39 protein-coding genes and 1 pseudogene (2 of these 40 cut by a window edge) are annotated in these 57671 nt (G+C 45.9%); 16 read left to right on the top strand and 24 right to left on the bottom strand.

What is annotated here, in order from left to right; translation table 11 throughout:
- From BLU58_RS04720 to BLU58_RS04670, 11 genes are all read right to left on the bottom strand, one after another.
- On the bottom strand, positions 1-1900 hold the 5' portion of the coding sequence (locus BLU58_RS04720) for a (Fe-S)-binding protein (RefSeq protein WP_093291073.1). It extends 170 nt beyond the left edge of the window; only the first 1900 of its 2070 coding nucleotides appear in the window; it begins with the start codon at positions 1898-1900; its stop codon lies beyond the left edge, outside the window.
- Positions 1901-2093: 193 nt separating this feature from the next.
- Positions 2094-3308, bottom strand: a complete 1215-nt coding sequence (locus BLU58_RS04715; RefSeq protein ID WP_093291072.1) for an ATP-grasp domain-containing protein — start codon at positions 3306-3308, stop codon at positions 2094-2096.
- A gap of 29 nt (positions 3309-3337) precedes the next feature.
- Complete coding sequence (locus BLU58_RS04710; protein ID WP_093291071.1) at positions 3338-3919, bottom strand: LOG family protein; 582 nt, start codon at positions 3917-3919, stop codon at positions 3338-3340.
- A 12-nt stretch (positions 3920-3931) separates the two neighbouring features.
- Positions 3932-5158 (bottom strand): MFS transporter, encoded by a 1227-nt coding sequence (locus BLU58_RS04705; protein WP_093291070.1) that lies wholly within the window; start codon positions 5156-5158, stop codon positions 3932-3934.
- Positions 5159-5226: 68 nt separating this feature from the next.
- Positions 5227-6468 (bottom strand): ATP-grasp domain-containing protein, encoded by a 1242-nt coding sequence (locus BLU58_RS04700; RefSeq protein ID WP_093291069.1) that lies wholly within the window; start codon positions 6466-6468, stop codon positions 5227-5229.
- Between the two features lie 12 nt (positions 6469-6480).
- Positions 6481-7746: an ATP-grasp domain-containing protein gene (locus BLU58_RS04695; protein ID WP_093291068.1), complete on the bottom strand. Its 1266-nt coding sequence runs from the start codon at positions 7744-7746 to the stop codon at positions 6481-6483.
- A 38-nt stretch (positions 7747-7784) separates the two neighbouring features.
- Entirely contained in the window at positions 7785-9053 is a 1269-nt protein-coding gene (locus BLU58_RS04690) for an ATP-grasp domain-containing protein (RefSeq protein ID WP_093291067.1), read from the bottom strand.
- Positions 9054-9268: 215 nt separating this feature from the next.
- Positions 9269-10618 carry an amidohydrolase family protein gene (locus BLU58_RS04685; RefSeq protein WP_093291066.1) on the bottom strand — a complete coding sequence of 450 codons (1350 nt, stop codon included), beginning with the start codon at positions 10616-10618 and terminating at the stop codon, positions 9269-9271.
- Positions 10619-10639: 21 nt separating this feature from the next.
- Entirely contained in the window at positions 10640-11197 is a 558-nt protein-coding gene (locus tag BLU58_RS04680) for an inosine/xanthosine triphosphatase (RefSeq protein WP_093291065.1), read from the bottom strand.
- An 18-nt stretch (positions 11198-11215) separates the two neighbouring features.
- On the bottom strand, positions 11216-12088 hold the full coding sequence (locus BLU58_RS04675; protein WP_093291064.1) for a thymidylate synthase: 873 nt from the start codon (positions 12086-12088) through the stop codon (positions 11216-11218).
- 213 nt (positions 12089-12301) lie between these two features.
- Complete coding sequence (locus BLU58_RS04670; protein ID WP_093291063.1) at positions 12302-13117, bottom strand: SPL family radical SAM protein; 816 nt, start codon at positions 13115-13117, stop codon at positions 12302-12304.
- A gap of 464 nt (positions 13118-13581) precedes the next feature.
- Between BLU58_RS04670 and BLU58_RS04665 the strand changes: the two genes are divergently transcribed.
- From BLU58_RS04665 to BLU58_RS17165, 5 genes are all read left to right on the top strand, one after another.
- The gene (locus BLU58_RS04665) at positions 13582-14469 is read left to right on the top strand and encodes a conjugal transfer protein (protein WP_093291062.1); all 888 of its coding nucleotides are present in this window, start codon (positions 13582-13584) and stop codon (positions 14467-14469) included.
- A 17-nt stretch (positions 14470-14486) separates the two neighbouring features.
- Positions 14487-14924 carry a hypothetical protein gene (locus tag BLU58_RS04660; RefSeq protein WP_093291061.1) on the top strand — a complete coding sequence of 146 codons (438 nt, stop codon included), beginning with the start codon at positions 14487-14489 and terminating at the stop codon, positions 14922-14924.
- On the top strand, positions 14921-16573 hold the full coding sequence (locus tag BLU58_RS04655; protein WP_093291060.1) for a hypothetical protein: 1653 nt from the start codon (positions 14921-14923) through the stop codon (positions 16571-16573). Before BLU58_RS04660 ends, BLU58_RS04655 begins: the two co-directional genes overlap by 4 nt.
- Positions 16570-20514, top strand: coding sequence for a type VII secretion protein EssC (gene essC / locus BLU58_RS04650; protein ID WP_093291059.1), 3945 nt, complete (start codon positions 16570-16572; stop codon positions 20512-20514). The genes BLU58_RS04655 and essC overlap by 4 nt, the downstream gene beginning before the upstream one ends.
- 258 nt (positions 20515-20772) lie before the next feature.
- Entirely contained in the window at positions 20773-22998 is a 2226-nt protein-coding gene (locus BLU58_RS17165; protein WP_093291058.1) for an alpha-helical endospore appendage domain-containing protein, read from the top strand.
- 128 nt (positions 22999-23126) lie between these two features.
- Here the strand turns inward: BLU58_RS17165 and BLU58_RS04640 are convergent, their stop codons facing one another.
- The 7 genes from BLU58_RS04640 to BLU58_RS04610 all read right to left on the bottom strand — a co-directional run bounded on the left by BLU58_RS04640 (position 23127) and on the right by BLU58_RS04610 (position 32090).
- Positions 23127-23873: a lysine 5,6-aminomutase subunit beta gene (locus BLU58_RS04640; protein ID WP_093291057.1), complete on the bottom strand. Its 747-nt coding sequence runs from the start codon at positions 23871-23873 to the stop codon at positions 23127-23129.
- On the bottom strand, positions 23854-25452 hold the full coding sequence (locus BLU58_RS04635; protein ID WP_093291056.1) for a lysine 5,6-aminomutase subunit alpha: 1599 nt from the start codon (positions 25450-25452) through the stop codon (positions 23854-23856). Before BLU58_RS04635 ends, BLU58_RS04640 begins: the two co-directional genes overlap by 20 nt.
- Positions 25415-27088, bottom strand: coding sequence for a lysine 5,6-aminomutase reactivase ATPase KamC (locus BLU58_RS04630; RefSeq protein WP_176786494.1), 1674 nt, complete (start codon positions 27086-27088; stop codon positions 25415-25417). Before BLU58_RS04630 ends, BLU58_RS04635 begins: the two co-directional genes overlap by 38 nt.
- Positions 27078-28097: a lysine 5,6-aminomutase reactivase subunit KamB gene (locus tag BLU58_RS04625; protein WP_093291054.1), complete on the bottom strand. Its 1020-nt coding sequence runs from the start codon at positions 28095-28097 to the stop codon at positions 27078-27080. Before BLU58_RS04625 ends, BLU58_RS04630 begins: the two co-directional genes overlap by 11 nt.
- Complete coding sequence (gene ablA, locus BLU58_RS04620; RefSeq protein ID WP_255404590.1) at positions 28094-29410, bottom strand: lysine 2,3-aminomutase; 1317 nt, start codon at positions 29408-29410, stop codon at positions 28094-28096. The genes BLU58_RS04625 and ablA overlap by 4 nt, the downstream gene beginning before the upstream one ends.
- Positions 29411-29481: 71 nt before the next feature.
- Complete coding sequence (locus BLU58_RS04615) at positions 29482-30525, bottom strand: L-erythro-3,5-diaminohexanoate dehydrogenase (protein ID WP_093291052.1); 1044 nt, start codon at positions 30523-30525, stop codon at positions 29482-29484.
- A 161-nt stretch (positions 30526-30686) separates the two neighbouring features.
- Positions 30687-32090 carry a sigma-54 interaction domain-containing protein gene (locus BLU58_RS04610; RefSeq protein ID WP_255404589.1) on the bottom strand — a complete coding sequence of 468 codons (1404 nt, stop codon included), beginning with the start codon at positions 32088-32090 and terminating at the stop codon, positions 30687-30689.
- Positions 32091-32281: 191 nt separating this feature from the next.
- On the opposite strand from BLU58_RS04610, the gene BLU58_RS04605 reads away from it, so the two are divergent.
- Together BLU58_RS04605 and BLU58_RS04600 are read left to right on the top strand one after the other, a co-directional pair.
- A complete protein-coding gene (locus BLU58_RS04605) occupies positions 32282-32893 on the top strand; it encodes a prolyl hydroxylase family protein (protein ID WP_093291050.1) in 612 nt (203 codons plus the stop codon).
- 150 nt (positions 32894-33043) lie between these two features.
- Positions 33044-33601: a class I SAM-dependent methyltransferase gene (locus BLU58_RS04600; protein ID WP_093291049.1), complete on the top strand. Its 558-nt coding sequence runs from the start codon at positions 33044-33046 to the stop codon at positions 33599-33601.
- A gap of 61 nt (positions 33602-33662) precedes the next feature.
- Here the strand turns inward: BLU58_RS04600 and BLU58_RS04595 are convergent, their stop codons facing one another.
- The 3 genes from BLU58_RS04595 to BLU58_RS04585 all read right to left on the bottom strand — a co-directional run bounded on the left by BLU58_RS04595 (position 33663) and on the right by BLU58_RS04585 (position 36310).
- Positions 33663-33980, bottom strand: coding sequence for a hypothetical protein (locus BLU58_RS04595; protein WP_093291048.1), 318 nt, complete (start codon positions 33978-33980; stop codon positions 33663-33665).
- Between the two features lie 222 nt (positions 33981-34202).
- A complete protein-coding gene (gene argS / locus BLU58_RS04590) occupies positions 34203-35873 on the bottom strand; it encodes an arginine--tRNA ligase (RefSeq protein ID WP_093291047.1) in 1671 nt (556 codons plus the stop codon).
- 2 nt (positions 35874-35875) lie between these two features.
- Positions 35876-36310, bottom strand: a complete 435-nt coding sequence (locus BLU58_RS04585; RefSeq protein WP_093291046.1) for a YwiB family protein — start codon at positions 36308-36310, stop codon at positions 35876-35878.
- A 328-nt stretch (positions 36311-36638) separates the two neighbouring features.
- On the opposite strand from BLU58_RS04585, the gene BLU58_RS04580 reads away from it, so the two are divergent.
- The 7 genes and pseudogenes from BLU58_RS04580 to BLU58_RS16045 all read left to right on the top strand — a co-directional run bounded on the left by BLU58_RS04580 (position 36639) and on the right by BLU58_RS16045 (position 47824).
- Positions 36639-37235 carry a BclA C-terminal domain-containing protein gene (locus BLU58_RS04580; RefSeq protein WP_093291045.1) on the top strand — a complete coding sequence of 199 codons (597 nt, stop codon included), beginning with the start codon at positions 36639-36641 and terminating at the stop codon, positions 37233-37235.
- Positions 37236-37430: 195 nt separating this feature from the next.
- Entirely contained in the window at positions 37431-39080 is a 1650-nt protein-coding gene (locus BLU58_RS17160; protein ID WP_093291044.1) for an alpha-helical endospore appendage domain-containing protein, read from the top strand.
- A gap of 18 nt (positions 39081-39098) precedes the next feature.
- Positions 39099-40763, top strand: a complete 1665-nt coding sequence (locus BLU58_RS16640; protein ID WP_093291043.1) for an alpha-helical endospore appendage domain-containing protein — start codon at positions 39099-39101, stop codon at positions 40761-40763.
- 716 nt (positions 40764-41479) lie between these two features.
- Positions 41480-41839: pseudogene (locus BLU58_RS17260) on the top strand (bclA protein); the annotation flags it as partial.
- A 716-nt stretch (positions 41840-42555) separates the two neighbouring features.
- Complete coding sequence (locus BLU58_RS04560) at positions 42556-44220, top strand: alpha-helical endospore appendage domain-containing protein (RefSeq protein ID WP_093291041.1); 1665 nt, start codon at positions 42556-42558, stop codon at positions 44218-44220.
- Positions 44221-44414: 194 nt separating this feature from the next.
- A complete protein-coding gene (locus tag BLU58_RS04550; protein ID WP_143123702.1) occupies positions 44415-45926 on the top strand; it encodes an alpha-helical endospore appendage domain-containing protein in 1512 nt (503 codons plus the stop codon).
- A gap of 248 nt (positions 45927-46174) precedes the next feature.
- Entirely contained in the window at positions 46175-47824 is a 1650-nt protein-coding gene (locus BLU58_RS16045) for an alpha-helical endospore appendage domain-containing protein (protein ID WP_143123701.1), read from the top strand.
- Positions 47825-48207: 383 nt separating this feature from the next.
- Here BLU58_RS16045 and BLU58_RS04535 read toward each other — a convergent pair whose 3' ends face one another.
- On the bottom strand, positions 48208-48585 hold the full coding sequence (locus BLU58_RS04535; protein WP_093291038.1) for a hypothetical protein: 378 nt from the start codon (positions 48583-48585) through the stop codon (positions 48208-48210).
- A 292-nt stretch (positions 48586-48877) separates the two neighbouring features.
- Here BLU58_RS04535 and BLU58_RS04530 point away from each other — a divergent pair, with 292 nt between their 5' ends.
- Complete coding sequence (locus BLU58_RS04530) at positions 48878-50239, top strand: helix-turn-helix domain-containing protein (RefSeq protein ID WP_093291037.1); 1362 nt, start codon at positions 48878-48880, stop codon at positions 50237-50239.
- Between the two features lie 262 nt (positions 50240-50501).
- Here the strand turns inward: BLU58_RS04530 and BLU58_RS04525 are convergent, their stop codons facing one another.
- Positions 50502-55181, bottom strand: coding sequence for an alpha-helical endospore appendage domain-containing protein (locus BLU58_RS04525; RefSeq protein ID WP_093291036.1), 4680 nt, complete (start codon positions 55179-55181; stop codon positions 50502-50504).
- Positions 55182-55501: 320 nt separating this feature from the next.
- On the opposite strand from BLU58_RS04525, the gene BLU58_RS17255 reads away from it, so the two are divergent.
- On the top strand, positions 55502-57271 hold the full coding sequence (locus BLU58_RS17255) for a hypothetical protein (protein WP_093291035.1): 1770 nt from the start codon (positions 55502-55504) through the stop codon (positions 57269-57271).
- A gap of 180 nt (positions 57272-57451) precedes the next feature.
- On the opposite strand, the gene speB is transcribed toward BLU58_RS17255, so the two are convergent.
- Positions 57452-57671, bottom strand: partial view of an agmatinase gene (gene speB, locus BLU58_RS04515; RefSeq protein WP_093291034.1) — the end only. It continues 656 nt past the right edge of the window; the window shows 220 of its 876 coding nt (coding positions 657-876); its start codon lies beyond the right edge, outside the window — the gene reads right to left on this strand; the stop codon is at positions 57452-57454.

Raw genomic sequence — 57671 nt, 5'->3', positions numbered from 1 at the left:
GTGCTTGCTCGGTACGTGCAACGTTCACACGTGTTCCTTCGTGCTCTTCCATCCACATCATGCCACCACCTGCCCCACAGCACATCGCATCTTCAAAGCTACGCTTCATCTCTACCAAATCAATCCCCGGAATCTTACTTAGGATGAAACGCGGGGCGGAGTAGATATCGTTATAGCGTCCAAGATAGCAAGAATCATGATAAGTGATACGTTCAGTTAGCGTCTTACTTGGAACGAGACGTCCATCTGAGATGAGATCTGCTAGTACTTCGGAATGATGATACACTTCCGCTTCCAAGCCAAGGTCTGGATACTCGTTTTTAAAGGCGTTGTACGCGTGTGGGTCAATGGTAATAATCTTCTTAACGTTATTCTTTTGGAACTGTTTGATATTATCTTCTGCCAGTTGCTGGAACAAGAATTCATTCCCCATACGTCGAGGTGTGTCACCAGAGTTTTTCTCCTTGTTTCCGAGAATCGCGAATTTCACACCCGCTTGGGTAAGGAGTTTCACTAGGGTTCGAGCGATTTTTTGGCTTCTCATATCATAGGCACCCATAGAACCTACAAAGAAGAGATATTCGAATTCCTTCTCCTCTTTTACCGTTGGCACCGGTACTTCTGCATCTGCCACCCATTTGTCACGGTCTTTTTTACTAATTCCCCACGGATTGCCTTGCTTCTCGATATTGGAGAAAGCACGACCTGCTTCCGCACTCATCTTCCCTTGTGTCATCACGAGATGGCGACGCATATCGATAATCTTATCTACATGCTCGTTCATAACTGGACATTGGTCTTCACAGTTTCGGCAAGTGGTACAAGCCCAAATCTCTTGCTCTGTAATGACATCCCCGATCATCGCAGGGCCACTCTCTCCGACCGCTGCTTCTAACGCTGCTTGGTTCGCATTCGAAAAAGCAACTTGTGGTACCCAAGGCGCTTTTTGTGTAATCGCCGCCCCTTGTTCCGTTAAGTGATCCCGTAGCTTCACGATTAACTGCATCGGAGATAACATCTTACCAGTCCCAGAAGCAGGACACATATTCGTACAACGACCACATTCCACACAAGCATACAAGTCGATCAATTGTTTTTGGTTAAAATCGGTAACTTTCCCGACTCCATACTCTTCTACTGTCTCATCTTCAAAATTAATTAATGAAAGTTTACCCGGGGGTTGCTGACGTTTCATAAAGACATTTACAGGCCCCATTAACAAGTGGAAATGCTTAGATTGTGGTACGTACACCATGAAAGTAAAGAGTACGAGTGCATGCATCCACCAAAAAACATAGAATATCGCCTCTGCTACACCTGCTGACAGTCCCGAAAACGGCATCGCCAATATAGATGAAATCGGTGTGGCCCAACTAGATGGATGTTGGAGAGCAATCTGTTCAAAAGCCCCACCCATCAGGATCGAAAACATCAGCGAAGTTAAGAAGATGATAACCAGACCTGATTTTAAATTACGCTTCAGACGTGCAAGCTTCTCTACATATCTACGATGAAACGCGTAAATCGTGGCGATCAACACGAGGAACGTTGTGATTTCTTGCAAGAAAGTGAAAACCCCATAAACAGGCCCTAAAGGTAGATGACCACCCGGTTGTAAGCCCTTCCAAAAAAGGTCAATCGCTCCAAACTGGATAATAATAAACCCATAAAACATAACGGTGTGCATGATTCCGCTTTTCATATCTTTAAAAAGCTTCTTTTGCCCAAATACATTAATTAAAATCTCACGGAAGCGTTCCCCAAAGTTCAATTCGAATTCAATCGGTTTGCCCAATCGAATGTACTGATAACGTTGATAAACCACATAGCCAAACAAGGTAAACGCATAACTAGCTACTGCAATAAGTGCAATGATATTGAAAATTTGTAACGTAGACATGGCTAGCCCGCTCCTTTCAAAACATTTCATTTACGGCGACTATATATAATCTTACCATTACTAATTGGTTCCATTGTAACACAAAAATGAGTGGTCATTCATTCAGTTTTTTTATTTTCCATATAAAAAAGAAAAGACACCCACTTCAAAATGATTAGCCAAAACTAACCGAAGCAAAGCGGTGTCTTCCTTATTATGAGATTGGCTCTGTTACGATTTCATATTCGTTCATGGCTCTGAGAAGATCCGATTCGATGTCTTCTTCACGTCCGATAAAGGCAAATTTACCAGCGTTAAAATAGTACCCACCCTTACCGTCCAGAATCGAATCTACTTCTGGAATATATTGATAGGAGAGTGTAGATAAGCCTTCTACTGTAGATACCTTCACCACTTTACAAGGTACCTCTTTCGGCTCAGGAAATAACAAGAATCCAGATACGAAAGGCGTCTTCCTAGGAGCTACTTCAATTTCTTCGCCCAGTTGGGATTGGAAAAGTGCCCTCACTAAGTCCACATCATATAGGAGTCTCATGAGCGGTACTACTTCCCCACCACCTTGACGTGCACCTAACTCTAGAAATACAGGCTCATCCCCATCTCGTAGAATGGCCTCTAGATGAAACACACCGTTTTCCAGCTGAAGGGTCTTCATCACCTCTTCCGTAAAGTCAGCAAATTTCTGCGATCTCTGCTCATCGGAAATGATGATGGAACCAACTGATTTTCCTAGTGTATATTCATAGCATGTGTTTAGATAGCGCGATGTCTTTACAAAGACAAGCTCTCCGTTTTTCATAATACCATCCATATGAAAAATAGGACCCTCGATATATTCCTCACACTCATAGGTATGAATATCAATCTCTTTCATCGCAGCTGTAAGCTGTTCCATATCAGAGATAATCTTGACTCCTGCACTAGCTGCCCCTGTTCTCGGCTTTAGCACAATAGGAAATCCAGTCCCCGATACGAAATCAAGCAAACTCTTTTCCGTCAAATCCTCTAAATATCGCGGAACCGCAACCTTCGTACCGGCAAAACTCTTTTTCATCTCCACTTTATCAATAAATCGCAAGGTATCTTGTAAACCCATCCCTTGAATCGAATAACGATCTCTCATTTTCCCCGCAACCAAAATATCATTTTCCGATAATGCGATGAGAACATCAACCTTGCCAAATCGACTTATGATACGATCCATGGCCTCACTTACTTCTTCTACATCTTTCAAATCATTCACTACTTGTGCATAGTTAGGAATCTCTGGATGGTTCTTTAGATACACCGCACCACCCGCATTTACGATATAGGAAACGTTATTCTGATGATGATCAAGGAGAATCGCATAGTTTCCGTAATCATCGCTCCATCGGTTCATAATCACTATATTTTGATTCGTTATCATCGTGTACCTCCACTAAGTCAGGAAATTTACTATTTATGAATGGAAATTGCTCCCTTTAATGAAGAAACAATCGTATCAATGTCATCGACAATCTTTACTTTGGTCATATCATCATCGTTCAAAAAGCCGTGATGCTTCAAATTATCAAGCAACAGGATAAACGGATCAAAAAAATGATGGATATTCCATATATAGAGAGGGGCTTCATGTATGCCAATCTTTAACCATGCAATCGTCTCACATAGTTCATCAAAGGTACCGATTCCACCCGGCATAGCTAAGAAGCCGGATGCTAATTGATACATTGTATTTTTTCGCTCATGCATGCTTTGGGTAAAGATCGTAGAGGCTCGTGCCCTGCCTTCCGCCTCTTGATGCTTGAGGAAATCAGGCAAAACCCCTACGACCCTGCCACCGCTAACTGCTACCTCATCTGCTAATCTCCCCATCATTCCAACGGTACCACCACCATACACGATACCGAAGCCAGCCTCTGCTAGCTTTCTTCCTGCTATCTCGGCTTGTTCCATCCACATGGGATCGTTACCCGTTCTAGCACCACAAAAGCAACAAATCAAAGGTGGGCTTTCTTCTTTGAGCTTTGCTATCATATCTGTATCCCCCTATCCAGCCATTGTGCTACTACTGCTACTCTTCTTACCCATTCGGTTCGAGAGACCATAGATGAGAAAACCAAGCATCATCACACTTGATAGGATTAAGAAGCCGTACTGCGCACCCCATACATCCATCGATTTCCCTACTACATACGTACAGCCGATTTGTAAGGCCATTCCAATCACATTCCAGATCGACATCGCTCTACCGATGTATTCAGACGGCAGTTTTTCCATCACTTCCGAATACATAATGATCCGAATCCCCGAGCCGCAGAATCCAAACATCATGTTATTAAAGCAAGCGATCGCAACACTGTGATTTACAAACATGAGTCCCCCGCAGAGGATCGCGATAATGAACCCAGCAAGCACTAACCCTTTTCGCGAGATCTTAGAAGAGAGATTCATGATAATCAAACCGGAGATACAGGCGCCAATCCCATAACACATGGTAATCAGCCCGAATGTGACAGAATCCTCATGTAAAAAGGTACTTACATAGCCCGGGAGCGACACATTAATCAAACCTGCTGCTACAAATGGGATAAACATCGTGATACCGAGCAAGAAGATCGCGGAACGATGACGGAAATACTTGAAACCATCCACAAAGTCTTCTTTTAAATGAGCCAGTTTTAACCCCGTTTTAGCTGGAGTTGTCTCAACCGAGATCCATTTTACTAATAAACTGGCGATGACAAACATCACAATATTAATTATCAAAATCGTATTAAATCCTAGGTTTTTATAGAGCAATCCTCCGACCGCACCTGCCGAAAACATCCCTACTTGCATCGCGATTTCCGCACCTGAATTTCCTTTTAACACATTCCCTCCCTTTGCCGTAATGCTTTGGAGGAGCGCCTTCGTAGCTGGAAAGTAAATATTCCATCCGATTCCATTGCTGATCGCTAAGAGGAAGACGTAACTATAGTGGAAACCGGTAAATAAAAATAACAACAGCGTAATCAGTGTCAAGGCAATCCGAAAAACATTGGACCAGATTACAACTGCCTTCTTATCAAAACGGTCGACGATCAATCCAGAAAAGAATGAAATCAACAAACCGCAGACCACGTTTACACCAAACACATAACTAACCAGCTCATTTTTCCCCATATGATCGAGCACAAGCCAGTTTAAGGTTCCAAGTGTAATCCCAGCGCCAAATTGACATATTAAATCTGCTAATAGAAATAGTTGTAAATTATTTCGGAAGAGACTCTTCATACTACACCTCAATTCGCTACATGAAGATAGATGGGACTAGATTGGATTCATAGTCCCATCTATTCTTATTACGTCATACTGCATCGTAATTCCTCGATAATATGAGTTGGAACGATCTTATTTTCTTCATTTAACCCCATTAATTTCGAGAAACAATCTTCCGCATCTATCGCGCTAAGCATCATCTTGTACTGCGTTCTACCGTCATGATAACGATTAAAGCTTACATGAACCACATCATCCCGGTTTAACGTCCGCTCCGCAATAGTAGGCGTCATATTCTCCAACGGAAACTCAGCTACAAATCGATCCTTCTTCGGTAGGCGATACTGATTCACCCATTCGCCCTCTGCCATTTCCAGAAGGCATTGGAACGCATTATGTCCGGAAACAGCAGACGACAGATTCGTCATCCCGGAGATTCGGGGATTGATCTCGATGATGTAAAAAATTCCGTCCTTATATATTAATTCTACATCGATTGAACCACTTACCTCTAATTTAGAGGCAATATTTAAAACCATTTCCTCCAATTCTTGAATCGGATAAGATTCATTGGTAAAAGGAGCAAATCGGAGGTGATCAAATGGAAATAGGTTACGAACTGAGTTTGAACACTTCCTTACCAACGGTTGGCAACGATAATGCCCATCACAACCGAGTACTTCGATCCCGAATAACTCTCCCTCGATAAATTGCTCTACTAACACATCAGCCGTTGGGGGATTCGTGGTTATATAATCCCGCAGTTCCTCCATCGTATCCATAATCTGAATGCCACAGGACATCGAGTCCCACAGTGGTTTCACGATAATCGGGAAGCCCATTTTCTGCACTTTATTAAAAATGAAATCGCGATAGGAGTGGTATCGAATACCCCGATCGTTTATTAAATCACCCTGAATTAAGAACCCATCTGTAACGGCGTATCCCAAATTACGTAAAAATCCCTTCGTCTCCCACTTATTACACATGATCGCGGTCGCTTCCATCGAGTGCATAATCATCGGAATCTGATGCTTCTCCATCAAGATTTCCTTCACACATGCATCGCGCAAGCTATTATCATCTGGGAGGGAGATCGATATCACAACATCTGCTTTCCAATCCATGATTTTTTCAACGAGTATTTCACAGGAGACATCAGTCGGTACTTTCTCCATCTCCCCCGGAAACATCTCTTGATTGCATTCACCATCTGTATAGAAGAGTTTGATCCGATGTTCTTTATCCTGAACATACGTTCGAATATTTCGTAAAAAAGGTTGCGCCTGTCCGATATCTACTGATCGAGTAAATGCGATCCTCATCGATGTCCACCTCTACTCAGCAATTTTCAATTCAATTTTTTCTAGTGCTTCCGAACATAGAGCAGATGCCTTTTCATAATGATTCGAAACGGAAATGATATGGCCGATTCGGTCGATGTTGTTAATCGGGACACCGATTTTTTCTCCTTCTCTAGCATATATCTCGATATCCACAATGCCTTCCTGCCCATCTGTAGAAACTTTCTGGATTTCCTCAAGTCGACCAATCGATTCAATAACCCCTTCTTTTTCGCTGGTAATAAAACGGATAGCTGCGAATTGATCGTTTCGAGGGGAGACATCCGGACATCGTCCTAAAGAGGTTTGAATATAGATAATCCCCTCATCCATTCCGCAAGCGTGTAGTAGGAGACAAGGAATTTTCCCACCTGGCATCCTTGCCCCTACTTCAATAATCTTCGCACCATCTTGCGTCAGTTTCACTTCAACATGAGCAATTCCATTATTCAATCCGAGGGAGCGAACGGCACATTTCGTCATATCTGTGATCTTCTTTTGCTCCAGAGTGTCTAAATGAGAAGGAAGCGTATGGCCGATTTCAGCAAAGTGATTACCTGAAGTCGTCATCTTGTCCGTAATCGCCAGTACACTGATCTCTCCATTATAAATCGCCACTTCTACACTGACTTCCTGCCCAGATAAATACTCTTGGATCAAGATGTGGTCATCAAGGGGCATATCATGCGGAAACTCCACATTATTCTGCCTGATGATTTCAAAAGCTTTCCTTAGCTCTTGTACACTGCTTACTTTAAAAACACTACATGACCCTGCATTGGAAGATGGCTTAATCACAACTGGATAGCCGATTTCAAGCGCCGCCGTGCTGCATTCATCCCATGTTTGAACTACAATCGTTTTGGCACAGGAAACCTGATGTTCTGCAAAAAACTGATGCATCAAATCTTTTCTTCTCAGTGCCTCACACTTTGACACATCATGAGTTGGTAGATGTAATTCATTCGCCACTTTCACCGCTAAGTCGGTCACAAACTCGAAACCTGCTACGACCCCTTCAATCCCCACTTTTTTGCCATATGCTACGATATCTGAAACCGCTTCCATTTCTTCACAAAAGTTCGTAAATAGCGTATAGTCAATCATTTCCTTTACCGCATCGGAATAGCTATGTTGATACAAATCTTCATGCGTAACCGCATGTACCTCCACACCCATTCGCCTCGCACTCTTCAATAGCTCAATGCCACCTGAGCAATGTGGTTCGATGATCATGATCTTCCGTTTCTCTTGAACCATCTTTTCCGCTCCTCATCATCAGCTCAACTAAACTACAATTATTGCTCCACGATTTGCAATTCGATTTTTTCTAATGCTTCCGAACATAAAGCAGACGCTCTTTCATAGCTATTGGAAACTGCAATAATATGGCCAATTCGGTCAATATTGTTAATCGGGACCCCGATTTTTTGTCCTTCTTCTACATAGATCTCGACGTCCACGATTCCTTCTTCCCCGTTTGAAGAAACATTTTGGATTCCTTCCAATCTACCAATCGATTCGATTACCCCTTCGCAATCGCTCGTGATAAACTGGATCGCCGCAAACTGATGGTTCCTCGGTGTCACATCCGGAAATTGCCCTATCGAAGCTTGAATATAGACGATGCCCTCATCGATTCCACAAGCGTGTAATAAGAGATTCGGAATCTTATCCCCTGGCATTCTCGCCCCTACTTCAATAATTTTCACGCCATCCTTCGTCAGCTTCAATTCGACATGACCAATCCCATTTTTCAATCCGAGAGAATGAACAGCCAGCTTCGTCATATCTACCACGAGTTTCTGTTCACGAGGATATAACTTAGACGGTAGAGTGTGGCCAATCTCGGCAAAGTAATTTCCTGTAGTAGTCGTTTTATCTGTAATGGCCAGTACGCTAACGTCGCCATTGAACACAACGACTTCCACACTCACCTCGGGCCCAGATAAGAACTCTTGGATCAACATATGATCATCCAGAGCCATACCGTGAGGGAACTCCACATTATTCGCATGAATCACTTCAAATGCTTTCTTTAACTCTTCTTCACTATTCACTTTAAAAACACTGCATGATCCTGCATTAGAAGAAGGCTTAATCACAACTGGATAGCCGATTTCAAGCGCCGCCGCGATACACTCATCCCACTTTTGAACAATGATCGATTTCGCGCAAGCAACTTGATTCGCTACAAAATGTTGATGCATCAAATCTTTTCTTCTCAGCGCCTCACATTTTAGCGGATCATGAGTAGGCAAGCCTAATTCACTCGCTACTTTTACCGTCATATCAGACACGAACTCAAAGCCTGCTACAACTCCCTCAATCCCTATTTTCTTGCCATACTCAACCATATCTGCTATCGCTTCTGCTTCCACACAGAAGTTCGTAAACAGCGTATGATCAATCATTTCTTTCAACTCAGCGGAATAGTTTTGCTGGTACAAGTCTTCATGCGTAACCACATGAACCTCAACACCCATTCTTCTCGCACTCTTCAATAGCTCGATACCACCTGAACAATTCGGCTCCACAACCATGATTCTTCTTTTCTCTTGACTCAATGTACCCGACTCCCTTACTAATTCATATCAAACTTTCTGACTCACTATTAATCAGGGTCAGAAGAATCGCTCACTCTGGAGCGGACTTCCTACACATCTTCGCTGGCTTACTATTTGAGCTGTAGGCAGATACATAACCCGGTCTAGATCCGATATCTAGTTACTCAACCCACTACCAACTCTGCATCAAAATAGCGTTGTCTGCTAATATGCAACTACTCACCTGCTTCAAATGCCTGCAAGTGCTCCATCAGCGGAGTTGCTAATCTCGATTTAATGCCATAGAATTTCTGATTTAAAAACCCCTCATCCATCCGCTTAAACTCATAATCGTCAATCACAAGCTCCCCACCGATCACCACATATCTCGCCAACGATGTCATTAGGATCTCGGAGATCAAAAGCAACGGATTATATTCATCGATCGGGGCATGGTCCGGAATAGAGAAGACCGCTATGTCTGCTTCCCAGCCCTCTTCAATCACTCCAACACGCTCTAAGCCAAGGGCCTGAGCACCCGCCACCGTGATCATTTTAAAAATGCTCTCGAAGTCTACTTGCTTTTCTCTACTCATCACACGCTGTGAAAAATAAGAAAAGAGTGCATCTGCCATCAAGTTATTTTGTGGGTTGATCATCCCAGCATCCGTTCCGAGTCCGATGCTACATTTCCCGTCATTCAATTTTAGTAACTCGAATAATCCAGACTGGGCAAAAGCATTCGCTAACGGACAACTTACTAGCCTCACAGGTACATTTGCTACTAATTCAACTTCTTTTGGAGTTAGAAAAGAAGCATGAATCAACAAAGTGTTTTCAGTCAATAGGTTAAGACTGTTTAGAAATTCAACACTGTGTAAACCATGTACTTCTCTACATTTGTTCGATTGTGTTTCACCTTCACTCACATGTAGTGAAAACAATACTTCATTTCGCTTGGCCACCTCGTAAAGATCTTTCATAAACTGAGGGGACGAAGTTAATTCAGACGAAGTCCCGATGGAAAGTGAAATACGTTCACTTCTGTCACTCGCCAAAAAGCTCTCCACACGCTTAAATGCTTGTTCATCTGAAATCACTTGGGGCGATACGCCATCCCCATTCCACTTTTCATTGACAGCATACGTGATAAAACAACGAATCCCGGATGCCTCTGCCGCTTTTAAGTCAGGTTGGTATCGACTGGTAAAGACACCAACTGTGGTGACGCCCATTTGAATCATTCGCTTATAGCTATACAAGGAGGCCCAATACTGGTCCTCGTCTGACTCTTGGCTGTTTTGCTGATGGATCAAAGAAAGAATCGTAGGAAGTGATTGTCCTAAAAAAAGACCTCGATATAAATCTTTACTCGGATGTAGATGGGCATTTGTCAATCCAGGAATACATACGAGATTCGCACCATCCACAACCCCACCAGAGAAACCACTCTCTGCTAAAAAGGTTCCTACTTCCGACTCACTGTAGAAAATCCGCTTTATTTTTTGCTTCTCTACCACGATGGAACCAAAGCGAATCTGGAAAGTACGATCCAGAAAATGAGTGTTTTTGATGACTAGATCCATATCCCGATCATCCTAGCCTGTTTATTTTTGAGGTACAGAGCGTTGATCCCCCACATTAGCGGGATTATGAAGATATCCCAGTGCACATAAAGCAGCATCCTCAAACTCTTGAACCCGTGTATAGCATAGATTCGTAAACAAACCGTTACTTCCCACCACAGGCATTTTAGAAAGATGTGGCGAGGGGTAATCCGCTTTCACTACATCGCTAAACTCTACATCAGCCGAGATTTGGCTACTGATAAATCGCGGAACCATCACTTGAGAACTAGCCCCTAAGCCATATTCGTTTTTCGTACCGTCAACAAACAAGCACCATCCGTATAAGAACATCCCGAATTCATGATTGGAAATCAATCCTTCAAACGATACATAGGCATCGTAATCGCCTTTGATCTCCCTTGCTCGATCAATTCGATTCCAACATCCTTGGATTGCTTCTTGATCATTGGTTGGTGTTTTAGACACTCCTGAATCAACCGAAATCGTTTCGATGATAGCCTGATCATAAAATCGGTTGACTATATTTTGCAGTGCTTTTTGTTTCGCCTCATTGGTTGAAGTTAGTAAGATTCTCATTGCTTATCTCCCATCTGCTTACGTAGCGTTCTCATAAACCCATTTCATCACTTCACTGTTTGCAGTACCGTTGTAGATATCTTCCAATACCTCACTTGCATTTGTAATCCTCGGCATCATAACCGATTCTTGCTGTACGAAGCTATCGGAAATATCAAGCGCTTTATCGGCATGTCGATCATAGATTTGAGTGAAGTTACTAGCCATCATGGTATAGCCTAGCTTCAAATCTGGTACGCCTCTATCTACTAAATCTTGATAGACAAGCTCTGTCAGAAACGAAAAAAAGCCCATGTCATACGGCAAACCAGTGATCACATCTGTACTGCGAGAGAATACTTTCGAACACAAAAAACCCTCTCTAATAAAATAATTAATGGCTACTGTACAAGGAAAATCTTTTGTCGCGGTCTTGTGCATCCCTTGGTTTATATTGATAATAGCCCGTCTTGAATCCCGGTTATCACAAAGACGTTTAATAACCCAATCATACTGGCTACTAATTTTTACATCTGGAACAGGCTGATAAAACACATAGTAACCATAGTTCGAATTAATATTTCCGTTCTGATCAGCTAAATGGTTCCAAAATTTTGAAGCTTTAGATAATCCGCCATCCACTTTCAGGCTTCCTTGGAAGTAAGCGCATAACTCTCTAGCAAAGTATTTGATTGCTTGAGGACGAGCCGTATGCACCCGATCCCTAGAGTCTAGTAAGAGATAATTCACATCATACGCTTGCAAAGCATCTCCCGCTCTCGTTGAGACCCGATCCCCTTTGTCCAAAATATGAGTAATCCCGTGCTTTACTAATTCATCTACAGTGTTTGCGTGAATATCAATACTTTTCAGTCCATTTATCATGGAGTCTGTTGTTTGCAGAGATAACATATCTGTCCCCCTCAGGAAAATTTCTTACTGACGAATTAAAGTATACATAACAATTATAATATGCACAATAGACTAAATTGTATTTTTTGATAAAAGATATTATTATATTTTAATTAATATTTATATGTATGAATATTTATTCCACTCACAAAAGGGTTGTAGATTCGAAGAAGCTAATTCGATAGACCTATATCACTCGAATTAGCTCCTCCATTATACCTCATTAAATACATCTACCTCTCCAAACTCTTCCTTTAAAAGAACCAATACTTTCTTATATGCTCCCCGTTCAAACCACTGCAACAAGTTTAGCTGTTCATAAAGCTTCTTTATATTCATGCGCTCCGTCCGCCTACCACGACTTCCATCTCCCATAAAAAAATCATCTAGCGCCACTTGGCTCGTAACACCCCGTAACGTCCTCGCTATATGTTTACTTAAGGGGAGCATGGGCGAAATCGAAGCTCTCGTTGGGACTCCAGCTTCCGTAATCTCTCGCAGTGTCGCTAGCCTTGCAGGAATAGGCGGAGCACTCGGCGTAAATACCTTTCGAACCTTCTCTAGATCGGTTTCAATCGTCATACTCACGATGATTTTCTGCTGAAACTCTCGGAAAAGATCGATGTCCCTCTTGGCTAAGGGCGACCGCGTATGTATCATCAAGTAATCGATCTCATCCATCTGGGACAACATCGCTTCGAGAAGGGAGCGTGTTAACCTCGTTTTCGCTTCCACCCCTTGATAGGGATCAGTCGCAGTACTCATAAAGATCGATACAGGTGTCCCCTTTTTTCTCGCTTTCTGAATCTCTTTTTCTAGCAATTGCGTGGCATTCGTCTTAATATCAACATACTCCCCCCACTCAGCCTCTCGATACTTCGCTGCTGGCATCTCTCGCACATAGCAATACTTGCAGCCAAATACACAGCCTACGTACGGGTTTAGAGTAAATGTAAATCGACTTCCATCCAGCGAACCATTGGCAGGGGTTAAAATAGTTCGGGATGTAATCTCCTTAAACTCTACCATGATGATTCCCCATTTAACTGGTGTGTTTATTTCGTGTTTCTCTTGTTCATTTTAACTCTGCCAAATGTTTAGTAGATGCGCAAGGAGGAATTGGGTGGATCCATAGAAGAAAGGGATGATTCTATCTTCACATAGAACCATCCCTCATATTTTTGTTGCTCCCATATCTAGATGCCGCCTCTCTCATTTCCAATCCACACACTAAAAATCACTTCCACAAAGGTCTTGATCGCTGTTAATCCTTTCACTCTCCCACCCCCATTGTTCTATATCTTTATGCTACTCTGTTTTCTATTATTTCCACGGATTTATCTTTCAAATCAAGAAATGCGTACAATCTTAAGAACTTCTTATCTTTCTATTGATACAAATTTTTTTCTTATATATTATGAATAGAAGACTTTATTATTTTAAAAAAGTACACAAAAATTGCTTTTCATTTTGATGGAGAAGGAAGATTGCATTTGAGAAATTATTATGATCGTCCCAAACCTACCTTATTAAAAGGTTTTAAGCGAAAACGCCTATTTCTATGGGCTCTTTTGCTGATGAATGTTGTAGTTGGTTCTGTCTACATAACTTCTTGGTTAAATGATGAAGAGCCAGCTCAAGCTTTTAGTAAAAACCCAGCTGTTTCCATGCCTGCACGAACCACAGCTACACAGTTTGCAAATGAGTACTTTCGTTGGTACTCCTCTGATAAGGATGAACGAGAAAAACGTCTCGAGCCTTACTTAATCAAGGGAATCGACAAACAAGCTGGTTTAGTGCTAAACGACATTAAGACGGATTCGGTTGCGAACAATGTGCAAGTCTGGGATGTTCGAGACAAAGGGAACAACAAAGCAGACATCGTGGTCTCTGCCACACTAATGCTGACTGAAAAAGGAAAAACAATGATGGCAACTCGACGCTTAGTTGTCCCCATCTATGCAATCTCAAACGATTCGTTCGTAGTAGAAGATGTTCCTTACTATTTAGCAGAATCGAACCCAGTTCAGTCATCGAAAGGGGATTTTAAATCAAAAGGCAACCAAATCGATGAGAAAAAAATGGATGAGTACACGACATTCTTAAATAACTTCTTTAAAGAATATGCATCCACAAGTCCGGAAAAAAGCTTGTCTCATCTCACAAAAGGAGACTTACAACTACGAGGGCTCGGAAACGTGCTAAGCTTTGGCAAGCTCGAAGATGTAAAAGTGTGGGATAACCGATCTGAATATGAAGTTTCATGCAAGGTACGTTTCCAAGATAAAGCAACAGGTTCAGAGGTTTTATACCCGTACATTATCAAGATGACCAAAGATGATGGTCAATGGCGGATACTGTCTTTGATCCATAGTCAGTAAAGTGAGGATGAATTGATTTGAATCATTACAACTATCTCGTACATCGTGAAAAGCTCTGGTATCGGTTAGGTCCTTTTCGCTTGGAGAAAGGCATTTCCAAACAAATGCCACGCATTCTACTGATGTTGGAATGCGGGATTTTCTTGTCTAGCTTTATTCCATATACTCCTTTTTGGCTAGTTGAGAAATATATTCCATTAGGAGTAGTAGTCAATCTCGTCGCGCTACCTCTCATAGGAGCTTACTGGCTCTCTCATAAGAAAAAAAAGCCACAGAAAAAGATCCTTTCAGGCCATCATTCGCGGCATTCTACTATGGATCAGCCCGTTTCACAGCCAACCACCTTTTCATTTGGTAAAGGATATACCATTTGCATTCAATCACGAGTTCAGAAGGTTCCCTCTGGCTCATCGTATTTCTCGAGAGCGTTACTAAGAGAGGAGAAAGTCCGTTGAAAGCCACACAATTAGCATTTCCTATTATTCATATAGAAGAAAATCTTGTATTTACCATAGACGGAAAAGTATATGCCTACTATCAGCTACCTCGGATGGGCTTTAACACACAGGTGACCGCCAGTGAGTGGGGTCAGTTACTTCATAATGATTTTCATGTTCTCATTCTCCCTCAGATGGAAACGATCGAAGAGATGCCTAACTTTGCTATGAAGCCCGATGATCCTGCTTTTCTACATAAAGTAAATCAAATTATTAAAGATAAAAATATATCATCGACTGAAAAACAAATTTATCTCGGATTTGCCTTAGAGTCACACCCCGTAGAGACTGTGAAGAAGAAACGAAGTAAGTGGAAGCATTTTCGTCGCTATCTAGAAAGTACTTCGGGACTTAGAGCCTACGATATTTTAGATGAGGAATTTACTTGGTATTTCCAACGAGAACAAGAGATGTATCAGCAACATCTAGAGTCATTCTCCGTGAAGAAGGCAAGTGTGTATCACCTGCAATATATGGTAAAGCACTGTCATGATCGAGGAATCGGACTACCCGAACTAAATCCTGTATGGAAACCAAAGCAAGAGAAAAGAAAAAAAGATGGACAAGTCGTCATTTGTCCAAACCAACGAGATATTCAACTTCTCGTTCAATCGGAGTATGAGGTTCATGCACAAGAGATGACAGTTCGTCGCTTTCACAACGGAGCTGTCAGAGAAGGTTATGTACGCTTTCTCTATCTCACCTATTTATCTGAAGGGTTTTCCGTTGCCGACTATCGAAGCCTCTTCCAGTGGCTCCCGATCCCAGTAGACTTGTCTATTCGCGGAAGAATAATCCCACCTGAAGTAGCAATGCAGTTCCTAACCAATGGGAAGGAAGGTCTCATAGCATCGGGACAAAATGGCCCTCTTGTCGTTTGGAAATCCGTTTCCGAAATGCAAAAAGGCCCGTTTCCATTGTTTGATTGTACGTTCTGCTTCGGCCTCTATGCCTCCACGAAGGAAGAGTTAGACCAGAACACACAAGTACTCACTCAATTTATTAAGGAGAAGGGTTTGGAATTAACTACTCCTGTGGGGGAGCAGTTCTTCTCATTTTACGAATCGCTTCCAGGTTCTCAGGGATTCATGGGGGACTATGCCCAGCGCTGGGACCCTGCGATGATAGCGGAGACTGTCATGAACACATCTGGTCCAAAACCATTCCTCTCTTTAGATGAGTTAGCTAGTTCCTTAGAGATTCCTTGGAGTCCATCTGAGCGTTCAGAAGACGAGTCCACAATCCTTGTAACAATGGAGATGGAAGTCGGTCAACCTGGGCTTGATATCGAACTTCCTGCTAACCTACCGATCTATGAAGTAATTCGTCTTCTCCAACCCATGATGGATGGGCATATCGCACCAGATGAACCCTGTGTCCTCGAGATAAAAGCACCTACTGGAAACTGGGTTGAGATGGATGAGGGGCATTACTTTCATGAGTGTTCCATTATGGATGGAGCTTATCTGCGTGTGGTTTCCAAGCAACAAAAAATAGAGTATCGAGACATGCTAGTACGACTGGGACACCTACCTCCTGAGAAGGTGAAACAATTATTTGAAGAATGGTATAAGAACGAAGTGATTCGAGGGGGTGGAGAGCTGTGAACATCCTCTTCTCCCGCTCACCGAGGATCCGCAAGGAACTTCCAGAAGCAGTAGTTGACCTACAAAATCCACCAAGCAAACCGACGGAACCTACCTTCTCGATGGCGACTCTTATTGCACCAATCATCATGACCATCGTAACCATTGGTCTTTTTATCTACATCAGTTCATCGAGGCAATCTAACAATTCAACTTTTATGATCTTTCAAATCGTCTCTTCCTCTATGATGGCAATCTCTTACATCATTCCCTTCTTCACCTATCAATCACAGAAGAAGACACATCAAAAAGAGCTTCAGAAAAGGGAGAGAATCTATCGGGAGAGTCTTCACCGATTTCGAGAAGACTTCGAGAAATACCGCAGAAATGAGGAAGCAATCTTACGAGAGATCAACCCATCTTCCCTTCACTGTATGTCTAAAATCCAAGCCGATAAGACGTTCTTATGGCAACGTTCTCCCCACGACACTGACTTTTTAGACCTACGCCTAGGGACAGGGACCATTCCCTCTTCGATGAAGATTAAGACACCCGAACAAGATGCATTCCAAGAAGATCCACTCGTAGAAGAAGCAATTGAGCTAGCGAAACAGTATGAGTCTGTAGCAGACGTTCCAGTAACATTGCCACTAAGCAAAGCTCCTGTTGTAGGCATATATGGGGATCGAGAGTCTGTTCTCAATTCGATGCGCAATAGTTTAATCCAGCTAGCCACCCATCACTCACCAGATGAGGTGAAGCTCGTCTCCTTTCATTCCGATGAAGAAGCAGAGCAGTGGAACTGGATTCGTTGGTTGCCTCATGTATGGGATGATTCACGGAAACTACGACATCTAGCCACAAACTTAACCGATGCGAGAAACGTAATTGACTCCCTTTATACCATCTTTCAACGAAGGAAGAACCGTAACACGCAAGGGAACATTATTACTCCTGAGTTACCTTGGTATGTAATCGTTATCTCCAATCCCAGCTTGTTGGAAAACGAAACCATCCTTCCTCTCCTTTTAGAAGAGGCAAGTAATGTGGGAGCATCTGTCTTTTTATTAGCTGAAAGCAAAGAAGTCCTGCCGAGGCAGTGTCGTGCGCTCTTAGAAGTCTCACGTTATACTGGAAATTTGAAAACGACAAACTATCTAAGCGAAAAAGAGTCATGGAATTTCTCATTTCAGACGGATGATTTATCTGTAGAAATCGCTGAGTTCATCGCTCGCACGATGGCCCCGATTCGGTTACGAACAAGTAAATCAGGACAAATTCCAGATGTACTTACAATGATGGAGCTTCTCCAAGTCAAGAGATTAGAGCAAATCAATGCACCCACTCACTGGGCACAAAACCGCTTTCCAAACAAATTACCTGTTCCAGTAGGTGTAAATTCAGTTGGGAAGCAATTTGAATTAAATATCCACGATAAAATCGAACGTATGGGTCATGGCCCCCACGGTTTGATTGCGGGAACAACCGGATCAGGGAAAAGTGAGGTAATCCAATCCTTCCTCGCCTCTCTTGCGATTCGGTATCATCCACATGACTTGGTGTTCTTACTCATCGACTACAAAGGCGGTGGGATGTCGAATACATTTGAAGGATTACCACATCTGGTTGGCACGATTACCAACTTAGACGGTGCTTTGATCGAGCGGGCGAAAGTCTCATTACGTGCGGAATTGATGCGGCGAGAAACCATCTTTAAAGAAGCAGGCAACGTGCAACATATCGATGAGTACTATCGATCGTCTTATCGAGAAGAAAATCCTCTTCCACACTTAGTCATTGTAGTAGATGAGTTTGCCGAGTTAAAAAAAGAACAGCCTGAGTTTATGAGTGAGCTCATCTCGATTGCCGCCAAAGGGAGAACCTTAGGCGTTCATCTCATCTTAGCCACACAGAAGCCGAGTGGTGTCGTGGACGATAAAATCTGGAGTAATTCTCGTTTCCGAATTTGCCTTCGTGTTCAAGAAGAAGCAGATAGTCGTGACATGCTAAAGATTCCAAATGCAGCATGGATTACCACACCTGGACGAGGATATTTACAGGTAGGAAGCAACGAGTTATTGGAACTCGTTCAGTTCGCTTGGAGTGGTGCTCCCTATCGACCAGATGCAACACAAATGACTACGGTATCTGTCAATCGAGTTTCACTTGGTGGTAGGAGAATTCCTGTGACACATGATTTAGTGGAGACAGAAGAGGTACAGGAAGTGAAACAATTACAAGTCATCGTAGATTATCTCGCTGAACAAGCAACTGCAAATGGCATCGCTACCCTCGATGGTCCATGGCTTCCACCTTTACCAAAGGAGATTTTCTTAGAACAGTTATCCACTTCCCAATCTGATTGGTTAGAGCCGGTAGTTGGTTTCTATGATAACCCCGCTCATCAAGAACAAGCTATCTTACAGATCCCACTACATGAAGGCCACCTCTCAGTCTACGGCATGCCCGGAACAGGGAAGACCACCTTTATACAAACGATGCTCTACTCATTGGCTCAAATCCACACTCCTGAAGATGTGCACATGTATGTCTTGGATTTCGGTGACATGTTCCGCGACTTTACACATCTACCTCATGTCGGAGCGGTTATTCGAGAAGAGGAGACGGATCGAATCAAGCGACTCTTCCGCTTCCTCCAACAAGAAATGATGCACCGACGGGAACAGATGTCTACTTCAGGGATTAAGACATTTACCGCATATCGGCAATCAACACCGGAGCCTGTACCCGCCATTGTGGTCGTCTTAGATGGCTACCTCACATTGAAGAAGAGCTTTGAAGATGAACATGATGATTTCGAACAACTTCTTCGTACAGGTGGTGGCTTTGGTATCCACTTCATTGTAGCCACTAACCAGCTTACCGACATGTATGATCGGATTCGAAGCAATTTCGCACTAGGTGTTTCCTTTGAACTAGCGGATCCTTCGGACTATTACACTGCCGTCGGAAGACTGCCCAAACCTCCGATCAATCTCCCAGAGGGACGAGGCTTTGTGAAAGGAAACATTCCCCCTTTAGAGTTTCAAACCGCTTTACCTATGCAAGGTGAAGATGAAATGGAACGAGCACAGAATCTGCGTGATAGCATGCAAAAGCTTAACCAATCGTGGACCGGTGTACGTCCAGCACCGATTGAAACACTACCATCAGCAATTGCCTTAGATCAGTTACTTGCTAAGCAAACCAAAATGCCTAGCATGCTCACTGCTCCTGTTGCGATCACGATGGACGATCTAGCACCTTACTCTGTAAATCTAAGCGATGGCCCTTACTTCCTAGTAGCAAGTCCATCAGAAGGAGGAAAAACATCCTTCTTACAAACATGGATTCTATCTCTTGCAATCTACACTTCACCAAAGGATTTCGAAGTGTATACGATGGATTTCCGCAGTAGTACCCGAGGACTATCTATCATCCAAGACATTCCTCATATGAAGAAATATATCTCGAATCAAAGCGAATTACCGTCGCTTTTAGATATACTGGAAGAAAGATTAGACAGTAGAGAAGTATCCAACGCATCAGATCATCCAGCTATTTTCTTAGTGATTGACGATGCTGATCACTTCAGTAAACAGTTTGATGATTATGCTCTACAAAGCCGTCTGAATAAAATCATGACGGAAGGGAGAAGAAAGAATTTCTATACCGCTATCGCAGGCGGTCCTTCGAACTTCCCTTATAGTAGCAACGACTGGCTATCAGAGATTAAAGGGGTTGAAACGGGCTTTATCTTCTCCACCCTAGACTCCAATGATCTTAGTTTATTGAAGATCCCGTACTCCGAAACACGATCCCCTCATTTACCAAAACAATTACGGGCAGGGGAAGGATACTTTGCGAAGAAGAGCTTTACTCGTATTAAAGGTGCTACTCCATTCTCTGAAGAATGGACACCAGAAAAATGGGTGGAACACCTACAAGAAAAATGGAGATAGGACTCTCCCAACTCGAATTAGAAAAGTAAACACTCTTAGATGAAAAAACACCTCTACTAGCTAGAATCTAGTTAATAGAGGTGTTTTTTATGTCTCTACCCGCTCCGCGATGTCTGGGGGATATCCAATTATCTATATATCTGATTATTGAAATAGATATATAGATAATTGGATATATAGATAATTGGATATATAGACTAGTTACACATAGCAGGAATTATGAATATCTATAGTAAGAATACTGTAGGGAGGTGTAATATGTCGCAAGCAAACATACCTAATATTTCACCGAATATAAGCATTACAAGGGAAGACGCAGTAAATCTGCTATTATCATCGATTGCCTTAGAAGAACTAGGATTAAGCCATATTATTAATGCCGAAGGCGAAAAACTCCAGTACGTTCTCGGAACGCTCCCTGGAGTCTCAACATCCTTTCAACCCACCATTAGCGATTTACTTACGATAAACAGCAGTGTTCGTGACACGATTAATGTAATTGGGAAGAAAGAATGGATTCTAAATGAGAAGCTAGAAAATGTATTAAACACAGACGTCACGAGGGGACCGACGGGGTCTGCCGGAGCCACAGGGCCTACAGGTCCATCAGGAGGACCTCCCGGACCTGCGGGGGCTACCGGGCCTCAAGGTCCAGCAGGGCCGACGGGGGCAGTTGGAGCCTCAGGAGACACAGGACCTCAAGGGCCGACAGGGCCTCAAGGTCCAACAGGAGCTTTTGCTACAGGTGATTTCTTATTTGTAGTCCAAGGAAACTCAGGCGCGAACGGAACAGTTCCACTCGGTTTCGGAGATACCCTCAATTTTATATCGGATACCTTAGACATCACGGTAACACCTGGTTCTGCCATCGTGAAACTAGAAGTTCCCACAGGCGCTAACGGGGCTACTGGAGCTACGGGGCCTCAAGGTCCGACGGGCGCGGATGGTGCAGACGGCGCTACGGGACCTCAAGGGAACACTGGGCCTCAAGGTCCGACGGGCGCGGATGGCGCGGACGGCACTACGGGGCCTCAAGGTCCAACGGGCGCGGATGGCGCGGACGGCACTACGGGGCCTCAAGGGAACACTGGGCCTCAAGGTCCGACGGGCGCGGATGGCGCGGACGGCACTACGGGGCCTCAAGGGGACACTGGGCCTCAAGGTCCAACGGGCGCGGATGGCGCGGACGGCACTACGGGGCCTCAAGGGCACACTGGGCCTCAAGGTCCGACGGGCGCGGATGGCGCGGACGGCACTACGGGGCCTCAAGGGCACACTGGGCCTCAAGGTCCAACGGGCGCGGATGGCGCGGACGGCACTACGGGGCCTCAAGGGCACACTGGGCCTCAAGGTCCGACGGGCGCGGATGGCGCGGACGGCACTACGGGGCCTCAAGGGGCTACCGGACCCACTGGTGCCACAGGGCCTCAAGGGGACACAGGGTCTACTGGTGCTAGCGGACCCCAAGGTGGCACTGGACCCACAGGGGCTACCGGAGTTGCAGGCATTACCGGACCGACGGGAGCTACCGGGTCGACAGGCGCCACAGGCATTACTGGAGCCTCAGCTGAAAACCAAACACCTTTCATCTACGTACAAAACGGTACTTCAAATAATGTCTCAGTCATTAACGGGAGAACGTTACAAGTAGTGGCCACAATCACTGTAGGACTTGGTCCTTGGGGTGGCTCTATCAATCAAAAGAATGATCGAGTATATGTCGCCAATTCTAACTCAAACAATGCTTCCGTCATCGATGCAAGAACCAATACCGTCATTGCAACACTCATTGCTGGCAATCAGCCTAGAGGTGCAGCGGTAAATCCTAACAATGGTAGAGTATATATTTCAAACTTCGCTAGTAGTAATGTATCTGTCTTTGAAGCAGATAATACTTTCGTCACAACCATCGCACTTCCTGCTCCTCTAGAAACAGATGTAAATGTAATCACAAATCAAATTTATATCGCTTCGAATAACGGATTCGTTTTCGTCATTGATAGTAACTCCAATGCCATCGTCGCAACCGTTACTACAGCATCAGGGGATCATCAGTTAGCTGTGAACCCAGCATCAGGACTTTATTATGTAGCTCTAAATAATGGAAGTGTTGTCAATGCTATCAATTTCCCTAGTAATACCATAGCGGCTACCATTCCACTCAGTGGAGGGCTAATTGGTGTAGATATCAATACGTTAACCAACACACTCTATGTTAAACCACAAAATAATTTTGTTTATAAAGTCGATGCAAGCACCAACAACACTCTCGCTACGATTACGTTAGCAGGAAATGGGCGAGAACTTGCCGTCAACTCGATCCCAACGGAGTTAATGCTTGACAACTTCACCTCATCCTACGTTGCCGCGGTGATTGGTGGCAATCCTGGACGTGTTGCGTTAATCGATCAAGTATCCAACAACATTTTTTATACGATTACCGTTGGAAACGACCCCAGATGGCTACAGTTCTTTTATTTATAGAAGATCATTCCCTTTAGCAGGCACATTCGAACAAGATGCGCCTGCTTTTTTCTATATCCAGTTATCATTCCATCGAAAAACACCTCTATTAACTAGGTTCAATCTCATCTAGTTAATAGAGGTATCATCTATTTCTCTACCCGCTTCGCAATCTCTTGCGAGAAGTAAGAAGCGACGTCTGGGGCGAGGGAACCGGGGCCGAATCCGGCATCGAATCCTAGTTCGAGGGCTAATTCATGTGAGATGCGGGGTCCTCCGCAGATGAGGAGGAATCGGTCCCGTAGTCCTTCGGCTTCTAGTAGTTCGACTAATTCGGTTAAGTTGGTGATATGAACACCTTTTTGGGTGACGATCTGCGAGACGAGGAGGACATCGGCTTGTAGTTCGAGGGCTTTAGCAAGGAGGATATCGTTTTCGACTTGACTTCCCAGATTATACGCATCCACCCACGGGTATCGCTCTAAGCCATACTCACCGTTGTACCCTTTCATATTCATAATCGCATCGATGCCAACGGTGTGGGCATCGGTACCTGTACAAGCACCTACGACGACGACTTTGCGACCGATGTGTTCTTCGATATAGTGATTAATATCATAGAAACTCATCACTTGGCTTTCTACCTTTGGAACTTGAATCGTCGTGTAATCCACATGATGTTCGCACTTTCCATAGACAATGAAGTAGGTGTAGCCCTCTCCTAGATCTTTCATATGATAGATTTGCGGTTCGGTTAGTCCCATCTTCATTACGAGCTGCCTAGCCGCTTCTTTTGCCTCCTCTCCATAAGGAGCAGGCATGGAGAAACTGAGCTGCATCACACCATCGTTCATCGTATCTCCGTACGGTTTGACTCTAGTAAGATCCGTAGCCATAAGACACCTCCTCCCGACTTGGTAGTTGCAAACGGTTGCGTAATCCTTGTTCCATAGGATTGTAGTAATCGACAGATTTCCGGATAACGCCTACTAACCCTTTTCCACCGTCTAAAGCTCTCTTCACATCAGCAAAGGTGCCCCGATGGATCGCTTCAAAAAAGCCAGTCTCCTGAACGTCTTCGAGCAACTGGACTGCTTCATCGAGCACTTCTTGTGCCCTTTTTTCGATCTTGCCACCCGAACGAAACTGAATTTCCTCCCCGAGATTACGCGCATTATTAAATACATACTGGGCATTTTCAATCGCGAGTTGACGATCATGAATATGCGGGGTGTGCATTGCTTCTGTCATCATCCCCAGCAACTGAATTCCTTGACCAGTCATGACACTAACGAGGTTAAACAAAGCATCTTGAATATGCCCTTTGAAGATATTTCCTGTCATATGCTTCGTGGGGGGCATGTACTTAAGCAGGGCATTTGGGAAAATTTGACGTGCCATCTGTGCCTGTGCTAATTCGAATAAGAAGCCATCTTCTAGTTCCGGACTCATCTCAAAAGCGTGACCCAGTCCCATCTGCTCTTCCGGGAGCCCGGATAGTAACGCAATCTGTTCATTAATAAATTGCGAAGCTAACACCGTATGAGCGGCCTCTACAGCATCGGCAGTGGTAAGGTAATTATCTTCCCCTGTATTAATAATGATGCCAGCGTAACTGTTAATCATGCGAGAAAACGCTTGATCGATTAGGGTTCGTTGCATATTAATATCACGGAATAGAATCCCGTATAATGCATCATTTAACATCACATCCAGCCGTTCTAAAGCACCCATGACGGCAATCTCTGGCATACATAGTCCGGAGCAATAATTACAAAGACGTATATAGCGGCCTACCTCTTCCCCTACCTCGTCTAACGCTTGGCGCATAATGCGGAAGTTCTCTTGCGTAGCATACGTCCCACCAAATCCTTCTCTCGTAGCACCATAGGGGACATAATCAATCAAACTCTGCCCAGTTGAACGAATCACAGCAATGATGTCAGCTCCCTGTCTAGCAGCTGAACGGGCTTGCACCACATCTTCATAGATGTCCCCCGTAGCCACGATGACATAAAGATATGGCTTTTTTCCTTCTCCCAATGTAGCGAGATACTCATCCCGTTTTTTTCGATTTTCTGCAATGCGGTCTAGTTGTTGATCGGCTAATTGCCCGCCAAAGCGGTGAAGCTCTTCCTCCGATCGAGTCGGGACCTTCGTTAAATCAAGTGCCCCCTGAGCCACACGCTCTGCAATCGTTTGTGCATCTTGTCCCTCATGCATCATCGCTTGAATCAGCCACGGTGCAACGCCTCTGCCTAAGACTCCCTGCTCTAATAGATGATCCACTACCCGATTGGGAAGCGGAATATATTCATCATCTACTCCATCTATTCCAAAAAGGCGCGCGACCGTTCGCTCCACCGCTACCGTGGTAAGTGGAGCGATAAATTGATCGATCCTCTCTGCAATCTTGCGGGCCGCTTCTCGACCGCGATTAATTTTCTGTGGATCCAAATGCAATCTCTCGTTCATAGTCTCCCTCCTGGATTCTTTGTTTTACGGCTGTTCGTGCCTGCTTAATCACCTTTTCCGGTAGTCCACACATCTCTGCGATCAAAATCGCTTGGGTTGCCACCACCTCTTGATCCTCGATGGGATCGAGGTGATAATCCATTGCCTTATAAAGCAACCGAATCCAGTCCTCTGCTTGGTTCGGATGATCTGAATCCCACTTAGGGATGATCGAAAGCCCCCTCACACGATAGCCTTGTATTCCCTCAATCTGAAGAGCCTCTGGAAAATGCGTCACATGAACCGCCCATGCCTGAGACTCATGCAAATAACGAGTAATCGCACAGCTGATCGCGGCGCCTTCGATAGGATTCGTACCTCGTCCAATTTCATCTAATAAGATGAGTCCTTGGTTTTCTGGATCTCTATCTATCCACTGCGCAAGTCGATTCATTTCAGCACCAAAACTACTAAGCCCCTGCTCTGCATTTTGATGATCCCCTATCCATGTGCGAATCCACGGAAATAATGGGAAAGAAAATTCCTCGGCAGGTACATATAAGCCATATTGCGCTAATACGGTACACAAACCTACCACTCGCAAGGCAGTTGTTTTCCCACCCATATTAGGGCCAATCAGTAGCGTACATCCTGGCTTCATCTCTAGTGTAACAGGCGTCATTTCATACCCTTTTTGCATCCAAGCCTCTTGTTCTAGCGGAAGAGTCCCCGCAATCACTCGGACTTGATTCTCCAAGTAGACGGGTCTAACTCCATTCCAACTCTGGACCGCACGACACTTCGCCCATAAGAAGTCGAGTCTTGTCCAGCGCTGTACAAGGCTTTGTAAAAATGGGATATGATCTCGAAATAAACGATTGATCTGCCGAAACAACGATTGCTCATAAATTGACATCTGTTCCTTGCAAATTAGCAACTGTTCTTGCCATACATTCTCCTGTTCATCCGGTACAAGCTCGTAAATCTGTTCGTATATCGTTTCTCTTACCAGCTTAATATCCGGGTCTACTGCAAACACCTTAGCTGATTCTTGGTGTCTACTGATCACCCATTCCCCTTGGAAATTTGGATTTCTCTGTAGTCGCTCGCTAATCTGCTTTTGTCGCTCTTTGCGAAGTTGCTGAATCGCTTTCGTCAGCTGATTCTTTTGCCGATTCATCTCAAGCCATTTTGAATCACCTAACTGCGAAACTTCAAATGAAGTCGTAAAACGCCCCGATTTTTGAAGTAGGAGAAGTAAGAAATGAAGCTTTCTCTGCTCTTCTGGATTCATCCTCATGAAACGCGGACTTGATTCTGAGCTTACAAACTCATCCCACCTAAACCACATCACTAAAAATCTCTTTACATGAAACCAAGTAAGCGTCGAGGATCGGTCTTGCAACACTTCTTGTAAATAAAAATCAATGTCATCTACTAATTCACAACAGGTAAGAAAATACGTAGCCCGGGATTCTGAAAATATCTCTATTATCTCTTGTTGATCTTGTAAATCTAGCTCCCACTCTTCTATTTGAGAAAGCGTATAGGGCTTTAACCTCCCCTTCCACTTCTTACCTAAAGGAGTATAGGGCGCAACTCGTTTGAGATATTCAGAAATGCGGAGCGCTTCCGCAGTCTCTGAGTCAAGAAACATCTGAAATCCACTCCTCTCGGTATACATCCCAGACTGGTATATCACCAACTACTTGCTGAATCTGTGCCTGAAACTCCTCAGGATTTACTTGCCAACCATCTGGAGAAGTAGAATTAATGCCAACTGCAAGTAGATTACTAGGAAACAACACCTGAATCCGGGACCCTCTTACTAGAAAATCAAACAAATAGGTCCAGTCAGGAATGGTAAGTTCGCCTGTAAAACCACTCGACCGTAGCTGTTCTAGAACGCGCTTCGTCAATGCACCATGAAAGTAAAGTTTCGTAGCTTGTTTCAGATCTTCCGCTGAAATATGGCTCCCCTGCGATTGAATCCACTCATGGGAAGAAAATGATATCCACCTTTCACCTATTTGAAGTGCACAAACTTCTCGTCTATAGAAGGATTGATATAGTTCGATATCATCAGCAGCAGGGGAAGGAAGGAGCAGCTTCGCCATCCACCCCTTTACTTCTTTCACTAACAAAGAAAGAGATGGCGAAAAACTAGCTCCCACCACTAATACGAAGCCATCACTCCATACCGGGCTGGCCATCACCTTCCGATTATAAGCTCCATCTACAATCACCTTGGCACATCCACACTGTTTTAATCGCTCAATACAAAGAGAAGCCCACTGACGAGTAGGCACTCCTGTTAATTTAACAGAGGTATCGCAATTCGCACGGGCTAAATAGACTCGCCCGGCTACCGAATCAATCGGTAAAGCCTCGATAATCTCCCATGCATCTGCTTCATTTTGGAGACAAATACCTGATGTGGCCACGATCCAACCCTTATAAACACGTACCTCTGGTTTGGATCGTCCACTCCACACATCTTGTGCCTCACCATCTACGCCAATACTAAATACTCCAACTGACTCTGCCGACCATGCTTTGCCTAATCCATTTAGAAAAGTGGTTTTTCCTGCATTTTTAGAAATGCCCACCAGCGAAAGAACTTGTAAATCCTCTCGCTGGCTCCATTGTTTCATCGTTTGGTTCATATCATTTCTTTCGCACCATCAGGGCTTTGAGCAGAGGCAGCTTCAATCTCAGCAGCCTTCACTTCCATCTGTTGACGGCGCTCCTCACGGTTTAACTGCTTCGGTTCTAGATTGATTTGTTGATTACTCATGAGAGCAGCAACCCCGACCAACTGGCGTTCACGCTGGCAATCTTCACAGTTACATTGAGTTGGACTGTAATTTTCTGGTTCCGGATAAGAAGTAATAACCCCTTCAAAGTTTCGCAAGATCGTCTTCGTCGGACTTTGCGACAAAATATAGTTAGGTGCTACAGGGATTTTCCCTCCTCCACCCGGGGCATCTACCACAAATGTAGGAATAGCGTATCCAGATGTATGGCCTCTTAGATACTCGATAATTTCGATCCCTTTGGAGACAGGAGCACGGAAGTGGCCGATTCCTTCAGATAAGTCACATTGGTAGATATAGTACGGACGAACGCGGATCTTCACTAACTCATGCATCAACTTCTTCATCACGTGAGGGCAATCATTCACCCCTGCTAAGATAACCGACTGGTTACCAAGCGGAACCCCAGCATTAGCCAACATCTCACAAGCTTTTTTCGCCTCTGGTGTAATCTCGCGCGGATGGTTAAAGTGCGTATTTAACCAGACTGGATGGTATTTCTGTAAGATGTTACACAAGTTCTCCGTAATTCGCTGAGGGAATACGACCGGAGCACGTGTCCCGATCCGAATAATCTCCACATGCGGAATTTCACGCAAGTTCTTCAATAGATACTCTAGAATACGGTCATTTACCAACAAGCCATCTCCGCCAGAAAGTAGCACATCCCGAATCTCAGGCGTACGACGAATGTAGTCGATACAAGCATCCATCTGCTTCTTCGGAACCCCCATGCCCACTTGCCCAGAAAAACGACGACGTGTACAGTAGCGGCAATACATCGAGCATTGATTGGTAATAAGGAATAAAACACGGTCAGGGTAACGATGTGTGAGACCCGGTACAGGGGAATCCGTATCTTCTAGTAGGGGATCTTCCATGTCATACGGAGTGCGGTATAACTCAGAAGATACTGGAACCGATTGCATACGTACTGGATCAGTTGGGTCTGTTGGGTCCATTAGCAATGCATAATAAGGAGTGATGTTAAGTGGGATCGTTTGGTTGGATATCTCCACTCCTTTTATTTCCTCAGGTGCTAGTTCGATTACTTTGCTGAGATCGTCATAATTTTTAATGGTATGGGTGAGTTGCCATAACCAGTCGTTCCATTGCTCTTCGGTAACGTCTTTCCATAGTTCGATTTCGCGCCAGTCTCTCACGTGAATTCCTCCTTGGGTTTGTTTGATTCGTTCATACATGAGCCTGTACCATCTGGTGATCGTGTGTTGATCTACGCTTGATACCGCCTATAAAAGATATCCTTTAAAGCCTGATGATCCCGCAATAGTTGGAGTGTTAGCTCCGCATGACCGGGGGCATATCCGTTTCCGATCATCATTTGAACATCTTTGCCTGCTCCCTCTGCACCGAGAGCGGCGGCAGTAAACTTTACGGCTGTACTGAAGAAATAGACCGTTCCACCATCTCGAGTTGCTAGGATAGAAGAAAGCTCAGTGTCAGGGACGTTAACACAATTCACCGTAATGTCTGCTAATTTACCATCTGTTAACTCCTCGATCACTTCCTTCACGGCAAGTGGCTCTTTCGCATTGACCGACTGTACCTCGTGAGCCATTCCTAATTCTCGAATCACTTCACAAGCCGCAGGGTTTGATTCAATCGCGATCACCTTCCCCTTTTTCCCAGCCGCTTGCCAAGCAACTGCAAGGCTTAATAAACCAGACTTTCCTCCCGCACCTAACACGACAACCGTATCGCTAGGCTGGACCAATCTCGCCACTTGCGCAGGAGCACCACACACATCCAAGGCCGCTAATGACACAGATTCGGGTAAGTCTTCTGGGAGAATCGCAAACGGACAACTAGCAAATAAAATAGCCTTACCCTTTATTAAAATTTGACCGTTATTCATATTTACATGTTGGATTTCTTCCACCAAAAGTGGGGTTAACGTAAGCGAAACCAGCGTCGCTACTTGATCTCCCACTTGCAAATCGGGTGCAGGAAACTCCACCCCTATTTGGCTCACTCTGCCGATTAACATTCCACCAGAACCGGTTACAGGGTTATGCATCTTACCCCGATCCGTAATAATCTTCATGATCATTTCTTTCACTTTACTATCATCATGTTCACAAGCTTCTTTGATTTGTACAAAGGAAGCGGAATCAATATTCAAACATTCTACGTCTATAAGGCATTCATTTGCATATAAGGGAGATACACTATCCAGCCTCCAAGCTGGCTGAGGCAGTACACCCTCTGGCTCAATCACTCGATGCGTCCCAAACGGGTCTCCTTTTTGCAGTTGCATCTTCCTCCACCTCCACACCCTACCTTATGCAATTTTTATGCCAATTCAAAAAATAGCGTTTCTATAGGGAACGAGCTATCCACATCAAAAAAGGCGCCCATTATTAGGCACCTATCAATATGATGGGAAATAAGCTAGGGGCTAATGACAAGACACAGATCTCAGCCCCTCTGTATCCCTAACTTTTTTAACTTATACTGCAATGTCTGCCTCGGAATCTGTAATACTTCTGCTGCCCTAGACACTTTCCCCCCAGATTGAATCATCGCTTGCGAAATCATCTCGTTTTCGTACTGGGCTAATCGATCTACTAGGCCTAATTCACTACCCCTTTGAAACGCATGAGTAGAATGTTTCGTCATATGACGAGAAAGGTGGCGAAGCTCAATGCAATTTGACTCAATAAAATGAACGGCTCCCTCCAGCACATTTCGCAACTCACGCACATTTCCTGGCCAATCATACTGCCTGAATAACATCTCCACTTCTACCGAAAGCGACAGCGACGGAATCGAATATTGCCGAGATAGATTTCCCAGGAAATAATCTGTCAAAAGTTGCAGATCTTCTTTTCTCTTTCTCAAGGGAAGAAGGTGAATACTCACCACATGAAGCCGGTAAAACAAATCCTTACGAAACTTTCCCGATTCGACAGCCAGCCACGGGTCTTCATTAATCGCCGCAATCACACGCACATCAACAGAGTGTAACTTTGAACCACCAACTCTTCGTAAAAAACTATCCTCTAGAACTCTCAGTAACTTTGCCTGCAAATCAATTGGCATCGCATGAATTTCATCTAAAAAAAGAGTCCCACCATCTGCTAGCTCAAACAATCCAGCACGATCTTCTGCACCTGTAAAAGCTCCTTTTTCCGTTCCAAACAATAAACTTTCTAACAATGAACTAGGGATAGCTGCGCAGTTCTGGACAATGAACGGCTTTTTCTTCCCCAAACCCAACTGATGAATCGATTGCGAGATAATCTCCTTCCCAGTTCCTGTCTCACCGATGATCAAGACAGGCGCCTTGGAGTGAGCTACTCTTCTTGCCTTACTCACTTCTGCGACTAAGGCGGGATGTTGGGTAAGGAAGTCTTCAAACTTATACAAACATGCCTTCTTTTCCTTATGGGGTGCTGTTTTCCACACCTGCTCACGCAATGCATGAACCTCTTCAGATAGCTCTCTTACTTGTGTATAGTCGCGCGATATTTCTACCGCACCCAAGCATCGTCCTTCGACATGAACAGGAAAGGTACGATTTAAGGTCGTAATCTGCTTTCCCTTTTGATTTAAAAAGGTTTGTTGGGTATCTGGAAGCCGTTCCCCTGTTTCTAACACATATAAAAGCGTGCTTGATTTCTCCGTCAAAGATGGAAACGCTTCCAAAACATGCGTCCCTAACACCTCTGTCGATTCCATTCCATCCATACGAGAAGCCGCTTGATTATAAAAAATAGTAACCCCTTGCGCATTTACAATATGTACACCTTCTTGGATCCCATGCAACACCTCTTGAAAGACATGCTCACTACATTCACCTTGCCCTCCATGTTGAATCAACGGAATCCCCCCAGTTTTCGTTTGTGCTGAAAATTAAGCAGAAAAAGATCAATAGTTGGCATTGACATATATTTATAATTGTATATTTTTTCTACTTATTTTTCTAGGACTAACTCCTAATGTCATTTCTTAATCATCTTCTCCCCTTCTGAATAATATATTGTTACTAACTTAGAAACGGGGTGGAGCATATGATTCACAGGCCTGCAACAATCTTCAGTCTGGATCCATTAGTCGTTACGTATGAAAAGATTGTTACACCAGAGGAATGCCAAGAGCTCATTCAATTAGCCCAGCCTCAACTTCATCCGTCTACCATTGTAGGGGAAAAGGGACTGATCCAATCCGACTACAGAATCTGTAATACCGGTTGGATTCCCCATCACACCAATTCATTTACTACCGAAATATGTGAGCGAATTGCTAGTATTACCAGACAACCACTCCACCACGCCGAACCACTGCAAGTAGGCGAATATACAGCCGGAGGGAGATTTGGCGCTCACTTCGATGCCTTCGAGCTCGATAAAGAAGCAAGTTATCAATTCATGGCAGTCGGTGGACAACGCACTTATACGGCTCTACTCTATTTGAATACACTTCCTGCTGGAGTCGGAGGAGAGACTTTCTTCCCTAAGCTAGATCTAGAAATTGTACCTCAGGAAGGAACCCTCCTTGTATTTCAAAACTGTATAAAGGGAACGATTGACCTCCACCCGCTTTCTCTACACGGTTCTGATATTCTAAAAGAGGGCATTAAATACATCGCCACTCTCTGGTTCCGGGAACGACCGCTAGTCTGACTCAGTGCTAAACACCATTTTGATTTGTCTCCAACTTCGAAATCATATACAATGAAAATGCCCTTTCATATAAAGCTCCTCATCATCAGTAGGAATTTTATATGAGAGGGCTATTTTTCATCTTTTTAATCTATCGGAAGCAGTGATACGATGAACCACGCTCAAGATATCAAGGTAGTTGTAGGCGCGGATGGAATAAACAACAATCCAGGATGGATTCACACCGAGCAACACGAGCTAAGCCTATTAAATCGAAATGATTGGGTAAAGCGCTTTTCGCCTAACTCGATCCGCATCATTCTCACTGAACACGTATGGGAACATTTGACTTACGAAGAAGGGATCCAAGCCGCAACCATATGCCACGAATTCCTTCAAACAGGAGGCTTTATTCGATGTGCCGTACCAGACGGATACTTCCCAGAAGAAGCATATCAACAACTCGTTCAAGTCGGCGGTCCCGGTCCCGCAGATCATCCAGCCGCTAGTCATCAAATCGTATACACGTACACAACCATTGCAGCTATGTTCGAAGCGGCCGGATTCGAGATAACACTCTTAGAATATTTCGATGAAAACGGCCAATTCCATTATCAAGACTGGGATAAAAAAGATGGGTTCATCTACCGTTCGAAGCGGTTTGACCATCGAAATCAAGACGGAAACATGGGGTTTACCTCACTAATGGTGGATGCGGTAAAAAGATGAAGAGAAATAGCATAAAGAAGAACCCCCACTTTTAAGCCGTAGCATAAGTAGGGGTTCTTCTTTATGCTGAAACGCGGTGCCCTGTTAACTTGGATGAAACGAAAAACCCAGCCTTCGCCTCACCTTTCATGTTATCTCCATCTACCGATACGACGAAGTTCAAACTAATGCTCATCGGCTTCGTAATCTTCATCGACCACTTTAACGTATCGCCATCTACCGTGGGATGAAACGTAAATGTATCCTCCCCTTGCTTTGCATTTCCTACTAATTGCCCATCTTGAAAAGTAAATTCGACCGAAACAGGAAATTTTCCCATCGGGCTAGCAATCTCCGTTTCCCACTTCCCTAGAAATGGATTATTAGACTGACTGCTCATATTATATGCCTCCTATTTTTGCCATCCATATATACTTCCAAAACAAATTGTATCAGATGTCGCATGAAGAAATGAAGAAAATATTGACTATGAATAAACAAACGCTTTCCTTGCATTCTACTAATAGATTACAAAGAAAGCGTTGATACTTTTTCTTTAAACTCTAGCAATGTCCGATCATTAGTGATGTTAGTGAGCCTACCTAGCGCTCCCTGTCTACTCCTACATACGATCTGGAGCTGTCACCCCTACAAGTTTCAATCCATTTCGAATCACCTGCGCCGTACACTCAAGCAAAGCCAGACGAGCCTGCGATAACTCCACATCCTCTGTCACAACCCGATGTGCACCATAGTAACTATGGAACTGTGTCGACAAATCATATAAATAACGAATCACACGATGCGGAGCGATGGCCTCCGCCGCAGATGCAATCTCATCTGGGAATTCAGCTAATTTTTGTAACAAATCATACTCCGCATCTTCCGTCAATCGGCTCAAGATCGCGGGATCAAACGAGACAGCAACCCCTTTCTCCTCAGCTTGACGAAACACACTATGAATCCGTGCATGGGCATATTGAACATAGTAAACAGGATTCTCATTTGACTGGCTCATCGCCAAATCCATATCAAAGTCCAAATGTGTATCTTGGCTACGCATCGCGAAGAAATAACGGGTTGCATCAACTCCTACTTCTTCCATTAAATCTACCAGCGTGACTGCTTTCCCTGTACGCTTTGACATCTTCACTACTTCTCCACCTTGGAAAAGCTTCACAATTTGAATAATCATCACATCAAGTGTATCTGCTGGATGTCCTAGCGCTTGTAGAGCCGCCTTCATCCGAGCGATATAACCGTGATGATCCGCACCCCAAATATTAATCAGACGATCAAAGCCACGACTTAACTTATTCCGATGGTACGCAATATCAGGTGTAAGATAGGTATAGGAACCATCTTGTTTCACCAGCACACGGTCCTTATCATCACCGAAATCTGTAGAACGAAGCCAGAGAGCACCATCTTGCTCATACGTATAACCTTGTTTCTTTAACTCTTCTAACGTTTCCTCAATCACATTTGATTCATAGAGAGACTTCTCACTAAACCACTTATCAAAGCCGACACGGAACCCCTTTAGATCCGTTTCAATCTTTTTAAGTAGCTTCTCGCGACCCACTTCCTGAAAATAAGCTAAACGCTCGGAACCATCTGCCTCGGCCCACTTTTTCCCGTCCATCTCGATGATCTGCTCTGCAATCTGAACCATATCTTGCCCACGATACCCGTCCTCTGGGAATTCCCAATCCATTCCCAATCCCTCGAAATAACGCGCTTCTAGGGATAAGGCCATCATGTTCATCTGGTTGCCTGCATCATTAATATAATACTCACGGGTTACATCATAACCAGCCGCATCCAGTACATTGCACAATGCATCTCCAACCGCGGCCCCACGTGCATGTCCGAGATGAAGACTACCCGTTGGATTAGCACTCACAAACTCCACATTTACCCGCTCGCCCTTACCGGCTCCACTTCTGCCAAATTCCTCTTTTTGCTTATGAACCTCAAGCGCTACGTCCGTTAAAAAAGAACGATCCATCGTAAAGTTAATAAAACCCGGGCCGGCAATCTCGATTTTGCGAATCTGCGCTTTGGATTGGTCTAGTTTCTCTACGATCACATTCGCAATCTCACGCGGATTACGACGGGCAATCCGTGTCAACTGCATCGCCACATTCGTAGCCCAATCTCCGTGGCTTCTCTCCTTCGGCACCTCTAATAAAATATCAGGAATCTGTTCCTCTGTTACCAGTTCCGCTTGCAGAATGGCCTGTTTAATCTGCTCTTTCAACATTTCCTTCATCTGCGTCAAAACGCTCATCGTTACCCCTCCAACCAATCAATCGTAAGCTCGTACAACCCTAATGATTGCCCGCTCATCGATAGTTCAAATGAAAACTCGATCTTTCCACTACCTTGTCCCATCTCGCGGCGATACTGATGGGTATGTACCTCCATCTCCATCTGGCCACCTGGGGTTGTCATCGTACTCACCGTAACATCATCCGGCCGATACACTTGACGGTACGAAATACCTCCACGACGAATGATCACAAGCTGGTCCTCCCCAGCCCTCACCATCGTAGCTATCTCTTCCGATGTTCCCGGATTTTCTTTATAGCGGATTTTCCAGTCTGTCCACGATTCCTCAAACGAACCAGGCATCTCCTGTTCGATTCTTTCTGGTTCAGCTACTGGATCAGAATAAATAATCGAAACCACCCGTACTCGGACTTCACGTTTTTGTTTTTGGCTCATAAAGGAAATGGCACCCGTTCTTGCGGATGCCAAACACCTCACTAAAATTAATATGCATCAAGTATAGTAAAAGCTTGAAAAGTTAGCAACCGTACTGTACCTACTATTTGAAACATCTCTCTAAAACGATGGAGTACATCCCACTCCTAATAAAGATTATGTACTATCATCACAGCCTATCCTAATGAAACAAATGTAGCATTTCGCCCCAAATATATCAAAAAAAATAACCACAATTAGACATATAGGACTGAAAAAATAGATGATCATACAAGCCAAGTATATTGGTTCGCCATATGTATAGTTAGAAGAAGGGAGGCCTATGATTATGAAGGATAAGATATCTGTAGCACAGAGTAATTGTCCATCGTCAAATTGCCCTATTATCCGGAGAATATTCAGGAGACTAGGAACTCTCGGAAGACGTATCGCAGGTCTAAACAGACGGATCGTAGCCTTAGAGAACGGGGGTGGGCTATCGGCTTATGGACAAATATACAACCTATCCAATGGTATAGCGCTAACCATTCCAGCAGGGGGAAATGTGCCATTTAGTAATAATGGTGTATTAAATAATATTACACATACCGCTGGGTCCACTAACATCACCCTACCTCAAGCAGGCCAGTACGAAATCAACTTCCAAGTAAGTGTTATCGGGGCACTTCTAGGCTTACTAGCCGCTTTTGCCGTTACCGTAAACGGGACAGTCGTCCCCCAATCAACTTTTGCCATTAACTTGACAGGTATTTTAGGTCTTGCAGCACAAGTATCTGGTTCTGTCATCATCGATGTCCCTGCGAACGCTACCATCACATTACGAAATGTAAGTGGTGTACCTGTTCCATTGCTAGAAACCTTAATTGGTGCGACTACACCACTCAGCAATGCTTCTATGACAATAAAGAGATTAGGTCCTGCATAATCCATAATTTGAGAGTGATAGAGAAAACAGGCGAGGCTAAATGCTTAAAAACAGGGGTGTCCTCTTTTGATAAAAGAGTATGACGGCCCATTTTTTTAAGCATTTAGCCTCTTTTTTTGTACATACCCTAGGACAGGAACACAAACTAATTTCTAGTCATACCTATAACAGAAATCATTTTAAAGGAGGTATAACATGTCTCAAGCCAATATACCTAATATTTCACCTACTATTTCCGTTACGAGGGAAGGTGCAGTAAATCTGTTGCTTTCCTCGATCGCATTAGAAGAGCTAGGCCTTAGCCATATTATTAATGCCGAAGGGGAAAAAATCCAATACGTTCTCGGAACACTCCCTGGGGTTTCAACTAACCTCCAACCCTCCATTAGCGATTTATTCCTGATTAATGAAAGCGTTCGCGACACGATAAATGTAATCACAAGGAAAGAATGGATTTTAAACGAGAAGTTAGCAAATACGATAGGTACACCCGTCACAGCAGGACCAACAGGACCCCAAGGACCAACAGGACCTCAAGGGTCATCCGGAGGACCTCCTGGACCTCAAGGACCAACAGGACCTCAGGGGCTAACCGGACCTCAAGGCGTTACTGGATCTCAGGGGCCCCAAGGGGTAACCGGTTCTTTTGCTACAGGTGATTTCTTATTTTTCGTTCAAGGAAACTCAGGCGCAAATGGAAATGCTTCCGTAGATTTCGGAGATATAATCAACTTTTTATCCGATACATTAGACATTACGGTAACACCCGGTTCCGCCAATGTACGGATCGAAGTACCCACAGGACCGACCGGACCCCAAGGCGACATCGGATCGACCGGACCTCAAGGCGTTACCGGACCTCAAGGACCGACCGGACCTCAAGGGGATACCGGGCCTCAAGGACCGACCGGACCTCAAGGGGATACCGGGCCTCAAGGCATTACCGGGCCTCAAGGTGATACCGGGCCCCAAGGACCGACCGGACCTCAAGGTGATACCGGGCCTCAAGGCGATACCGGGCCTCAAGGTGATACCGGGCCTCAAGGCGTTACCGGGCCTCAGGGGCTAACCGGACCTCAGGGACCGACCGGACCTCAAGGTGATACCGGGCCTCAAGGCGTTACCGGGCCTCAAGGCGTTACCGGACCTCAAGGCGTTACCGGACCTCAAGGCGTTACCGGACCTCAAGGACCAACAGGACCCCAAGGACCGACCGGACCTCAAGGGCCGACCGGACCTCAAGGTGACACAGGGCCCCAAGGATCGACCGGACCTCAAGGCGTTACCGGACCTCAAGGGGAGACGGGACCTCAAGGGGATACCGGGCCTCAAGGACCCACTGGGCCTCAAGGGCTAACCGGACCTCAAGGACTGACGGGACCTCAAGGACTGACGGGACCTCAAGGACCGACCGGACCTCAAGGACCGACCGGACCTCAAGGACCGACCGGACCTCAAGGGCTAACTGGAGATCCCTTCCCAGTAAATAGTTCCTTAAATGCAGCTGCAGCCCCCACATTCTCAATCCCCGCCGATGGTGCGGTTCCTTGGAATACACCAGGTAATGTCACTGGTAACAATATTACTCTTGGAGCAACTTTTGTCACGATTGCCACTGGTTCATATATGATTTTAGCTGGGCTAAATGGAACGGGGAACATAAGCGGTCAACTTCGAAGAAACGGTGTATTAATCCCAGGTGGCATTATGTCGGCACAGGCAAACAACGACGGCATTTCAATTGGAGCTTTCACCACTGGGCCTGCGCAAATATCTCTCCATGATCTGAATGCCTTAAGTAATGGCCGTGCCAATATACAAGTATTGCAGGTCGATGTTGTATAAGGAATAAGGAGGTGTAACATGTCTCAAGCTAATATCCCTAATATTTCACCTACTATTTCTGTCACGAGAGACGATGCAGTCAATCTATTACTGTCATCGATTGCGTTAGAAGAAGTAGGACTTAGCCATATCATTAACGCCGAGGGAGAAAAGCTACAGTACGTTCTCGGAACCCTCCCCGGAGTCTCAACCACTTTTCAACCCACTCTTAACGATCTACTTTCGATCAACACCAGTGTGCGCGACACGCTAAGTACCATCACGAAGAAAGAATGGATTCTAAATCAAAAGTTAGAAAACATATTAGACGGAGAAGATTCTCCGGTGGGATCTCCGGGACCTCAAGGGCCTCCCGGGCCCCCCGGACCATCAGGCGGACCCACTGGACCTCAAGGAAACGCTGGATCGACCGGGCCAACTGGGCCTCAAGGAAACGCTGGACCTCAAGGCGTTACAGGACCAACGGGAACGATCGCAACCGGTGCCTTCCTCTTTACAGTCCAAGGAAACTCAGGCGCAGATGGAAATGTTCCACTCGGCTTTGGCGACACCCTAGACTTCCTATCCGATACGTTAGACATTACGGTAACACCCGGTTCTGCTAATGTAAGACTAGAAGCTCCGACGGGATCGACCGGGCCTCAGGGCGATACCGGGCCTCAAGGACCAACAGGAGCTCAAGGCGATTCGGGATCCCAAGGAGAACCGGGACCCCAAGGAATCTCGGGACCTCAAGGACCGACTGGACCTCAAGGAATCTCGGGGGCTCAAGGAATCTCGGGACCCCAAGGAATCTCAGGACCCCAAGGAATCTCGGGGCCTCAGGGACCATCGGGAGCTCAAGGAATCTCGGGGGCTCAAGGAACGTCAGGGCCTCAAGGAATCTCAGGATCCCAGGGAATCTCAGGACCTCAAGGAACGTCAGGATCTCAAGGAATCTCGGGGGCTCAAGGAACGTCGGGGGCTCAAGGAATCTCGGGGGCTCAAGGAATCTCGGGGACTCAAGGAATCTCAGGGACTCAAGGAACGATCGGGACTCAAGGAACGACCGGGCCTCAAGGTGACACAGGATCTCAAGGCGATACCGGACCTCAAGGACCGATTGGGTCTCAAGGTGAAACAGGACCTCCACAAAGAGGCTCAGGACCTCAAGGCGGCACGGGACCTCAAGGAATTCCGGGAGCTCAAGGGATCTCGGGATCCCAAGGAATCTCAGGACCTCAAGGACCGACGGGACCCCAAGGAATCTCAGGACCTCAAGGTGGCACAGGAACACAGGGCAACACAGGGGCTCAAGGGCCTACTGGACTCCCCTTCATAGCCCAAAGTTATCTAAATGCAGCCGCAACCGGATTTACACTCGCTGCGAACGGTCCCGTTCCTTGGAACGTTCAAGGTAACTCGAAGGGTACCAATATCACTCATGTTGTGGGCGCTACTTTTATCGGAATCGCTGCTGGAGCCTATTATATTTCCGGTGGACTAAATGGTTCCGGCAATATGAACGTTCAACTTCTGAGGGACGGTGTATTAATTCCGGCTGGAGTGATGCAAGCACAGGTAACCGACGATGGGCTCTCAGTCGGAGCTTTCACCACCGGTCCCGCTCAACTTTCTATGATAAACGTTACCGCCATAACCAACTGTCGGGCCAATATCCAAATCTTACAGCTCGATCAATAATGAGGATTCCTACCCTTCAAAAAATATCCCCCTTTTAAGAGGCTCCTCTCTCAAAAGGGGGATTAAAGAAAACATTTGGATACATTCATTAGTACAGATAGTAGGAATCATTTAGAAGGAGGTATAACATGTCTCAAGCGAATATCCCTAACATTTCACCTACTATTTCCATTACGAGAGATGATGCAGTAAATCTGCTATTATCATCCATTGCGTTAGAAGAGCTAGGCTTAAGTCATATTATTAATGCTGAGGGAGAAAAACTCCAATACGTCCTCGGAACTCTCCCCGGGGTCTCAACCACCTTTCAACCCACTCTTAACGATTTACTTCTCATTAACAGTAGCGTCCGAGATACGATTAATGTAATCGGAAAGAAAGAATGGACGTTAAACGAAAAGCTAAGCAATATTTTAGAAACAGATGTTACGAGAGGGCCCTCAGGGCCTGAAGGACCCTCAGGACCCCCAGGGACCGCAGGATTAACAGGACCGCAGGGGCCAGACGGAACGACGGGAGATATTGGACCTCAAGGAGAAACCGGGCCTCAAGGGCTACCAGGGCCTCAAGGCTCTTTTACTACAGGTGGTTTCTTATTCTTGGTTCAAGGAAACTCAGGCGCAGATGGAAATGTTCCAGTCGGCTCTGGAGATATAATCAACTTTTTATCCGATACATTAGAAATTACCGTAACACCTGGCTCTGCCAATGTAAGAATGGAGGTTCCTACAGGTGAAAACGGACCTACTGGAACCATTGGGCCGGTTGGTCCGACAGGACCTCAAGGGGTTACCGGGCCTCAAGGGGACACGGGACCTCAAGGCGTTACAGGATCTCAAGGGGATGTCGGGCCTCAAGGGGACACGGGGCCTCAAGGCGTTACAGGACCTCAGGGACCGACAGGGCCTCAAGGGGACACGGGGCCTCAAGGGGACACGGGACCTCAAGGGGACACGGGACCTCAAGGGGACACGGGACCTCAAGGGGACACGGGACCTCAAGGCGTTACAGGACCTCAAGGCGTTACGGGGCCTCAAGGAGACACGGGGCCTCAAGGGGACACGGGGCCTCAAGGAGACACGGGGCCTCAAGGGGACACGGGGCCTCAAGGAGACACGGGACCTCAAGGGGACACGGGGCCTCAAGGCAGCACGGGACCTCAAGGCGTTATCGGGCCTCAAGGCGTTACCGGGCCTCAAGGCGTTACCGGGCCTCAAGGCGCAACAGGACCTCAAGGCGCAACAGGACCCCAAGGCAGCACGGGACCTCAAGGCAGCACGGGACCTCAAGGCAGCACGGGACCTCAAGGCAGCACGGGACCTCAAGGAAATGCTGGACCTCAAGGAAATACGGGGCCTCAAGGAAATACGGGGCCTCAAGGAAATACGGGGCCTCAAGGGCCAACAGGAACCTCCTTCTTACTGAATAGCTACCTAAATGCAGCTGCAACAGGAGCTGGAACTAGCGTCGCTGCCAACGGGCCAGTTCCTTGGAATACCCCAGGTAACTCCAACGGCCCAAATGTTACTCTCGGAGCGACTTTTGTCACGATTGCTACTGGCTTATATATGATTACAGCCGGACTAAATGGCGGCGGAAATATAAGCGCCCAAATTCGGAAAGATAACGTATTAATCCCAGGTGCCATTATGTCGGCAAATTCGAACAACGACGGTGTTTCAGTTGGGGCTTTCACCACTGGACCAGGACAAATATCTCTCAACAGCGTTAACGCCATAACAAATGCCCGTGCCAATATACAAGTCTTACAGATCGATTAAGGAGGTGTGACATGTCTCAAGCCAATATCCCTAATATTTCACCTACTATTTCTGTCACGAGAGACGATGCAGTCAATCTATTACTGTCATCGATTGCGTTAGAAGAAGTAGGACTTAGCCATATCATTAACGCCGAGGGAGAAAAGCTACAGTACGTTCTCGGAACTCTCCCCGGAGTCTCAACCACCTTTCAACCCACTCTTAACGATCTACTTTCGATCAACACCAGCGTGCGCGACACGCTAAGTACCATCACCAAGAAAGAATGGATTCTAAATCAAAAGTTAGAAAACGTATTAGATGGCGAAGATTCTCCAGCTGGAGCTCCGGGACCTCAAGGGCCTCCCGGGCCTCAAGGACCATCAGGCGGACCGACCGGGCCTCAAGGAAACGCAGGACCGATCGGGCCTACTGGACCTCAAGGAATCCCGGGACCTCAAGGCGTTACTGGACCAACAGGAACGATCGCAACCGGTGACTTCCTCTTTACAGTCCAAGGAAACTCAGGCGCAGATGGAAATGTTCCACTCGGTTTCGGAGATACCCTCAATTTTCTATCTGATACGTTAGAAATTACGGTAACACCTGGTTCTGCTAATGTAAGACTAGAAGCGCCGACGGGATCTACTGGACCTACAGGATCTCCGGGACCTCAAGGACCCACAGGGCCTCAAGGGAATGCGGGAGTTCAAGGGATCACAGGACCTCAAGGGAATGCGGGAGCTCAAGGAATCACAGGACCTCAAGGGAATGTAGGGACTCAAGGAGTCTCAGGGGCTCAAGGGATCACGGGACCTCAAGGAGATACGGGATCTCAAGGGGATATCGGAGCTCAAGGAATTACAGGGACTCAAGGAAATATTGGAACTCAAGGAATCACGGGACCTCAAGGGATTACAGGACCTGAAGGGGTCACGGGACCTGAAGGAATCACGGGACCTGAAGGAGATATCGGACCTCAAGGCGATACGGGGCCTCAAGGGGACGCTGGGCCTCAAGGCATTACAGGAACCCAAGGAGTCTCAGGGGCTCAAGGGATCACGGGACCTCAAGGCATCTCAGGACCTCAAGGAGATACCGGTCCTCAAGGATCGATTGGGTCTCAAGGTGACACAGGACCTCCACAAAGAGGCTCAGGACCTCAAGGCGGTACGGGACCTCAAGGGCCGACGGGAGATCAGGGCGAAACGGGATCCCAAGGAATCTCAGGACCTCAAGGACCGACGGGACCTCAAGGATCGTCCGGATCTCAAGGTAGCACAGGAACCCAGGGCAACACAGGGGCTCAAGGGCCTACTGGACTCCCCTTCATAGCCCAAAGTTATCTAAATGCAGCCGCAACCGGATTTACACTCGCTGCGAACGGTCCTGTTCCTTGGAATGTTCAAGGTAACTCGAAGGGTACCAATATCACTCATGTGGTGGGCGCTACTTTTATCGGAATCGCTGCTGGAGCCTATTATATTTCCGGTGGACTAAATGGGTCTGGTAATATGAACGTTCAACTTCTGAGAGATGGTGTATTAATTCCGGCTGGAGTCATGCAAGCACAAGTAAACGATGACGGGCTCTCAGTCGGGGCTTTCACCACCGGACCCGCTCAAATATCTATGATCAACGTTACCGCCATAACCAACTGTCGGGCCAATATCCAAATCTTACAGCTCGATCAATAATGAGGATTCCTACCCTTCAAAAAATAACCCCCTTTTAAGAGGCTCCTCTCTCAAAAGGGGGTTTTACTGTATAACATCTGCGCCTAGGATACCTCGCCCTTTTTTCTAAATAAAGAAAATCTGAATAAATCGTTTAGTACATGCCTTCGTGGCCAAGCATACCTATAATAAGACTCTACGTAAGGAGGTATATTATGTCTCAAGCTAACATTCCTAATATTTCACCGAACATAAACATCACAAGAGAAGATGCAGTAAATCTACTATTATCATCCATTGCGTTAGAAGAACTAGGATTAAGTCATATTATTAATGCCGAGGGGGAAAAACTCCAATACGTTCTCGGAACTCTCCCCGGAGTCTCAACATCCTTCCAACCCACGATTAGCGATTTACTCACGATCAACAATAGTGTTCGCGATACGATTAATGTAATCGGGAAAAAGGAATGGATCCTAAATGAAAAGCTAGAAAATGTGTTAAACACAGACGTTACAAGGGGACCCACGGGATCGGCTGGTGCCACTGGACCTACAGGACCATCAGGAGGACCTCCGGGACCTGCAGGGGCGACAGGGCCTTCTGGACCTCCGGGACCTGCGGGTGCCACTGGAGTGACCGGGCCTCAAGGGGCGACGGGACCGACGGGATCTTTTGCTACAGGTGATTTTTTATTTTTGGTTCAAGGGAATTCAGGAGCTGACGGAAGCGTTCCACTCGGCTTTGGAGATACACTAAACTTTATATCTAATGTGTTAGAAATCACGGTAACACCCGGCTCTGCCAATGTGAGTTTAGAACTACCCACTGGAACGACGGGAGCCATCGCAGGTATCATTAAAGCAATCGTTGCAGAACTCAGTCTTACTGGTTCTACAGGAGCAACTGGACCTCAAGGCGGAACTGGACCTCAAGGCGGAACTGGGCCTCAAGGGGTCACTGGGCCTCAAGGGGTCACTGGACCTCAAGGCGATACCGGACCTCAAGGCGATACCGGACCTCAAGGCGATACCGGGCCTCAAGGAAATACCGGACCTCAAGGAAATACCGGACCTCAAGGCGATACCGGACCTCAAGGCGATACCGGACCTCAAGGCGATACCGGGCCTCAAGGAAATACCGGACCTCAAGGCGATACCGGGCCTCAAGGAAATACCGGACCCCAAGGAAATACCGGGCCTCAAGGCGGCACGGGGCCCCAAGGGAATACCGGGCCTCAAGGAAATACCGGACCCCAAGGGAATACCGGGCCTCAAGGCGGCACGGGGCCCCAAGGACCTACGGGTGCAGTGGCAAATAGCTTTATGTTTGCTACCATAACCGGAGCCGGAAATACTCCTGCTATTGCTGCAGGTAATCCTGTACCTTATGACACGATTCTCACTCAATTTGGTTCTGGCGAAATAGTACTTGATACAGGGGCAGGAGGATCAACCGGAACCGTTACCTTAGCTTCCAACCATTATTACGAGGTAAATTATTCCGCAAGAAATACAACGAATAATGCTACATTCGAGTTACAATTAAACGGAGCCCTTATTCAAGGAACACAGGTAGCACAATCTAATAACACCAACTCTTCTAACTCCGCAGTAGCCATTATTCAAATACCACCAGGTCCTTCTGGATCATTGCAGGTTGTAGTCCAAACTGCAGGAGCAGTAGCAAGAGCACAATGTGGACTTTCTATCATCATGTTACGTTGACAAATTGGTAAATCGATGATCGTGCCCGATTCAGTTATGAAGAATATTTAACAGTCATATCAATCGATTAATAAGCACCGCCCTTAGAAAGTTTCTAGCTCTCTAAGGGCGGTGTACCATGTAACGGCCTTCCCCGAGGATACCTCGCCTTTTTTTGCCTATTAAACGATGATAGAGGAAAAAAAGTAGTACGTATAGTAAGAATCCAACGTATAAATAGTAGGAATATTTCATTAAGGAGGTATACCATGTCTCAAGCGAATATACCTAATATTTCACCGAATATAAACATTACCAGAGAAGATGCAGTAAATCTGCTATTATCATCCATTGCCTTAGAAGAACTAGGATTAAGTCATATTATTAATGCTGAGGGAGAAAAACTCCAATACGTTCTCGGAACGCTTCCCGGAGTCTCAACCTCCTTCCAACCCACGATTAGCGATTTACTTACGATCAATAATAGCGTTCGCGATACGATTAATGTAATCGGAAAAAAAGAATGGATCCTAAATGAGAAGCTAGAAAATGTATTAAACACAGATGTTACCAGAGGGCCAACAGGACCCCAAGGGCCAGCAGGAGTCACAGGATCATCAGGCGGACCTCCCGGACCTCCGGGGGCAACGGGACCTCAGGGACCATCAGGGCCAGCGGGAGCGGTCGGAGCTACAGGGGACACTGGGCCTCCAGGAACTACTGGACCTCAAGGGCCGACTGGATCTTTTGCTACAGGAGATTTCTTATTCTTGGTTCAAGGGAACTTCGGCGCGGATGGAAATGCTCCCGTCGATTTCGGAGATACGCTCAACTTCATATCGGATACATTAGAAATCACGGTAACACCTGGTTCTGCCATCGTAAAACTAGAAGTGCCCACCGGCGCAAACGGCACTACTGGAGCTACTGGACCTCAAGGACCGACCGGGGCAGATGGGGCGGACGGCGCTACAGGGCCTCAAGGGAACACTGGGCCTCAGGGACCTACGGGCGCTGGCTCCGATGGTGCTACGGGACCTCAAGGGAACACTGGGCCTCAGGGACCTACGGGTGCTGGCTCCGATGGCGCTACGGGACCTCAAGGACCCACTGGGCCTCAGGGACCTACGGGTGCTGGCTCCGATGGCGCTACGGGACCTCAAGGACCCACTGGGCCTCAGGGACCTACGGGCGCTGGCTCCGATGGTGCTACGGGACCTCAAGGGAACACTGGGCCTCAGGGACCTACGGGCGCTGGCTCCGATGGTGCTACGGGACCTCAAGGACCCACTGGGCCTCAAGGACCTACCGGCGCTGGCTCTGATGGCGCTACGGGACCTCAAGGACCCACTGGACCTACTGGAGTGGGAGCCCAAGGGGTGACAGGAGCGACGGGACCTACTGGGGTAAATGGAGCGAACGGAGCGACGGGACCTACTGGAGCTAGCGGACCTCAAGGACCCACTGGACCTACATCTGCTTTTCCTGCAGCTTTCGGGGCGTTTATGGGGGATAATACTGCGGGTATAACCGTGGCGGCGGGAGGAAGAATAGGATACAACCTAACTGAAAGTGCAGTTGGTGTAGTATCAAGTGGTTTTGCTGCTTCCCCAACCGGTACTTTATTTACTGTAACTGGTGCTGGCGTATATCTGATGATATCCACTATTACAGCTCGTAACTCCAGTGTATTTGCATTCGAAGTAAATGGCACACAACGAACAAACACCATTGCCGCAGTAATAGGAGAAACAGGTCCCGGTTCTATCACTATCATGGATGTATTGCCATTAAATGCAGGATCTACTATCGGGGTTCGAAATGCATCAAATAATGGTAGTGTTGCAACGCTATTCAACACTACCACTGCAGGGCGAGTACCAGCGTACTCAAGTATCGCTATTACCCGAATTGGATAATATGATAAAGTGAATCAAAAAAGTTAAAGATGTAATCAAACCTGTAGGGTATGTGTCCGGTATTAACGACACATACCCTTTATTCGTTTTATCTTTCATTTCGAAATCGCTCCTGGCTTCTCTCTAGAAATCTCCTAGATAAATACGAAGGACGAGTTGTCGCTACGAATACCCTACGTCCTTCGTATTTGGCTTGAAAATGGTTGTGTTTCAAAACAGTGTTCGTGACTTGATAGGGACATTGGTGTATGCTGGTGATATACCTATAGTTTCGCATCACCTCCTTAGAGAGTGGTGAGTGTAGAGGATGGGCCGGACTACTGGGGGTAGTCTAGAACATATATCTACACTTCCATTACGAGCCTGTGAGAGTGTGGGAAGTTCTAGGAGCGTTCGTCTTTTTCTTCGAATGTTTCTCGTAGCTTCTTCCATAGTCTAAAGGCTTCTTTTTCTTTTTGGATAACACTAAAGATATCAACGGATCGGCCACCGAAGACTTTTACGCCTTCGGTGATGGCGGCTTGTACCATGTCGAACATCTTAAATTCGATCTTCTGACCGTCAGTGGTAATGATCTGAATCAGACTCATGCGCCGTTCGGGTATATGATCGATGGAACACTTAACACAAGGCTGGACTTCGCCGTCTTTAATCTTGTATCCAGTCTCTTGCTCTAGAATCTTTACACTTGGATTACGGTGAACATCGTCCATAAAGGACTTAATCTTCTCTCTCGATCCTTCTACTTGAAGTTTTAACAATTTCCAAACACTCCGTTCTGTTGTTTTTAGAAAATCAGAAATAGGGCAGGTATACTGTTAAGAATTTACTGCATCGTCAGCTAAATTATATTTTATTGATTAAATTTTTTCAATATTAAGGTATTTTAACTTTAGAACTGGCACGAGTGGGGTTACAGCGATCGTGAATATCTATTTTACTGGGCTTGTCTCGATAGAAGGGGATTGATTTTAACGTGGAGAATTAAAATGATAAAAGATTTTCTATTTTGAATATTTTTCTGTGCATCCTAACAAAGAAAGGAAGCTCAATATGGAGAACACGCCTTACGCAGAGGCTAACTTAGCTCGATATGTCGTGAAAAAAGCAAGAAAGGATTTAGGATTAAATCAGAAGGATCTCGAAGATGTGAATTTGTCTGCTTCGACGATTAGTAATATTGAGCGCGGAGAAGTCGATCCGAGGGATGATACGTTTGCCTATTTACTGAAGAAGTTGAAGCTCGATCGAATGAAGCTGGGTTCGCTAATCCGTCAAGAACAGCACGCTATGGAAGAATTGAGATTCTACTTTGACTGTATCGAGACGATGCTAGATATTCAAAGTTTTGGTCCAACAGAGGGGAAGCTCGAAATACTGAATAAGCTAGAAGCAGTGAAACTCGAAGACTTTCATGCATTCGCCCCGTGGCTCTCTTACTTAAAAGGTCGCTACTACTATAAAAATAAGGAATTCAAAAAAGCACGCTCTCACTTTGAACAAGCCATCCAGCTATGCAGAATCCATAAGTTAGAGCCCGAAGATAACATCATTAGCCTATGCTATAACCAATTAAGCAACTGTAGCTACCATCAAAATGACTTCTTGAGTGCCTTGGCACATGTAAAAAATGGGCTTGAAGCCATTGATATCACTAAAAAAAGACCAGATGTTCTACACTTCCTATTAAGCAATAAAATTCTATATCTTATGAATTCTTCTCAATCTGATTTAGCTCTACGATACCTAAATGAGTTATGGAAATCTCTACCTGAAATAGAGAGTATTTCAACTCGACTAAATTTATATAAATACCGTTCCACCCTATTACGAGAACGAGAAGAATTTGATGCTGCGATCCAAATGTGCAGAGAAGGAATGGAACTTGCACGGAGAAATCAAATTCAGCACAGTCACCTTGATTTGTTGAACATCCTAGGGAGCATTTACATGAAACAATCATTATTCGATAAAGCTTTGCTACGATTTCAAATGGTTCTAGAGATTGATAGAAATTTAGAATATCAACGAAGACATATCGATACTCACTCCTACTTAGCTGTTCTCTTTCTCTCGCAAAGAGATTGGGAACGTGCGCACACTCACATCCAAGAGGCGATTCAGATCAGCCGAAAGGTACCTGTTGTATTTCGTTTATCTAAAGCCTTGATAATCCAAGGAAATTGCTTGAGTCACCAGAAAAAATATGCTGATGCCATCCCATTTTTTCGAGAATCCGTTGAACTTACGGAAAAGCACGGCTTTAAGCATCGTCAATATTCTGCTTTATTGAAACTGGCTCACTGTTTCGATATGATGAAAAGTAATAATGAGTTCATCAATTGCATTCAAGACATCTACACACTACAAAAAGAACTCAATGTAAAGAGCGAGGATGATCTCTATGAATTATAAATGGCATATAGTCACTCCTTCATTTCAATTGGGCAATGATGATGAAACAGACAATTAATCATATAGAGTCAAAATCGAGAACACCAAACAAATGATTTGTATGGGTTGACACCTCAACATGCCACTTAGGTGATGATGACCACTTACTTAACGATATATACTACAACCCATTCTCTATATAAAACAAATTAGATTGATATAAAAGAAGAAGCGCCGTTCGCGATGAACAGCTCTTCTTCTTTTATATTTAGGGCGATCCTGTTTATCCGTCAATCTTCTTGATATTAATAGAAGCGTATGCAGGAACTCGGTCTGGACCTGTGAATGAGCCGGTTAGTAGCGTGGTAATAAACGAACCCCCGTTTCCACATCTGAGAGAAATCCTTTGCCCTGCATTCAGTTGAACGATGTATGGGATGGTTGCGGATCCCGGTCCAAATCCAGTTAGGCCCGCAATGGCTACAAGGGTTTCAGGGATTTCTGTATCATCTACGTAGTAATCAAAGACCCCTCTTGATCCTTCGGCAACTGAAATCGCAGCAATGGCTTGGTAGGTACCCGCTATCCCTACAATGAACTCAGTGCCAGTTGTACCCACAGAAGTAATATTGGGATCTGATTTTAGGGCTGCATTAAATAGGATTGGCTGTGCTCCTTCGAGTGTTACGATCGTATTGCTAGATCCAGCGTAGCTTACCGAAACATCAGTCGGTAGCACGAAAGGTTCTGGGCAACAGCATTGGTAGGAATTGACCCCTATTTCTTCTGGAGAAGATCCGACTGGAACTACCGTAATCACAGTGCTGGTGTGTCCATCGATAACGGAAACATTGTCGTCTGTTCGGTTGGCCACAAAGATGCGATTCGTTGGGCAATCGATACTGATATTGCTCGGATCACTCCCTACTGGAATCGCGGCGATGATGGGATTCCCTTCATTCCCACTTACCACGATGACCTGATTGAGGCCTATATCCCCTACATAAATTCGATTATCCGCCGGATTAACTGCGATTCCAGCAACACTGGAGAAGCCGAGCCCACCGTTATTAATGGTTCCAGTTATCGTATTGGTTTCCCCGTCGATAATAGAAACGTAACCTCCATCAAACGTGCCGACATAGATCAAGTTGGTGATAGGATTAACGGCGATTCCCGTAGTACCGAGATCATCTGGACTTGCATAGGTCACGGTAGAGATGATGGTATGGGTAGTTCCATCAATCACACTAACATACCCGATTAGAGAAAGGTCACGACTGGTAACATAAGTGCGATTCGTGGCCTCGTTTACTGCTGCATATAGACCTTCTCCCGGCAAAATGATGTCGGTGGTGATGACCGCATAGGTATCTCCATCGATGACGGAGACCGAACCGTTCGGAGTTCCTGCACTGACAGCATAGATCCGATTAGTAACCCGATTGATCGCTGTATGTCGTGGATTATCTGCAACGGAAATCGTGGTAATAAGCGTATTGACATTGCCATCGTATACAGAGACTAATCCTGGAGCCTTATTACTAGTTACAAATACCCGATTTAGGGATGGGTTCACAGCTACACCATATGGAGAATCGACTGTGATGGTGGTATTGATTACATTGGTATTCCCATCGATAACAGAGACGGTATCACTACCATTATTGGCAACGTAGAGGAATCCTCCACCGAGAATGGAATCATTCACCTCTGACGGGCAGGTACAGCATTCGTCTGGTGGAGCGAATACACCGATATCAAAAGGACTCAAGCTTACTGGGATCGTGGCCATGATCGTGTTAGTAGATCCGTCGAGAACATAGACCACATTGGTACTGTTGCCAAGTGAATAGATCCGGTTGGATGCAGAATTTACTCCGATTCCAACACCTGTAGCGGTTGTAACGGTAGCGAGGATTGATAAGTTAGTACTATCAATAACCGACACAACAGGGATATTTTCATGCGCAACATAAATCCGTTTCGTGGCTGTATCTACTCGGACTCCCCTAGGGCTTTCTCCCACAAGAATCGTGGCGATAACGGTATTCGTCATTCCCGAGATAACCGATATGTCGTTCGTGGAAGTATTAGATGCATAGATTCGATCGTGAATGCAATCAACTGCTGTAGAGAAGGTTCTCCCCCCAGTTGAGACAGTAGCAAGGGTCGTATGGGTAAATCCATCGATGACATACACAACACCGTTGGTATCATTATTAGGGATATAGATCCGATTTGTGGCCGGGTTTACTCCCACCGATCCAATAATGTTACCAGCACCAAACGCGACGGTGATAGTAGCGAGGATGGTATTCGTATTCCCACTGATCACAGATACCGCATTGGAGAGATTGTTAGCCACATAAATCTCATTGCTGGCTGTATCTACTCCCACTGCCGTTGGAAACTCCCCAACCATAATCGTCATGAGGACCGTATTCGTCGTGCTATCGATGACAGAGACGGTATTGTCAAAACTATTCGCTACATAGACACGGCGGGTAGCCGGATTCACTCCGACACCACTTGGATTTCCTCCAACCATAATCGTGGTAAAGATGAGATTCGTATCTCCATCGATGACCGTGACAGTATTCCCGTCAAATTGGGATACATAAAGTGGATTCTGGAGTACCACTGGTAATGCTGAATCTGGCTCTGGGCAACAGCATTCATTGCAAGAGTTTGCACCTACCCTGCGTGGGCTTGATCCTACCGGAACAGTAGCGTATACGGTGTTAGAGTTTCCGTCGATAACAGAAACATCATTACTGTCTGAATTAACTACGTAGATGCGGTTTCGTTCGGTGTCTATCCCTATTCCAGATGTACCTGCCCCTGTCTGAATGGTAGCGATAATCTCATTCGTTTCGCCATTGATAACAGAAACCACTCCAACTCCAGGATTCGAATCATCCACTACATAGATCCGATTGGTATTCGAGTTGACCTGTACACCTCGTGGCGAAGATCCTACGGCAATAAGAGCGATTATGTTGTTGGTCGCACCATCTAGGACGGTAACGTTACTATCCCCACCGTTGGGTATATAGTATCTACCGGTGACCGTGTTAACTCCGACACCAAAGGGGGTAAGTCCTACGGCAGGAGTAGTAATCACTGTCTGCGTCTCTCCATTGATGACAGAGACTGTTCCATCTGCCTGATTTACTACATAGATTCGATTCGTAGAACAGTTAATCCCCAATCCTTCCCCACCTGGTAGATTTCCTACTGTAATGACAGTGGTTACGGTATTCGTATTTCCACTGATGACAGAGACTGTTCCATCTGTTGTATTTGCGACATAGATCAGGTTGGTGGACTGATTCACTCCTAGTGAACGAGGTAAAGATCCTACCGAGATTGTAGCGATAACGGTATTGGTCATTTCATCGATGACAGAAACATCGTTACTACTTGCATTGGCTACATAGATGAGTTCTGAGGCACAGTTGACTCCAATCCCCTCAGGACTTAATCCGACTGTAATCGTACCGAGAACGGTATTGGTGTTGCCGTCCACTACGCTGATGGTGTTGTCATTGGTATTGGCTACATAGAATCTGGAGGTGATCGGGAACCCAGTTGGACCGGTGACTCCAGTTGGACCGGTTGGGCCGGTGTCTCCCGTGCTTCCCGTTGGACCGGTTGGGCCCGTTTCTCCGATGATTCCCGTGGCTCCCGTTTCTCCGGTTGGACCGGTGACTCCTGTGGCTCCCGTTTCTCCGGTTGGGCCGGTGTCTCCTGTGGCTCCCGTTTCTCCGGTTGGACCGGTGGCTCCCGTTGCTCCCGTTATCCCGGCTCCCGTACCCGTACCTGGGGGGCCGGCTGGGCCGGTTGGGCCTGTCGCTCCTGTGGCTCCCGTTATCCCGGCTCCTGTACCCGTACCTGGGGGACCAGCTGGACCGGTTGGGCCTGTCGCTCCCGTAGCTCCCGTTATCCCGGCTCCTGTACCCGTACCTGGGGGGCCGGCTGGGCCTGTTGGGCCTGTCGCTCCCGTAGCTCCCGTTATCCCGGCTCCTGTACCCGTACCTGGGGGGCCGGCTGGACCTGTCGGGCCTGTCGCTCCCGTAGCTCCCGTTATCCCGGCTCCTGTACCCGTACCTGGGGGGCCGGCTGGGCCTGTCGGACCTGTCGCTCCCGTAGCTCCCGTTATCCCGGCTCCCGTACCCGTACCTGGGGGGCCGGCTGGGCCTGTTGGGCCTGTCGCTCCTGTGGCTCCAACTGTCCCAGTTGCCCCTGTGGGCACCTCTAGCCTCACATTGGCAGAACCGGGGGTTACCGTAATTTCGAGTGTATTGGATAAGAAGTTGAGGATATCTCCAAATCCGAGTGGAATACTTCCGTCCGCTCCTGAGTTTCCTTGAACCAAAAATAAGAAGTCACCTGTAACAAAAACTCCTGTAGGACCTTGAGACCCAGTATTCCCTTGAGGTCCTGTCGCACCCTGAGGTCCGGTAGAACCCTGAGGTCCGGTTGCACCTTGGGGTCCTGTGTTCCCTTGGGGACCCGAAGCCCCCGTGACCCCTGTGGTTCCAACTTCTCCAGCTGGTCCAGGAGGGCCTGAAGGTCCAGTTACACCCGCAGGTCCAGGAGGGCCTCCTGATGATCCCGTGGCTCCAGCTGGTCCTTGAGGTCCTGTTGGCCCCCTCGTAACATCTGTGTTTAACACATTTTCTAGCTTCTCATTTAGGATCCATTCTTTCTTCCCGATTACGTTAATCGTATCGCGAACGCTACTGTTAATCAGGAGTAGATCGCTAATGGAAGGTTGAAAGACTGCTGAGACCCCAGGGAGAGTTCCGAGAACGTATTGGAGCTTTTCACCCTCAGCATTAATAATATGGCTTAAGCCTAGTTCTTCTAGAGCGATGGATGACAGCAACAGATTCACTGCATCTTCTCTGGTAATGCTTATATTTGGTGAAATGTTAGGAATATTAGCTTGAGACATTTTTTCCCTCCTAACTAACAAAATTCCCGACATGTTTATTCTTTCGAATGGCTATATATGCTTTTTTATTAGCAAGGAATCATACTAAATAGAACAATTATTCATAGAATGATAGAAAAAGGACGACAAAAAGACCCCTGAGCTAATGCTAGCAGTCAATAAAATCTACCAAACCCTAAATGGCCTACTAGGCTTTTTTCCGAGGAGAAATAGTTTTTTTCTAAACACCTAAGTACAACAAGACAGTCTATTTTTGTTTCATATTTAAGTCACTATGCATCGGGAAGAAAGAATGGATTCTAAATGAGAAGCTAGAAAATGTGTTAAACACAGACGTTACAAGGGGACCCACGGGATCGGCAGGTGCCACAGGACCGACAGGACCATCTGGAGGACCTCCTGGACCAGCTGGGGCTACCGGGCCTCAAGGACCGGCAGGGCCGACGGGGGCGATTGGAGCCTCAGGGGACACTGGACCTGCAGGTGCTACCGGGCCCCAAGGGCCGACGGGAACTTTTGTTACAGGTGATTTCTTATTTGTAGTTCAAGGAAACTCAGGCGCGAATGGTACGGTTCCACTCAGCTTTGGAGATACCCTCAACTTTATATCGGATACCTTAGAAATCACAGTAACGCCTGGATCTGCCATCGTGAAACTAGAAGTTCCCACAGGCGCTAACGGGGCTACTGGAGCTACTGGACCGACGGGCGCCGATGGCGCGGACGGCACTACGGGACCTCAAGGAAATACTGGGCCTCAAGGACCGACGGGCGCCGATGGCGCAGATGGTACTACGGGACCTCAAGGAAATACTGGGCCTCAAGGACCGACGGGCGCCGATGGCGCAGATGGCACTACGGGACCTCAAGGAAATACTGGGCCTCAAGGACCGACGGGCGCCGATGGCGCGGACGGCACTACGGGACCTCAAGGAAATACTGGGCCTCAAGGACCGACGGGCGCCGATGGCGCAGATGGCACTACGGGACCTCAAGGAAATACTGGGCCTCAAGGACCGACGGGCGCCGATGGCGCGGACGGCACTACGGGACCTCAAGGAAATACTGGACCTACTGGTAACACTGGACCTCAAGGGGCTACTGGACCTACTGGTAACACTGGACCTCAAGGAAATACGGGAGCAACAGGGCATACTGGACCTACTGGACCTACCGGACCGACGCCTATTGAGTTCGTTTATGTGGCAAATAACGGCGGAGGCCAAAACTCAGTATCTGTCATCAAAGGGGGAACCGATACAGTTGTCACAACCATACCGGTGGGAGCTGGCCCTAGAGATGTCGGAGTTAATCAAGCAACAAAGCGAGTCTATGTATCAAATAACAGCTCGAATACCGTGTCCGTGATAAATGGAATTACCAACCAAGTCATTTCGACAATCACAGTGGCAAACTCCCCATTTGGTGTGAGAGCAAATTCAGCCACCAATACCATTTATGTAGTAAATAATTCTAATAATACTGTCTCTGTTATAAGTGGAAATACAAACACCATTATCACAACGATATCGGTTGGGGTAGCTCCAGTAAATGTGGCAATCAATGAAATAACGAATCGAATTTATGTATCAAACACGAATGCAGTTTTCCGAAACGTAACTGTCATTGATGGAAGTACAAATACAGTTACGGCAACGATTCCGGTTGGAGTAAATCCTCAAGGTCTGGAAGTAAATGAATTAACAAACCGAATCTATGTACCAAATTTTTCCGCGAATACTGTATCCGTCATTGATGGAGCCAACAACTTAATCATCGCTACGGTAAGCACTGGAGTAAATCCGAACGATACTGGGGCCAATGCACGAACAAATTCTATCTATGTACCATGTCAATTTTCAACCGGTCGCTCTGTAAGCGTGATTGATGGGGTTAGCAATCAAGTCATTGCAACGATAACAGTTGGAACGAACCCAACGAATTCTCTAGGCGTGGCGGAAACAAATCGAATCTATATATCAAATAACAGCTTGCGTAATGTATCCGTCATCGATGGAACTAGCAATTTAATCATTGCAACAGTAACAGTAGGAGCTAACCCACGGGGGCTTGGGGCACTCTTATTATAATAAGATTCATCATTGAAATGAGCTCGAAACGTTAGACACAAAGATGGAAGCAATAAATAGGGTATGTGTTCAGTATTGAACTGGACTCATACCCTTTTGTTTCGTTTTCAGACGCAAACCCTATACACCTACTTGCGTTTTCGCGAAGAAAAAGGGGGTTACATCTAATCGTTTGTATCTCTATTTCGTTGTAAAGCCAAGTAGCATTTCCCGAATCAGTTTCGCTGCTGTAATCGGCGTTTGCTCGGTTGGATCGTAGGCTGGAGCGACTTCTACTAAATCTGCGCCCACAATCATCAAGTCTGACTTCGCTATCGCATGGATGGATGCTAATAACTCTTTGGTTGTGATGCCGCCCGGTTCAGGGGTGCCTGTACCCGGCGCATGTGCTGGATCGAGT

This window comes from Thermoactinomyces sp. DSM 45892 (assembly GCF_900107305.1).
Lineage (GTDB): Bacteria > Bacillota > Bacilli > Thermoactinomycetales > Thermoactinomycetaceae > Baia.
The sequence above is the reverse complement of the archived record's forward strand: the minus strand, read 5'-3'. Positions and strand labels throughout refer to the sequence as shown.

Bases quoted from the DNA above. Each gene is read 5' to 3' on its own strand.
- BLU58_RS16045 (WP_143123701.1), top strand. From the start codon at position 46,175: ATGTCTCAAGCGAATATACCTAATATTTCACCGAATATAAACATTACC.
- BLU58_RS04615 (WP_093291052.1), bottom strand. From the start codon at position 30,525: ATGCAACTGCAAAAAGGAGACCCGTTTGGGACGCATCGAGTGATTGAG.
- BLU58_RS04630 (WP_176786494.1), bottom strand. From the start codon at position 27,088: ATGTTTCTTGACTCAGAGACTGCGGAAGCGCTCCGCATTTCTGAATAT.
- BLU58_RS04670 (WP_093291063.1), bottom strand. From the start codon at position 13,117: ATGGTAGAGTTTAAGGAGATTACATCCCGAACTATTTTAACCCCTGCC.
- BLU58_RS04600 (WP_093291049.1), top strand. From the start codon at position 33,044: ATGAACCACGCTCAAGATATCAAGGTAGTTGTAGGCGCGGATGGAATA.
- BLU58_RS04585 (WP_093291046.1), bottom strand. From the start codon at position 36,310: ATGAGCCAAAAACAAAAACGTGAAGTCCGAGTACGGGTGGTTTCGATT.
- BLU58_RS04625 (WP_093291054.1), bottom strand. From the start codon at position 28,097: ATGAACCAAACGATGAAACAATGGAGCCAGCGAGAGGATTTACAAGTT.
- BLU58_RS17165 (WP_093291058.1), top strand. From the start codon at position 20,773: ATGTCGCAAGCAAACATACCTAATATTTCACCGAATATAAGCATTACA.
- BLU58_RS04560 (WP_093291041.1), top strand. From the start codon at position 42,556: ATGTCTCAAGCCAATATCCCTAATATTTCACCTACTATTTCTGTCACG.
- BLU58_RS04525 (WP_093291036.1), bottom strand. From the start codon at position 55,181: ATGTCTCAAGCTAATATTCCTAACATTTCACCAAATATAAGCATTACC.
- BLU58_RS04580 (WP_093291045.1), top strand. From the start codon at position 36,639: ATGAAGGATAAGATATCTGTAGCACAGAGTAATTGTCCATCGTCAAAT.
- BLU58_RS04705 (WP_093291070.1), bottom strand. From the start codon at position 5,158: ATGAAGAGTCTCTTCCGAAATAATTTACAACTATTTCTATTAGCAGAT.
- BLU58_RS04710 (WP_093291071.1), bottom strand. From the start codon at position 3,919: ATGATAGCAAAGCTCAAAGAAGAAAGCCCACCTTTGATTTGTTGCTTT.
- BLU58_RS17160 (WP_093291044.1), top strand. From the start codon at position 37,431: ATGTCTCAAGCCAATATACCTAATATTTCACCTACTATTTCCGTTACG.
- BLU58_RS04595 (WP_093291048.1), bottom strand. From the start codon at position 33,980: ATGAGCAGTCAGTCTAATAATCCATTTCTAGGGAAGTGGGAAACGGAG.
- BLU58_RS16640 (WP_093291043.1), top strand. From the start codon at position 39,099: ATGTCTCAAGCTAATATCCCTAATATTTCACCTACTATTTCTGTCACG.
- argS (WP_093291047.1), bottom strand. From the start codon at position 35,873: ATGAGCGTTTTGACGCAGATGAAGGAAATGTTGAAAGAGCAGATTAAA.
- BLU58_RS04685 (WP_093291066.1), bottom strand. From the start codon at position 10,618: ATGGATCTAGTCATCAAAAACACTCATTTTCTGGATCGTACTTTCCAG.
- BLU58_RS04675 (WP_093291064.1), bottom strand. From the start codon at position 12,088: ATGTTATCTCTGCAAACAACAGACTCCATGATAAATGGACTGAAAAGT.
- BLU58_RS04530 (WP_093291037.1), top strand. From the start codon at position 48,878: ATGGAGAACACGCCTTACGCAGAGGCTAACTTAGCTCGATATGTCGTG.
- BLU58_RS04640 (WP_093291057.1), bottom strand. From the start codon at position 23,873: ATGGCTACGGATCTTACTAGAGTCAAACCGTACGGAGATACGATGAAC.
- BLU58_RS04680 (WP_093291065.1), bottom strand. From the start codon at position 11,197: ATGAGAATCTTACTAACTTCAACCAATGAGGCGAAACAAAAAGCACTG.
- BLU58_RS04695 (WP_093291068.1), bottom strand. From the start codon at position 7,746: ATGGTTCAAGAGAAACGGAAGATCATGATCATCGAACCACATTGCTCA.
- BLU58_RS04715 (WP_093291072.1), bottom strand. From the start codon at position 3,308: ATGATAACGAATCAAAATATAGTGATTATGAACCGATGGAGCGATGAT.
- BLU58_RS04550 (WP_143123702.1), top strand. From the start codon at position 44,415: ATGTCTCAAGCTAACATTCCTAATATTTCACCGAACATAAACATCACA.
- BLU58_RS04605 (WP_093291050.1), top strand. From the start codon at position 32,282: ATGATTCACAGGCCTGCAACAATCTTCAGTCTGGATCCATTAGTCGTT.
- BLU58_RS04635 (WP_093291056.1), bottom strand. From the start codon at position 25,452: ATGAACGAGAGATTGCATTTGGATCCACAGAAAATTAATCGCGGTCGA.
- BLU58_RS04700 (WP_093291069.1), bottom strand. From the start codon at position 6,468: ATGAGGATCGCATTTACTCGATCAGTAGATATCGGACAGGCGCAACCT.